The sequence below is a fragment of the Rhodococcus sp. RS1C4 genome (genome assembly GCF_002258225.1).
Taxonomy (GTDB): Bacteria; Actinomycetota; Actinomycetes; order Mycobacteriales; family Mycobacteriaceae; genus Rhodococcoides; species Rhodococcoides fascians_E.
The window spans coordinates 1-57,671 of the sequence record NZ_NOXZ01000054.1 but is presented as its reverse complement, the minus strand read 5'-3'; the positions used below and the strand labels follow the sequence as shown (position 1 = coordinate 57,671).

The following is a 57,671-nucleotide window of genomic DNA, read 5'->3' as shown; positions in this document are numbered from 1 at the left end:
TCATGGGGGTGTCCTTGGGCAGTGGTACACCTTCGGGGATGGAGGTGAGAATCATGACTTCGAAGAGCGCCGACTCGTGGTCATCACCGTTCGGTCGCACCCGATAACACAGTGGGAAGGCGTTTCCGGCCCAGGGGACCAGGTTGGGGAAGACGAAGTATTGAACGGCGTCGAGCATTTCCGAGTCGCTGTAGTTGGTGTAGTCGACTCCGGACATCGCTGTCATGGACCCTCGTACGAAGTCGGCGCACATCTGGCGCGCGTCTTCGAGCGTGGCGTTCTCCGGTAGTTGAGGCATGTTCGCTAGATCGCCTTCGTTCATGATGTTGCTGATCGAGTCGCCGATCATCGCATCCACGATGATCTGCGGGTCGTCGACGTCTCCGAGATGCGGGCTCGGTACTCCTACGCAGGAGATCATGCGGGCGTGTTTGCCCCAGAAGTCGTATTGAGCGTTGCAGTCTCCGGAGTACATCAGGAACGAGGTGTGTGTTCCTACGGCGTGGTAGATCTCGAGAAACGCTTCCGCTGCAAGTTTCCAGTTGCACGGAACGACCTTTGCTACGTGTGCTGCTTTGAACGAGCGACCGCGCGGCCAGTTCTCGAAGTGATCAGGCAGTGTGTCGCCGAGAAACTGCTCGAATGGCTCGCACTCGGGATCGAGGTTGACGAACACGAACCCGTTCCACGTCGCGACTTTGACCTCGGACAGGTGTACGTCCTGGTCGCGGACCGCCGGGAAGTCCCATCGGCACGGAATTTCTTTGATGCTTCCGTCGAGGTTATAGCTCCATTTGTGGAAGCTGCAGGTGAATTCGGTGCTGTTCATCGAGTCCCCGACATCCGGGTCGACGAGTCGGTTGCCGCGGTGCATGCACACATTGTGGAACGCGTGAAAGGTATCGGGCGCCGAACGAACGACGACAATGGACTGATCGACGATGTCGTAGGTGATCCGGTCTCCGACTTCGGGAATATCGTTCTCGCGGCACGCCGTCTGCCAGACTCTCTTCCAGAGGCGATCTCGTTCGATCTCGTGGAATTCGCGGGTCGTGTACACCCGTTTGTCGATCGGATCGTTGCCGAGGTCGTGGGTGGACTGTTCGAACAATGCGTCCGGAATGTGGCCGCGATCGAGTTTGAGGTAGCCCTGGACAGTAGGCATGGACTGCTGGTTCTCGGCGCTGATCGGACGGTGGGTCTCGGTGCTCATCGCTGGATCCTTTCTCAGCTGGCTATGGACTTGCGGATAGCCGCAATGTGGTCGTCGATGTTGGGAAAATGCTTGCTTTCGAGCTCGGAGGCGAAAGGAACTGGTGTATTCGCTGCCGCTATTCGAGCTACGGGTGCGTTCAGGACACCCCATAGGCTCTCTTGGATCACGGCGGCGATTTCGGCCCCGAAGCCTCCGCGCCGGACTGCCTGATGAGCAACGACCGCGCGGGTGGTTTTGCGGACGGATTCGAGCACCGTTTGCTCGTCCCAGGGCTGCAACCACCGGAGGTCGACGACCTCCACCGAAATGCCCTCCACGGCCAATCGATCCGCGGCGTCCAAGGCCAGCGGCACCTGAGTGCCGTACGCGATGACGGTGACATCGCTGCCCTCGCGGGCCACCGCGGCTTTGCCCAACGGCACGCGGTAATCCCCGGAAGGGACGTCGCCGGAGACGCCGTACAGTGCCACCGGTTCCAAGATTATGACGGGGTCCGGATCTTCGATGGCGGTAGTGAGTATCCCTTTCGCGTCTGCGGGTGTCGACGGGATAGCAACCTTGAGTCCTGGCACGTGGATAAGCCAGGACTCGACAGATTGTGAATGCTGCGCGGCGAAGTTCAAGTTGCCGGAGAGCATGCCCCTGATGACCATCGGGACGGTCGTTCGCCCGCCCGACATGTAGCGCAGCTTGGCAGCGTGGTTGGCCACCTGATCGAGACAGACCGCATAGAAGTCGGCGATCATCACTTCGCAGATGGGTTTGGCACCGGCCATGGCCGCACCGATACCCGCTCCGACGATGGCCTGTTCGGAGATGGGGGTTTCGCGGACGCGGTCGCGACCGTATTTCGCCGACAAACCCTTGGTGATGCCGAATGCCCCGCCGACGGGGTCGATGATGTCCTCGCCCATGAGGAAGACGTCCGGATCGGTTTCGAGGGCGCGATCGAGAGTCTCAGCCAATGCTTGGATCATGTTCATCTTGGTCGCGCTCATGCTGGTACCACCTCGGCGTAGACATCGGTATAGAGATCGTCGGTATCAGGGGTCGGGGACGCGAGTGCGAATTCGATTGCGTCGGCGACTTCCGAATCGACCGATACTTCGATTCCCTTGAGGTCGTCCTCGGAGGCACCGTCTCCGAGGAGTGTGACTCTGTAGGCCGGCACCGGGTCGGCGGCAACCGCGGCTTTGCGCTCGTCCTTGGGCATGTACGCCATCGTGTCCGAGCCGAACACGTGACCCATGAAGCGGTAAGTCTTGGCCTCGATCAGTGTCGGTCCGTCCCCGGCGCGTGCTCGTGCAACAGCTTCCGCGCCGACCTGGTAGACCGCATCGGGATCATTTCCGTCGACGGTTACTCCGGGCATGCCGTAGGCGTCCGCACGGGTGGAGATTCGGTCGACGTTCATCGACTCCATGCGAGGGGTGTATTCGCCGTACTCGTTGTTCTGACAGACGAACAGCACCGGTAGCTTCCATACGGCCGCCATGTTCATAGCTTCGTGAAAGGCTCCGATATTGGTTGCGCCGTCACCGAAGTACGTCAGCGTGACCGCGTCGCTACCGGTCATTTGCGCGCGCAGAGCAAGGCCGTTGGCGATGGGGATCGCCCCTCCCACGATGCCGGAGGTCGCCATGACGCCGCAGCGAGGGTCGTTCAGGTGCATGATCCCACCCTTGCCGCGGCTGGTTCCTCCTGCGCGTCCGATGATTTCGGCGACGACCTCGCGGAGCGGTGCGCCTTTGGCAATGGTGTCGTGCATGCCTCGGTAGGTCGTGGTTATCGTGTCCTCGTTGGTGAGCAAGGCAGACAGGGCCGAGGGAATCGCCTCCTGGCCGCGTGGCGAATAGTAGATCACCGAGGCCTTACCGCCCATGATGAGTCCTCGAACCTCGGTGTCGGTTCGGAAGATTCGGTACATCCGTTCGTAGATTCCCAAACGGGTCAGCAGATCGATACTCAATGTGGCCTCTTTCTTCTGATCGCTCAGAGAAGTCCGCGACGATCGCGCGGTCGATACAACGAGAGCGGGGCTGTCCGGCTCGGCGCTCGCGTGTCCGAATACCGAGCGAGACGTACCTTCGAGATGTATGAGTAATTACTCACTCAGGCCAAGTGTGACTCGAGCCACGCCGAAGCGCAAGTGAATCCGGGACGAATCTCGCGATCTCACCCTTGGGGAGAAATGACGGGAGGACGCTGCGAGTGAGTGATTGCTCATCAACTGATAGCCTGCTCATATGCCAGACGAACAAATACAGCTGCAACGTTTCGCTCCCGAAGAGCGGCAAGAGGCGATTCTTCGTGCTGCGCGTGAGGTCTTCAGTGAGACTGGTCTGGGAGGAGCTCGGACGAAAGCGATCGCCGAACAAGCGGGGGTGGCCGAGGGGACGATCTTCAAATACTTCAAGAGCAAGGACGTACTGTTCGAACGTGCCGTGGTCGATGTCCTCGAGCAGTTGGTGAAGCGGGTCGAAACGGCCGCAGTGACGTACGCCGGCGCCGTAGGGGAGAAGAACCGCGTAGATCAGGCCCGTCAGTTCCACAAAGAAACAGCACATTTGATGACCGAAATCGCGCCGTTGCTTGGTGCTGTCATGTCTGCAGAGGGCAACAGCGGATCCCAGAACTATTACGACCGTCTCGTCGGGCCGAGTATCGGTCGAGTTGCCGATGCCCTCGACATATCACTGAAGTCGGTCAATCAGCAGATCGATCCACGCTTGCTGTCCTTGGTCATCTTCGGATCGCACTTCTTCATCGCCATGGACACACGTTCCAACGACGACCCCGAATACGCTGCTCACATGTCCGAAAGTCTGGTGGAGCTACTCTCCAGTGGATTCGGTCGCCGCCACTAGCCCTTGGCCGTACAGGACTCGCGCGAGCCCCTGGCCGTACAGGACTTGCGCGCCCGCCCTGGAAATTGCGCATCTGATCAACGCGGGTTGTAGCCACATCTGCAGCGACGACACCGCTGAAACGTACGAGAGTCAGAAGACAGAGGCCTCCGGACCCCCACCGTCCACACCGATCTTCTGACCCGAGACGTAGCTGGCGTCCGAGGAAACCAACCAGTTCACCGCCCCCGCGACGTCGTCTGGAGTACACACGCGTCCGAACGGGGCCGAACTGTTCAGGTCTTGTATGTCGTGTCCTGCCGCAGCGTTCACGAGCCGACGGCCCATATCGGTCGATACCAGACCCGGCGCAACGATGTTGGCACGTATTCCATTGCGGCGTTCCTCCCGCGCCAGCGTCGCGACACACGTTTCCATCGCGGCCTTGGCCATCGTGTACGCCGCAGCTCCGGCTGGCGCAGTGGCTACGGCCGCACTCGAGATCATCACGATATCGCCCCTCTCGGCCTGCCTGAGGTCGGGCAGTAGCGCCTGGATCAACTGGATCGGCCCCCAGGTGTGCACCTTCATCAAGGACTCGAACTCGGTGTGAGGAGTGTCCGCGACGTCGTGCCCGCGGCTCGAGATTCCCGCATTGCTGATCACGATGTCGATGGGCCCGAGGTCGTGACGGATCTCTTCCACCATCGCTTGGATTTTCGCCGCGTCGCCGATCTCTGCTTGGTAAGCACGTGCGGTTCCACCGGCAGCAATGATCTGCGCGACGACGTCTGCAGCAGAGTCTTGGTCACGACGGTAGTTGACGGCAACAGCTGCTCCTTTGTGTGCCAACGCGAGCGCGACCGCACGGCCAACCCCCCGCGATCCTCCGGTCACTACGGCAGTCCGTCCACTGAGTTCACCCTGGGTCATCGTCTTACCAGTCCTCGTCCGACAATATCTTTCATCACTTCGTTGGCGCCGCCGTAAATACGCTGAATGCGGGCGTCCCGCCATATCCGCGCAATCGGATACTCCTCCATGTAGCCGTATCCACCGAACATTTGCAGCGTGCGATCGACGACATCCCACTGGAGATCGGTAGCTTTGAATTTTGCTACCGCCGCCTCCACCGCTGTCAGTTCGCCGGCGTTGAGCGCACCGATGCAGCGATCGAGATAAGCTTGCGTTACTGCGATATCGGCGTGCATCTCTCCCAACGAGATGCGAATGGATTGCAAGTCCGACAACGGGCCTCCGAACGCGCTGCGTGTCGTTGTGTGAGCAACCGCTAGTTCTAGCGCATGCCGGGCCGATGCAGCAGCCGACACGGCAATCGACAAACGTTCGCGGGCCAGATTGGCCTTGGCGTGCCGCCAGCCTGCACCCGCTTCGCCGATGATGTTCGCGATCGGCACCCGACAATCTGTAAAGAACAACTCGGCCGTGTCCTGCGCCTTGCGCCCGATCTTGTGCATCGGGCGGCCCCGTTCGAATCCGGGAGTCCCGAATTCGACCGCTACCAGACTTGTTTCCTTACTGCCCTTTTCGCCGGTTCGCGCTAACACGATCGCGAGGTCGCAGGTTGCTCCGCTGGTGATGAACGTCTTCGAACCGTTGAGGATCAAATCCTCACCGTCGCGTCGCGCGGCGGTCGTGATGGCAGCGAGATCGGACCCCGCCCCTGGCTCGGTCATCGCCAGCGCTGTGACACCTCGTCCACTTGTGAACAGGGGCAGCCACCGGGCCTTCTGCTCGTCGGTGGTCAGTCGAAGCAGGTACGGCACAATGATGTCGTTCTGCATGCTGAAGGTGTCGCCCGCCATACCCGAAGCGACGACTTCCTCGGCAACGACCGCGTTGTATCGAAAGTCGTCGATGTCCAGGCCACCGTACTGAACCGGTAGTTCGAACCCTAGGAACCCCGCCTCGGCCGCTTTGACGATGAAACCACGGTCGGGCGTGCCAGCGTCTTCCCAAGAGTCGATGTGCGGCACTGCTTCTCGGTCCAAGAAGGCGCGGAACCCGCGGCGGAACTGTTCGTGGTCGTCCTCGTAGAGAGTTCTACGCATCCGTTCTCGCCTCCAGGCGCGTGCTCAACGAGGACGGTGGAGTGAATCGGGAGCCGTAACGGTCTGCCAATTGCCGTGACCGTTCGGAGAAGGCACCGACTCCTCCTGGGTATCCGGCGATGAACTGCGCGGCGCCACCGGTCCAGGCAGGAAACCCTATTCCCAACCTCGAGCCCACATTGGCGTCGGCGGTCGAGCGCAGGATCCTCTCCTCCAGGCATCGCGCAGTTTCGAGTGCTTCGGCGAAGAGCAGACGGTCGACCAGTTCCTGAACGTCGTCCACCACCGCTGCCGGACCGAAATGTGTCTCCAGTCCGGGCCATAATCCGGTCCTCCGGCCGTCGGTGTAGTCATAGAAGCCAGCTCCGGCCGCGCGGCCGGAGCGGCCGGCACCGATAAGTGTTGCCAACACAGCGTCACCTGGGTGTTCCGCGAACTCAGTTCCGTGTGCACGGGCATCGTCCCGGAACAGTCCGTAGATCGTATGGGGCAGTGTCAACGTCGTCTCGTCCAGCAGGGTCAACGTACCGACGGGGTAGCCCGCACGGAGCGCAGCCCTTTCGATCGAGGTCGGTGAGATGCCTTCGCCGACCATCGCCGCTGCTTCCAGCAACCTTCTCAAGATCACCCGGCTGGTGAAGAATCCGCGGCCATCGCTCACCACTATGGGCGTCTTGCCCAGTTGGCGTACGAAATCGAAAGCGCGGGCGACGGACTTCTCGCTGGTCTCGGCCCCGACGACGATTTCAACCAGATCCATACGATCGACTGGGGAGAAGAAATGGAGGCCGATGAAATCCTCGGGTCGATCGACGGCGGTCGCGAGACCGGCGATCGGCAGAGTCGAGGTGTTCGAAGCTATCAAAGCGTCCGAGGAGACAGCAGTGTGCACCTCACTGAGCACCCCGGCTTTCAAAGCCGGGTCCTCGAACACTGCTTCGATTACCAGGTCGACGTTGGACAGGCCAGCGAGACCGGCGGTCGGCTGGATGCGGGCAAGGATTTCCGTTGCGCCTGCCGAGGTGAGTCGACCAGACTTGACGGCTTTGTTCAGAGCCTTTTCTGCGTACAGCTTTCCATGCTCTGCCCTGGCGAGGTCGACATCTTTCAGATGCACAGTCAAACCGGCGGACGCAACCGTCAAAGCGATACCTGCGCCCATCATTCCAGCGCCGACGACGGCGACCTCGTGCGCGAGGTGCGCTGGAACCTGATCTGGTCGGTTGGCGCCCGATCGGACTGTGTGGGCATCGAAGAACGACCCCTGGATGATGTTCTTGGCAATGAACCCGGTAGCCAGGGAGACGAAGTATCGCGTTTCGATGGTGAATGCCGTATCGACGTCGACTTGGGTGCCCTCTACGGCGGCGCACAATATTGCCGCAGGAGCAGGCATGGGAGCACCGTGATTGCGGGCGCGTAGTCCCGCCGTCCGAGCGGCGAGGGTGCCTTCGACCGCAGGCTCGTACGCGGTGCCGCCGGGAACACCAGCGCCGCAGTCCCAAGGTTGGCGAGCATCAGGGTTAGCCGCGATCCAGGCATGTGAACGGTCGATCAGGTCATCTCGACTCGATGCGATCTCGTCGACAAGTCCGAGGGCATACGCAGCTGAGGGCCGAAATGTCTTACCGGGAAGCAACACTTCGTCCAGTGCCGTGTCCAATCCGAGGAGTCGTACGGTTCGGACTACGCCGCCGCCTCCGGGCAGTAGTCCCAGTGTCACCTCGGGTAGACCGATTCGGACGTGTGGCGCGTCCAGCACGATGCGGTGGTGGGCTGCAAGAGCCAGTTCCAGCCCGCCGCCGAGAGCGCTGCCGTTGATCGCCGCTACGACGGGCACTCCGAGGGTTTCCAGCGAGCGAAGCTGGTTCTTCGTTTCGGTGGTGAATTCGGTCAAGGAGTGCGCGTCGTCGGGGCTGACTTTGACCAGGTCGTGTAGGTCGCCACCGGCGAAGAACGTCTTCTTTCCCGACGTCAGGATCACTCCCGACAGTGTTGGTCCCATCGCGTTCAGGCGTGCCAGACAGTGCGCCATCGATGTTGTGTAGCGGGCGTTCATGGTATTGACCGACTGTGTCGGATCATCGAGAGTGAGGGTGACGATTCCGTCGTTCTCGCTCCACTGAATAGTACTGTCGCTCATCAGATCTCCTCAGTAGCGTTCGACGATTGTGGCGATCCCCATGCCGCCGCCTACACACAGCGTCACCAGTCCGCGACGCAGGTCACGTCGCTCGAGTTCGTCGATCACAGTGCCTACCAACATCGCACCCGTGGCACCGAGTGGATGGCCCAATGCGATAGCACCGCCGTTGACGTTTACTCGCTCGTCACTGATGTCGAGATCTTTCATGAACCGCATGACCACCGACGCAAACGCTTCGTTGACCTCGAAGAGATCGATGTCGTCGGGCGTCAGGCCGGCTACCGTCAGGGCCTTGCGAGCTGCAGGTCCCGGTCCTGTCAACATGATGGTCGGCTCGGTTCCCACTATTGCGGTCGCCACGATTCGGGCCCTCGGTATCATCTGAAGTTGCTTGCCGATGCTTTCGTTTCCGAGTATCACCAACGACGCGCCGTCCACGATGCCCGACGAGTTTCCGCCTGTGTGCACGTGCTCGATATGATCGACCCAGTGGTATTTTTCGAGTGCTACTGCATCGAAACCAACCTTGCCGAGTTCGGCGAACGCCGGTTTGAGGCGACCCAATGAATCCACGGTCGTCGCGGGGCGTCGATGCTCGTCGTGGTCGAGGATCGTAGTGCCGTTCAGGTCCAGTACCGGAACGATCGATCTATCGAAGTATCCTTCGGACCAGGCCTTTTCGGCACGCCCTTGGGACCGTGCTGCGTACGTATCTACATCGATGCGTGAGTATCCGCCGAGGGTGGCGATCAAGTCCGCGCCGATGCCTTGCGGAACGAAACCGGACGCCAGATTCGTCTCTGGATCAGCGGCCCACGCACCGCCGTCCGAGCCCATCGCAACCCGCGACATGCTCTCCACGCCGCCGGCGACGACCAAGGATTCCCACCCGGACGCGATCTTCTGGGCGGCGATGTTCACCGCCTCGAGACCAGAGGCGCAGAACCGGTTGAGCTGCATTCCTGCGACAGTCTGGGGCCAGTGCGCCGCGAGAATCGCGGTGCGGGCAATGTTGGCTCCTTGATCTCGGTGGGGGCTGACGCACCCCAGCACGAGGTCGTCGACCTGGGTCGGGTCGAACCCTTCCACTCGACTCTCGGAGGCGCGTAGTAGGCCGGTGACCAAAGAGATCGGTTTGACACCGTGTAGCGCACCTCCGCGGCCTTTACCGCGGGGTGTTCGCATAGCGTCGTAGACGTAAACTGGGTGAGGCATAGCGATAGAGCCCTCCTCGAAGCATCACAGGCTGCGCGCATTGTTCAGGCGCTGCAGCGTAATGGGATAGTGAAGTCAGTACGCCGTCGTCGCGTTCGGCGACGGCAGTCCGGATCAGGGCATCAAGGTGTGCGTTCCGTCCAGAAATTGTTGGCGCAGAACATATTTCTGGATTTTCCCGGACGGGGTCAGGGGTAGTTCGTCGATTTCAACCCAAATCCGAGGCACCTTGGTGGCGGTGAAGTCATATTTGAGAAATTCGCTGAGCTGTTCAGCCGTTGTGTCCGCGCGTTCGACCAGTCGGACAAAAGCCGCGACCTGTTCGCCCCACCGCTCGTCAGGAATGCCGAGTACCGCGACGTCCGCCACGTCCGGATGCTCGTACAACCTGTCTTCGATTTCACGCGGATATATGTTCTCGCCGCCCCGGATGATCATGTCCTTGAGTCGGCCGGTCACACGAATGTACCCGCGCTCGTCCATCGAACCGAGATCACCGGTTCGCAGCCAGCCATCGGGAAGTAGTGCTGCCGTCGTCTGATCCGGCGCATCGTAGTAACCGATCATCACCCCGAATCCTCGGATCTGGATCTCGCCCGAGATCCCGCACTCGGCGACGTCTCCGTCGTCGTCCACGACTCGAATCTCCGTGTGATCCAGAGGCTTTCCGACAAACTCTGCCTTGTCTTCGATGGAGTCATCGGGGAACGACTGGCAGATCACACCACTGACCTCGGTTTGTCCGAAAACGACCGCAAACTTCGCTCCGAAATCGTCTTCGACGCGGCGAACCACCTCCGGCGGAACCGTGGTGGCTCCGGACATCACCACTTTCAACGAGCTCACGTCCGTCGAAGCGAAGTCCGCATGGTTCAGCATGTCATGAAGCATCGTGGGTACCGCGGGCATGAACCCGGCGCGTTCGGATTCGATCAGTCTCAGCGCGCGCCGGGCTTCGAAAGGAAACACGACATGCGTCGAACGGGTCCACATCGAACCCATAGCTCCGAATCCGCATCCACTGAGATGAAACATCGGCAGTGGATTCAGCCAGGTTTGGCCGTTGCCGATTCCCAACCGGCACGCAAAGAGCAGCGCGTTGTTCACCATGCCCCGATGAGAGAGCAGAACACCCTTGGGTGCACCCGTAGTGCCCGAGGTGTACTGAATCATCGCGGCGGAGTGCGGATCTACGTCGCGGAATTGGACGTCGGGGGAGGGATCGGGGTTCCAATTGTCGAGGTCGTGGACGTACCGCAGTCCGGGAAGAGCCGGGCGAACGCTGTCGAGTATCTCCCGAAGGTCGGTCCCTCGGTAGGTGCTCACCATCGCTAATCCTGATGATCCCGACTGGCGAAGAACATATTCGAGTTCCGATGCCTTGTACGCAGGATTGATGGTCACGACGACAAGCCCGGCCAGGGCCGCGGCGAACTGTACAACCTCCCAGTTGAGCGAGCTCGGAGACCAGATCGCGATTCGTTCACCGGGTTCGTAGCGCCTTTGCAGCTCGTGCGCGGTCCGGGTCGCTGCATCGAGCAACTCTGCGTACGTGTACGAGTGACGGCCGTCGGCTGCGTCGATCTCGACGACCGCCGTAGCGAACGGAGTCTCCGCCGACGCGGCGAGGAGAAGATCCCCGACTGTGGTGTCGATCAGATCAGTCGACACCACAGCAGGACGGTAGGACTTACTGGCATTCATCGTTTTCATTCTCTCGGAAGGCCCGCTGGGGCGACGTCAGTTCCCCGCGTCCAGTAGCACGCGCTCGGTCAACGGTGTCGGCGGCACGTGATCGAGTGCCTTCAGCGCCGGCAGCACTTCGGCAGCGAACAGGCGCATGTTTGCCTCCGCTATGTCGAGCGGCATTCCTGCGTAACGGAACTGCGTGATCAGACCCTGCGCGCCGAGCATGCCGGTGAAATCGTTGATCTTGTCGAAGACCTGCTCAGGTGTACCATAAGGAACCAGCGACAGGTAGAAATCGGTCATTTCTTCCATCCCGCCCGGCTTGGTCAAACGCTTGTACATCTGCGCGTGGAACTCGTAACCCGGGGTCTGGGTCAAATGAGGCTCGTTGAACTGGTAGTGCGCCACCACCGAGTGCCAATAGCCACCGAGGTACTTGCGCCCGATTTCGCGAGCACGTTTCTCGTCCTTGTCGACGAAGACCAGTGTTTGCGTGAACGGTGGGGGAGGGGGCGCCTGGAATGCCTCGTCGAAGCTCTTACGGAAATTCTCGACGTCTTCCAGTACGCGATGCCACGGCTTCTGCGGGACTACGAACAGTCCGGTGCCGAGATCGGCCATGATCTTGGCTGATTCCGGTGATACCGATGCCGAGAACACACGGTTCTTGAAGGACTTGTACGGGCGTGGTCTGAGCTCGACCCGTGGCTGCTTGATGATCTCGCCGTCGTATTCCATGATCCCGGTTTCCAGCGCCGAGAGGATGGCTTCAGCGGACTCGATGAAAGTCTGACGTGACTCCGACATCTCCAGCCGGAACCCGTCGAACTCCACTTTCCCTGTGCCTCTGCCGATTCCCAGGATCAGGCGACCCTTGGAGAGGTGATCGAGCATGATTATCTGCTCGGCGAGTCTGACCGGGTCATGCCACGGCAGGATCGTCACCATCGAGCCCACTTTGACGTTCTTTGTGCGGGCCGCCATGAAGGTCAAGAACTGGATGATGTCCGGACACATCGTGTAGTCGGTGAAGTGATGCTCTACGCCCCAGATCGATTCGAAACCGAGCGGCTCCGCCAGATCGGCCAGATACACATCGGCGTCGTACACCTCTGCATCGGTTAACGTGCCACCCCAACCCTGGAAGACGGTTCCCATTCCAACATGCATTGTTGACTCTCTTTCTCGTATCGACATCGCGCGTTATCTCCTCCCATGGAGGCGACGCACCGCAATCGGAACAACGCAGGTGATCGTTGACTGAACCGATCGCCACTCCTAGTATGAGTGAGTACTCACCCATACTGACACGTGTACGGGCGGGCGTCTACCCCCAACTCAGGAGCTTCGATGACAACCTTCGACGCACTACCGGCTAGCCCTGTCGACATTGCTGAGCGGTGGCCCCAGGGCGCGGTGACCAGTCATGGCGCGACGATGAACGAAATTGTCGGGGCACTGAGATCCGGCCGAGCGATCATAGTGATCGATGACGCACACACAGGGGAGGCTGCGTTGATGTTCCTGGCCGCACACGCCACCACATCGCTGATGGCCTTCATGATTCGGTACACCTCTGGTTTGGTGTTCGTCGCCCTCGATGCCGACCGGTGCGATCGGCTGCAAATTCCCCCGATGCCCTACGTCGTCCAAGACAGTGGAGCGCGCCAGCACACCGTCACGGTCGACGCGGTCGATGGGACGACCACCGGAATTTCGGCTCACGATCGGGCGCTCACCGCGCGGACCCTCGCAGACCCGTCTGCGCACAGCGGGAGCTTCTCACGCCCGGGCCACGTGCAACCACTCAGGGTTCCCGCCGATGTCGACCGAACCGGACTGGCATCGACCGGAATCCGACTGGCTCTCTTGGCCGACGCTCCGCCTGCGGTGGTCATGTGCGAGCTCGTTTCCGAGCGCGATCCTCGGTTGATGACCGATGAAATCGAAGCGCGCGAATTCGGAGCACACCACAACATCGAAACGACATCATTGACGTGCCTGCTCACCAACGCCGCCGTTCGATAACTGGCGGAGCGGCGACTTCTTTCATTACGCTGCGGCGACTCTGTATGGCGACGCTGCGCTCTGTCGTGGTACCGAAATCTGCTCGATCGACTCGGTAGTTCGATCACGACACAGCGGTCTATGCTGCCGTCAGAGTTCACGTGCATCGGTGTGCCAGATGCGCTAGGTGTGATGGGCTCACGGCCAGAGAACAGCGCATTCCCACTCAACGAGGCACAGTCCGACGAACGCGACCGCCGGGCCCGCGATGCGGGTCGGCGATCGAGCCTTACCTAGAGATGGCCGGTGGATCTCCAGCCGGCGCGAATTGCGCGCTTGTCGAGCTTCCCCGTTGCATTGACCGGCAGGGGATCTGTGACAAGCTGCCAATGCTCAGGTGCTTCGAAATAAGCGAGAGAGGGTGCCACGAACGCGCGAAGCTCTTCGATACTGGTGTGCGACCCCGTCTTCAAACGAACAGCGGCAGCGACTACCTCACCGAGATCGTGGTCCGGCAACCCGACAACAGCGACCTCGCGGACATCGGGGTGCAGCTCGATCGCAGACTCCACGTGAACCGCGGCGATGTTCTCACCGCCGCGAATGATCACGTCTTTGCTTCGACCGGTGACGAACAGATATCCATCCTCGTCGAGACGGCCGAGATCGCCCGTTCGAAGCCATCCGTCACTGAGTTCGATCGCGGGGTCAGCACCCTCGCTCCAGTAGCCGCTCATGGCGGTCGGTGATCGGACCACCACCTCACCGATTCCGTCTGCGCCTGCTGTGTCGATGCGCAACTCCACTAGCGGAAGCGGGCGACCGGTCACTCCGGGACGCTCGACAGAGGCCCGGCCAGAAGCAGCACACAGTGTTCCACCTGCTTCACTCATTCCATATATCTGCGACACTCCCTGGGAGGCCGAGGGAAATGCAGCGCCGATCTCCGCCGAGAGAGCTGCGCTCGACGGTGCTCCTCCCAAGCTGATGTGAGTCAAGGAGGTGAGGTCACGTCGTGAAATCTCTGGATGCGCGAGAACTCGGCTGATCATTGTCGGAGGACCACCCCATCTGGTCACCCTCTCGGATTCGATCAGCTGCAATACCTCAGCAGCGTCGAACCTTCGTTTCAGAAAGATCATCGTGCCACCGGTGAGCATCGACCGAATCAGAGCTTGCACCCCTCCGACGTGGAAAAGTGGCCCCGTTTGCAATGAGACCTCGAATTCTGCATCGATGTCGAGATGCTGAGGCAATTTTCGGGCAACGTGCAACAGCATGTGCTGGTTTGCGATCAATGCTCGGTGCGAGAGGACTGCACCTTTCGGTGCCCCTGTCGATCCAGAGGTGAATTGGATGACAGCGGGGTCGTCTTCCTGCCCGATCGGTATCGACGGTGTTGGATCTACGTCGCCGATTCCGAGCGTTTCGCAAGCAAGGACGGGCACTGCCGTGTCGACTTTGACGCGGCATCGTTCGTCTGCCAGAACAAGCGTCGGCGCCGTCAAGTCGATCGCATGGCGAACTTCGGGTTCGGACCACCACCCGTTGCCCAGCACAACTACACCCCCGGCTCGTAACACAGCCCAGAACGAGACGACCCATCCGATGGTGTTGGCGCCGATGAGCAGAACGCGCTGGCCGGGCATCAGGCCTGCTGCCTGGAGTTGCCCTGCCCCGGCGTCGGCGAGTCGCCCCAGATCGCGGTACGTCAGTCGCTGGCCGGCATGTACGAAGGCGGCGCGGTCCGTCCAGCGCGTCGACATCTCGAGCAATTGGAGCAGCGACGTCGCCCGGGGATCGTAGACGAGATACGGAACACCTTCGGTCCTGCGAGTGATGTCCTTACCCCAATGCGATGCATGGTGGTCAGCTGCGGTGCTCACCGAAGAACCTCCTGTGATTGGCTCGATGACCTTGTATCGAACATTCCATCGACGACGTGAACCTTTCGGCCGACCCACTCGGTTTCCCGAACCGATCGCACGACCTGTGGGTCGGCGGAGCGCACGACTGTGCCTGTGCCATCCGATGTGCGAACTATGGCTACCGCGTGGTCGCTGCCGCCGTCGGAAGAGCTGACCACGGTGACCGCCTGGATCGTCGCAGGGCCGCTGTGGCACTCGACCACAGGTCGGCGGTGAACGACCTGCGCAGCCAGATCCGTGAGATCGATACGAGCGTACGAACGTTGAGGCGTGTCACGTTGGAACAACACCGCACCCTGTTTGGTCAGTAGGCCGCTGACCGCAGTGACCAAGGCTGTGCGGTGTCGGTCACTACCGCGCAGAAGCTCGACGGCGCGTGCCATCGCTTGAAGGGCGGAGTTGTTCAAAGGTCCTCCCCCGAATGTCATTCCGCCGGTCAGGGTCAGCTCGGGTCGACCACTGAGATGAAATGCATCGACCTGGTGGGCCACGGCGATCGGGAAGCAGCTGTAGAGATCGACAAGATCTATAGAGGAGAGGTCGGTACCCATTTCTGCTTCGAGCTCGTTCGCGATCAACGACCATTGCCGACAGCAGTCCGGGTCGGCGCGTTCGACCACCGGAATAGCCAACTCGCAATCTACTGTCAGGCGTGGAAATACCCACTGGCTCCGCGGAATCCCGGACTTCTCGGCGATGTCGACACTGCAAATGATCAGCGCTGCAGCTTGATCGACGTGCATTCGGGTTACCAACTGACCTGTATATGGAGCGGCGAGGGGGCGGTTTCCGCGCGTCGACACGTCGAGAAGTTCCTCGGCTGTTCGCACGTGTCGATCCCACGCCATCGGATTCTCGGCCGCGGTTCGACTGAATTGTGCCCACCGGTCGGCGATTTGGTGCACGTTCCCGTCGATCGACAGATCGAGGCGGGCCCTCCGTGCACTGTCGAGCAGCGCGTACTGTATGTAGGGCTCTTCGATGTCCCAGACGTCCTCGTACAAGCCGCGAAAACCGGAGGTCGGCGCAATGACTTCGTCGGAACGTGCGCTCGAATCCTGCACCGTTTCGGTTGCTCGACGACCGTTTCTGGTTGCCACCCGTCGCCGATCGAGTGCTTCACCGCCCACCACGACCGCGACGTCCGCGCGGCCCTCTTCGACCGCCTCGATCGCGGTCGAAAGGATCGTCGTCTGTAGCACTCCGATCTCTACCCGTACTGTTCGCGCGTCATCGGCCGCGAGTCCGTTGGCAATCAACCGACCCGGGTCTCCGTACCGCCAGGTCCCCTGAGGAACCACAATGAGATCGGTTCTTTCGAGAAGCGCGGCAGGAGCTGCGGCTTTGCATGCTGCGAGCATCAAACCTGCTGCATCCACGCCATGGTTCTGCTGATCGGTACGTTGCGTGATCGCTGATGCGCCGATGATGACAGCGGTGCTCATACATGGTCCTCGGCCAGTGCCACATGACCAAGATCGAGCAGAACGACGCCGTCCTGATTACGCGTGCGGAAGGCAACTCCGTCCTCGGTGCGCCACAGCGCCGTCGTGAGCGTGTCACCGGGATAGGCGGGTGCAGCAAAACGACACTCGATGCTTCGCAGCGACTGTGTGTCACCGGCGCAGAATGTTTTCAAGATTGCCCGCGTTGCAAAACCGAGAGTGCACAGTCCGTGCATGATCGGCCCTTTGAAGCCGACCGCGCGCGCAACCTCTGGATCGGTGTGTATCAGGTTGGGATCGCCGGAACACCGATACAGTAACGCCTGCGTCGTTAACGTCTGCTCACTCACCTCGGCGCTAGGTGCGCAATCAGGTACGCGGCGCCCAAGGGCAAAGCGACTCTCGACGGACGCGCTGTTCGCGTCCGGCTCCCGGACGAAATACGCAATCGTATTGCTGGCGACAAGGACGTTGGACTCGGCATCACGCGATTCCCATACAACCGTCACGAGCCGACCGCTGCTCTTGGGGATGGTTTCGACCACATGACCACTGGTCTTCACCGCGCCGATCGCCGAGATGGGGCTGTGGATGACCAGACGGTGACCTGCATGAACCGTCCGTTTCGGGTCGCCGATCCACTCTTGCCGGAATCCGCGACCTCCAATTCCCTGATTGATCAGGAACGAAGGGATGACTTGCTGGGGGGCCCATCGGGTGGTGTCGGTGGTGTACGCGAGTTCATCGATGCCCGCCCCGACACCGAGCGCGTAGATGATGCAGTCGCGCTTGTTCCATGATCTGTCGTACGGCCCGAACTCCGTCTTCACATCGGAGTCATCGGACACTGAGGCTAAAGGCATGGCGCGTCCCTTCAGGTGCGTGAGTACTCACTCATACCGTACGATGGTGCGAAGGTCAAGAGCATCGCTGCGGTGCTCACCGGATCCGACCCTCCTACCGCACCCCTGCTACAGAGCACTTCGAGCGCCGCCTCTGGTGACCTCCTCGAAAATTCACGGCGAGAATTGCGGTCGATCCGCAACGCACAAGCTGACATTCCCGAGGCGCGCAAGAAGATGCCGACACATCTCGCGCAGCCCCGATGCGCGACAGGTCTAGAACGTACCGGCGCAGAGGGGAGCCGTCGAGGCGGACGGTGCCGCCACTCTTCGGGAATGCATTGTTACAGAGCGTGATTCGTTGACAAGCGATCGCACGAAGAACCGCGCCCGCAGGGTGTCGAACGGGAGTGCGGGGACATCCGGGTCGAACAGCGCGCCCGCCCGCCTCTTGCGAAAACGTACAGGAAACGGTAAGACTGAGTGCGCACTCACTCAGTGAGTCTTTGGTGCATTCGAGCAGGAGGTACTTTCAATGCCCGATCTAGTAGTTCCGCGTCTGGGTGTCACGGTGACCGAAGTCGAAATTCTGGAATGGCTTGTCGAAGACGGTTCCACAGTCGAGATAGGCGATGCGGTGTTGTCCGTCGCCACCGATAAGACCGAGGTAGAAGTCGAAGCGGCCGCCGGTGGGGTGCTACGCCAGAGCGGCACACCGGGCTCGACTTACGAGGTCGGTGCCGTCATCGGAACCATTGACTGAGCTTCACCTGCCGCTGCGTATTCGAGAGGACTCGATGACTTCCAAATCTTCCGGCACGACGCCTCAGGTCGCAATCGCCGACACCCCGACCCGGGCATCGAGCGCAGCTGAGCCTGGCTCTGTCGTCCGGCTTTCGCGTCGCCGGCGTGTCATCGCTCAGCGAATGACCCACTCGTTGCACATATCAGCGCAATTGACCGCCGTCCAAGAGGCCGACCTCTCGTCGGTCTCGGACGCACGCGACCGTGTGAAGCAAGTCTTCCGCGATCGAGAGAGCGCCGGCCTCACCTTCCTCGCGTTCATCGCAAAGTCGGTTCTGGATGTGCTCCCACTGTTTCCCCAAGTCAACGCCAGTATCGACGATGACACGCAGCAAGTGATCTACCACTCAGGGGTACATCTCGGCATTGCCGTCGATACTCCTGGGGGTCTGGTTGTTCCAGTCGTACGAGACGCACATTCGCTGTCCCTACCCGAACTCGCTCGTCGCATCGGTAACGTGGCGGAGCGGGTGCGCAACGGCAGTATCGACGCCGACGAACTGACCGGAAGCACCTTCACGATCAGCAACATAGGCGGAGCGGGATCTCTTCTCGATACACCAATCATCAATCAACCAGAAGTTGCGATCCTCGGCACTGGTGCGGTCCGACGACTCCCACGAGTGGTGTCGACAGCTGCAGGAACCGAGACAATCGAGGCGCGCCCGGTGTGCTACCTCCCTCTGACCTACGATCATCGGCTCATCGACGGCGCACTGTCGGGTCGGTTCCTTACCGCTGTTGTCAATTCGCTGCAGGACTCCAATTGGCGTGAGCAACTCGCAAGCTACGAGTTGTGAACGCCCCATCCAGAAAGGAAACAGACATGATCGTTTTGACGTCGGTCACCGATAACAACGCTGTCCTACGAGAAGCCTTCGGCTGCTTCCCGAGTGGAGTCGCCGCAGTCTGCGCACTGGACGGATCCGAACCGGTAGGAATCGCAGCGAGCTCGTTCACCTCGGTATCCATGACACCGGCCCTGGTCTCGGTCTGCGTGCAAAATTCGTCGACAACATGGCCGCGCCTTCGCGCACTGCCCAGGCTCGGGATCAGTGTCCTGGCACAAGGCCAGGATGAGGCTTGTCTGTCTTTGTCATCGAAAGTTGGCGACCGGTTCGGCGCGCTGAGCTGGAGCGCGAACGATACCGGAGCGGTGCTGATTCAAGAGGCAGTGGCGTGGCTCGATTCATCTATATATGCCGAGTTCGCGGCGGGCGATCACCGAATAGTCGTTCTCGAGATACACGCACTCGCCACCGAACCCGACCGACCTCCCTTGGTATTTCACGGAAGCAAATTTCGGCAACTCGAAGCAGTTGCGACGCCGAGTCTGCCATTGATCCAGTCAGTCTGAGATTCGTACACTCCGACAGCCCCGCACCACTGCCGAGGTTCTGGATCGCCCCGGCACACGAAACCCGCCCGAGTCCAATCGATTCGGCCCCTGGATCAGAGCACCGACACACCTCGTCGTCGAGTCCGTTCGACACCGTGGGAGAAGGTGATCCTAGACCTGCGGAACCCCTGCGATCTCGGACTAAGCTTTCGCCAGTCCTTCTGAGCTGATCGACCAAAGTCCGATTCGCTGCACATACATTTTCTGACCCGACATCATTCGCGAGAGTCCGCACTCTGGGCATTCACTAACCAGAACTCGGCACTACGTGTCCTGGAGCAACACCAATTCGATAGCCGGACAGAAAAAGCTGTCTGATCATAGGTCAAGCCTTGCGCACTGCCGCTGACTGCCGCCGACTGCCGCTGACTGCCGCTGACTGCTGACGGTAACTTCCTGGTGTGCCAGGATTCGGGACGCCGACGCCGTTCACATTCGGCTGTTGGGTACATTGACAAGAGCCCATCACTCACCGGGCTTTGCGTCGCAAGTCTCTTTCTTCGATACGACAGCGACGGCACGCCGGCGGGACGTTCTTCGCCGCCCTCCGGACGAAAAGCACACGAAGCCCCCCTTCCAGATTCGAGGGGCTTCGCGACGTCAGGTCAGTACCATCACGCTGCACGGACGAAGCTCGAGTGAGTCATCACAATCAATCGAGAATCTTGCCCTTCGTTTCTGGCAGGAATATTGTGACGATGAATGAAAATGCGGCTACAGCCGACAGGTACCAGAAGAAATAATCACTCCGGCCCGAATTGCCCAAAGCATTGATAATCAGCGGAGCTGTACCACCAAATACTGCTGTGCCAAGGTTGTACCACGCGCCTATTCCGGTAGCTCGAAGCGCGGTGGGGAACAGTTCACTCAGAACCGCGGACACAACAGCAGTATGAAGTGAAAGCAGGGTGAGTCCGATCAGGACTGCAATCAACAAACTCGACAGGCTCGGTCGAATCAACATGGATAGCGGAACTGCAACTATGGTGTATCCACCTGAGAACACCAGGAGCAGCGGTTTCCGGCCAATCTTGTCAGATAGCATTCCAATCGGATATTGCAGAAGCAGAAAAACACCGGTTCCTATTGTGATTGCAAGAAACATGTCACCGGCGTCGACGTTCCTGAAAGTCACGGCGAACGGAATTATTGCAGAGAAAAGCGTGTAGTAAGCAAGAGTTCCCAAGCTGACCAAACCGATTACCTGAACAACTGAACCTGGGTAGTCCCGGAGAGTAGTTCGAAGGGGTTGAGTTATCTGCATTGCGCGCACTTTGTTGCGTATGAACTGATCTGTTTCATCCATTTCTCGACGCAACCATAATACGACCAGGCCCAATAGCCCACCAAGAGCGAACGGTACGCGCCAGCCCCAGCTCGAAAGTTGCTCCGTTGTGAGTATGGAAGTTAAAAGCAGGGCAAGCGAGGAGGCAGAGAGCAGAGCAAAGGCGACAGAGATGTAGATTATGGAGACATATTTTCCGCGCTTCTCGGCGGGGGCCAGCTCGGACAGATAGGCCGAGGCGTTGGGAAGTTCGCCGCTCATCGATATAGCCTGGCCAACTCGTGCGGACAAGAGCAAAATTGGTGCGAACCAACCGATCACATCGAAGGTCGGCATGATGGCAATGAATGTCGATCCACCTGCCATGAGACTGACCGACAGCATCATTGCACTGCGCCGACCGTGCCGGTCCGCAAACCGACCCATAAGGTAACCACCCACGGGTCGTACGAAGAATGCAATCGCATACGTTGACAGTGTGGCAGTCAATGCCAACCCTGGGCTCGCCATCGGAAACATGCGCGACGAAAAATAGATCGCAAAAGTGGCATAGATAGTCCAGTCGAACAGCTCGACTGCGTTACCGGCCGCGGCGGCCACGATTGCGCGTTTGTTGATAGTTTTTGGTTGAACATCAGAATCGCCGACGATCACGTGGCTGCGATCATTACTGGACAAGCCGGACATCACTGCTCCTTGAATCGCTTGTTCTTGCAGGTTGGTCAGATACAAGAGTTGCTTCAATGACAGGACCGAGTATTGAGTTGTCAATCCGATCTGGTGGCGGGTTAGGTTTGTGGTGGTATCACCATGAGCGAGTTGGCGACCGGATTGGTCAAGTCACGGCGCCATTTGCGCCTGTCGGCTGACGTCTCGTACCCACACTTCCGCTGTCATTCAGTTCGGCCCGTTCGGGAAATCAGATGTCTGACGTCATGAACGTGTCATCGTCGCTCAAGAGACCCCTCCGTCGATTGACCTCGACATTTCGCGTCGCGAGCGCGCTACGAGATGCAGACAATCGGTCCCTCGTTTTTGCGTGACTCTTGCACTGCGGTGGTTGATTGAGTGAGGAACTACTCACTCATTGAGTTAGTGTTCCTGATCACTTCGCGAAATGCAAGGGGTGATCTTTGAACTGCAAAGCAGACCAGACTGTTCACATCCCAGACTGCCAGATGCGTGGTAGACCAGGGAAAATAGTTTTCAGCGGTGGGGGATCTGAGTCTTGGGATCCAGTGCTAGGCGCTCAGATCGATTCATCAGATGCAACACGTTGCCTTCTACCTGACATAATCTAGCTTATCGGGAATGAATGTCATTCTCATTATCGGTGTAAACTGTTGCATCCGAATATGATTGATTGACATTGGCATAGTTCGTCATGCAAGCAAACTCGCAACGGCGTGTGCAGCCGGTTGGGCGCACGAGTTTGTGAGACCCGGAAAGCCGTTGCATCACTATGGATTCAACTCTCCTTCACCCAGCGCTTCAACCATCGAGATAGCGCAGACCAATCGTCGACTTCATTGGGCGCACAGCTCATTTTGTCACTGTGACAAAATGAGGACGCATTCCCCGCCAGGCGTGAGCCCGTCAGGTTGTCTCGATGTTGCGTACGTCAAGAAGGCTTGACGCTCTAACGTCTGGCGATGGGAGGTCAGGACGGTGACTTCCCGCTCTGTGTTCACATCTCCAGACGTGAACCGACCGCGAGCAGCCGGTGGCGTACACGCGCTCGCCACCTATCGACGACTACTTGGGTATCGGACGCCGAAACGTTCTCCCGTGCACAGCCGATAGGAAGAAGTTGAATACTCAACGGAGGCGCCCGACGATGGCTGTGCACCATGCCCAACCCCCTGACCCACGTTCCACATCGAGCCCACGGTGGGACACCCGCACAGCTATGGTCATCGCCAGTGCCTCCGGTGCGCTCCCGATGCTCGCCATCGCCCTGATCGAGCCCTCCTTCCTACGGCCCGGCGCGCTCCCGGTCCTGACGGCCATCGTCGCTTTCACCGCCCTCACGGTCGCGATCGCTGTCCACGCCGGACGCCTCACCGAGGTTCAGTTCACGATCCTCGGATCCGGAGGCATGCTGGGAGTGGCGATCTCGGCGTACCTGATCGCCGACCCCGCCGGAACACGCGCAGTGACGTCCATGCTTGCAGTGGTACCGGCCATTGCCGCCTCTGGCTCCCCGCCCCGCGTCACCGCAGCACTGACCACAGCATCGATGGCCATGGCCACCACGCTGTCCACCGTCGCCATGAAATCCTCCGGCATCGCCGTCACGATCATCGCGGTCGGCGCGGCCGTCACCGCTGTGCTGGTCCCCGTAGCGCTGATCCTCGCACTTCGACGCTCCATCACTGCCGTCAGCCAGCGATTGGAGACACTTGCCAACACCGATTCACTGACCGGCCTACTGAACCGACGTGGACTCCTCGCCGCCGCTGAAGCGATGCTTCGTAAGGCAGCTGACCAGGGCGTATCCCTGACTGCCGTAGTAGTCGATGTCGATCACTTCAAGACAGTCAACGACACCTACGGACATACTGCCGGTGACCACCTGCTCGTCGCTGTCGCTCGGATACTGGAACAGACCGCAGCCAATCCCGGCCAGCCCGCATCCATCGTCGCCCGCATCGGAGGCGAAGAGTTCCTTCTCCTCGTACCTGGAGCGCATCCGACGCTCGCAACCACCGTCGTCGACACAGTGCGGGCGACAAGCTACGTCACTGTCAGTGCCGGGTCTGTGACAGTCGAGATCGAGCCGGCACCTCACGGCACCGCCCGTGTCGCTCGAACCTATGACGACCGCGGCTCCACCAACTCTGGGGTTACCGGCGAAAGCCCGCTCTCCCAGGCACGTCCCGGGGTGGAGCGAGCGGTGGACTCCATGGTCCGCGCCGCCGATCTCGGGCTGTACGCAGCCAAGACAGAGGGACGCGACCGCGCCCATCACTGCGGCGCGATCACACTCACGGACAGCACCGTCCGCGATGAGTCCGACCCGGAATCTGCCTATCTTGCTGCGCCCGTGATCCGGCGCTGACGGTTCGATCGATTCCGAAATCCTCGCTCACGGTTGCGCTTCGGGCTGCCGGCGGACGGGGTGAACCACTGCGGCGGGGCGAGATCGTCTGTGCCGAGATCGACTTCGGCGTGGTGGTCCAACAACATCGGTAACGTCCGTCGCTCGGAGCGTGTACGGCTACGCTCGTGTTCAACCAGTTGTACACGCCGAGCGAAAAGGGTATCCACGCATCGTGGCAAAGAAAATGTCCGTCGAGTTGGTCGACGATCTCGATGGTTCTGTCATCGACGACGGTGGCGGCGAAACCATCGAATTCTCAGTGCTCGGCGTCGACTACGTCATCGATTTGAAAGCAAAGAACGCCGCCGAGTTCCACCGCAAACTCGGCTACTACATCGACCACGCCGCCCGCACCGGTGGACGCCGGCACCGGCCCAAACCCGCAGGCAGCGCATCGACCCCCACCCCGAAGTCGAAGGCTGCGCCTACGCGCGATCCCTCCGACACCCGCGCGATCCGGCAGTGGGCCGCCGACGAGGGATACGAGATCGCCGACCGCGGCCGGATCCCCGCCTCGATCGTCGACGCGTACGATGCGGCGCACTGACCCCTCCGCCTGTGCGTCGACGCGTCGGCAACGGCAGAGGACTCGTCGGGCCTCGCTCCCGCGGTTATATCGATCTTCGATCGGACGTTCTCGATCCTGTAGTCACAGCCTTCGAATCTCCGACTGCTATCTGCTTCCAGTTGCAGACGAACGCTCTCACGCGCCGTCGTTGACGTCGACGCGATAGAGGAGCCGCGGTGTGCCGCAGACAGTAACCGCTGCGGCACACCGCGACTGCGCCCTGCGCTCCATGGGTGCGCGCGTCGCCCCGCCTGTGCGGTCTGTTTCAATACCGTCATGAGCACATCGGGACATCTCACACATGCACAGGCCGGTGTTGGTGACACAGTCCAAGTGCGGCGGGCAGGCGGGGACATCGTGGCCGGCACTCTCGTCGAAGATTTCGCCGACTTTCTGCTGACCGCGGAGTCGGTGGGACGCAACTGGGGTAAACCGCGCCGCTGGGCGGTCGCCCTCTCCGACGGCACCTTGATGTTCGCCGATGACACCGACATCGTCGCGGCTCGCCGCTCGCATCCAGAGGCGTGATCGAGCACCGATCACCGCAGCCGACAACGACAGCTACACCTGCCGTATCGGCGCCATCCACGTCGATGCCGAGAGGTTCTGCTGCGTCGCCGACGGTGGTGCTGCTCGATGCCCCCGCACTGCGAGCGGTTCTCGATGTCCTCGGCGCCGTGTCGATGTTCGCGGTCGTCTCCGCCGCAGCCGGTACCCGAGACGCCGCACTGACCACCGCGGCAACCGCGATACTCGTACTTGTCTCACGGGCCCTCCGACACCGAAACAGTGTCGCCACGCGACACTCCGAGACGTGAGCACACTCGATACCCCACGCCCTCAGGCCGGGACACCTCCGCGGGAGGCCCTGATGCACGATGCTGCGATCGAAGCGGCGGCCCTGCTGGTGCTCGGGCGCGGTCTGGGTGCAGTGTCTATCGCCGCGGTCCATGCGGCGTCCGGGATCGGCCGGGATCGTCTGCGGCGGAGGTACCGGTCCAGCGCCGGGCTGGTGGCCGCGGTGTACATCGAAGGGCGCCACCGGGTCAACGCCCTGTGCGAAGCTCGCCGCGACCAGCGCATGACCGCGGTCGACACTGTGTCGGCGTGCGCGACAGCGTTGCTCGAGCAGGCGGACGCCGACCCGGTGGTGCGTGCACTGCATGCTCTCGAAATGAGCAACGCAGCAGCCGATACCGGTCTGCCGAGCATCTACAGCGTGTTGACCGCCTGGATGACCGACACGCTCACACCGGGCTCGGACTGTTCTGCCGCAGAGCGAGCGCGGATCGGTGAGATCGTCTCGGTTGTGGTGGCGGCAGTTGCGGGTATGTGCGCACCCCGAACAGGGCACGGCATGCCTGCGAACGCGGCAACCCGGGCACGGCCTCAGGCTCTGACCGCTCTGCTTTCGGAGTTCGACAATCCTCACCGGCGAGTTGGTACTGGCTGAACAGCCGCTGTGCGCACCCACCGAAAACCGAGATTTGATCGACGCCGCGTGCCCGAACCACAATGCATCGTCGCAGCATCGCATCTGCAGGTCCGATCATACCCAAAGTTCTTGGGCACCGCTTCCTGAACTCGTTGAAGTGCAGTTATTTTCGCGTCGCATCCACGTGTGCGGATGACCCGTCCGGCTACATGGGAGTCCCCGGAATCGAGGTGTGTGTGAACGCGCCAGCCTCTACATGAGCTCGCTGATGCAACGAGGATTCAACCGGTTTCCGCCTGACTCGGCTGCGTTCGGTTCGAAAAATCCCTTTCGGTCTTTTTTGCTGCAGACTGACAACTCGGACATAGTTCACTCGACGACAAAGGATTGCGATGAAATCGATCAATCGCGTAGTACTCGGCGCTTGTCTCTGCGCCCCAGCACTGTTGGCCTTCCCCGCAGCAGCCTCAGCGGCAGGACCGTCGGATGTGACCTACGCGTTCGCAGTCGACGGATCGACGGTGACCAACACGATCACCAACAATTCCGGAAACACCTTGACCTGCGCCACATCACTGGCTCCCGCACCGGGTGGAGTCCTTCCTCCGGTCTGGGAAGTCATCGGACCCGGACAGACGTTGTACTCCACCGACCCCGCCGGCCAGCCCGGAGTCAGCACCCAATCGGTCACCGACATTCCCGCCGGCACCTATGTCGCGTTGGCAACGTGCGGCACCGAGAACGTCGACCCCGCAACCCTCTGGATCTCCGACTATCCAGGCCTGAGCGAGGTGCTGGCTACCGTGCCGTGGACCGCGTACACCGTGCAGCAGGCATCGCCCATCGTCACGATCGAAGAGTCCGCTCCGGTCCTGCCGGACCTCGGTTCACTTCCGGGCACAGGTAGCGCTGGCCGATAACCACTGTGCTCTTCTGAGCCTCACCGCGGACAGCGGTCCGCCGAGGCATGAGAGGGGTGGCCGGCCTCCCCCTCAGACGGCCGACCACCCCTCCACACAGTTGGATGCATCCGAGCCCCGAATGGTTCCCACACCCGGCGAACGAGAATCCCTAGAAGATCGCGAGTTGGTTGTCGTCGACACGCCCACGCGCACGGGCGGTCCGTGCACGCGGAGTGGGCTTGACTGCAGGCTCGGGGGCGGGCACCGACGGTATCGACCCCTCCTGCACGCTGATTCCTGCCCGGCTGGCGAGCACCGCGCGGATGTAGAGCCGCCGGGCGTGGTGCTGTCGTCCGGTATCGCTGTCGCGGCCAAGCCACTGTTCCCGCCACGCCGAGGTCCCGGCGTCGGGGACGGTGAGAGCGCGATCGGTCAACCGGTCGAGCAGCACGTCGAGCTTTCCGGCAAGGGTGTGGGCGAGCTCGTCGAGGACGCGCTCGGACACACCGGCCACTCCCGCAGTCTCGCTCTCGCGCATGCCCCGCACAGTAGACCGCGGCACCGACACGAAACCCCGAACTTATCTACCCTGTGCGTCCTGCCCGCACTCCGGCCGAGACCAGAGTAGGACTGGCCTCGATGTCCGGGCGATGCGCGGATCGGGCTGCGCGCTCGCCGGCTCCTCCTCGTGGGTCATCGACAGCACGATCGCGGTAGCGGTGTCACGGACGATCTCGTGCGGCAGGGGCGGGCCGAGCACTGTTCGGATCCTCATACCCTCGAGTATCAGGTGCCCCACCGACACAATCCGATGACCAGTCGACCTTTCGCCCCTCCCGACACGGCCAGATCGTGTGATCGGCATTACTCGGTGGAACCGATCCGGCTTCGGCTGCGTCCAACTCTGTGTGGAACAAGACCCGGAGTACCGCCAGGCTGTGATCGACGAGGGATACGACCCCGACGACCCTCATGCCCGCCGCGCCATCGCCGGCGTTGTGACGCTGCTACGCGGGGTTGCCGACGCCGAACGCACGGCGCACCACGAGGCCGGCGCGGCGAGTGCCTCGATGTCGATCGATGGGTGCGCACGCCGCGAGATCGAACGGACGACAGCCGCGATGCGGCGTGAGAGTGTCAGCGCCGAATTCTGATCCGGGTGCAGTGCACCAGGAACTGCTGGGCCGAGATGTGTGGGAGGGACGGGATCGACATGAACGAGCTGTTGGTGCTGACGCTGGATGTGTTCGACACACATGCCTCGGCGTCGGTGACGCTGACGACCGGCGGTGTGGTCGAGCAACTCCCGATCACCGGAGGTGCAGCGGCGACGACGCTGTCGGTGGACGAGATCGTCGACGATGCCCTCTCCCAGTGTGCGGCCGCGGCCGCACGCCGCATCGGCGTCCTGACACCCCCGGAACAGGTCGTGATCACCCATCCGGCGCACTGGACATCCGAGCAGACCGGCGCTCTCCATGCGGCCCTGGGCGCAGCAGGGTTTGCGCCGAACCGGGCACTGGTGCACCCCCGCCCGGCGGCAGCGACCGGATGACACCCTCTCGATAGGCCCCGGGTGCCACCGGTGGCCGGTGCACCGGGTCGTCGATATCCCGGGTGCGTCGGTGCGCGCGGGAACCTTTCGGTGGTCTCGGTGCATCCAACTGCCAGATGACGGTAGTTTTCTTCCCGGTCCCGGCACGCCCCTCTGATGGTGCCGGGCCGATGCGAGAAGGGCGGACACGAAAGATGAACAGGTGCGATCGGGCGCTACGGCGCCTATCCGAGCAGGCTGCACCGGGGGTGGATCGGTGATGGCGGCCCGTGAGTGGACCCTCGCTATCGACTTCGGTACCTCGAACACCGCCGCCGCGCACACGAGCCCGATCAGCGGGGCCGTGGAGACGCTGATGCTCTCGCACAATCGCACGACGATGTCCTCGTCGGTATTCGTCGAATCCCCCGACCGTATCGCCGTCGGCGATGTCGCGGTCGATCGCGCCGAATCGAACCCGGCGGCGTTCGTTCCGGCCCCGAAACGCGCCGTCGGGCAAGGGGTGGTGACCGTCAACGGGTACACCGTCCCCGTCGCGGTGCCGGTGGCTGCGGTCCTGAGTTCGGTGATCACCCGCGCCGCCGCCGCGCACGGCGGCACCCGGCCCGCCGTCCTGGTCCTGACCCATCCTGAGGCGTGGTCGCGCCGCGAAATCCAGGTGCTGCTCGATGCCGCCGCGCAGGTGGGCATGCATCCCTCGCAGGTGGCGACGGTGTCCGAGCCCCGCGCCGCCGCGCACTACTACACCCGCGCCCACACCCTCGCCCCCGGCGCACGGATCGCGGTGTTCGACTTCGGCGGCGGCACCCTCGACGTCGCGGTGCTCGAAGCGAACGCGCAGGGCAGTTTCGACATCGTCGCCGCCCGCGGCGACAACGGCCTGGGCGGGAAGAACCTCGATGCGCACCTGCGACGCTGGCTCGATCAGCAGCTCGAGGTCCGCGATCCGGACCTGCTGGACTTCCTGCGCACCAGAGCACCGCTGGACGTGCGGTACGGCCTCGACGATTCGATCCGGCGCGCGAAAGAGCTACTCTCCGAGGCGCCGTCGGCGACGATCACCGTGACCGGCGACGGCCGCTCAGAGCGGTTCCAGATCACCCGCGACGAGCTCGACGAACTGATCGCACCGGTGTTGAACACGGCAGTGACGTTGACGCGATCGACGTTGCTCGACGCCCACGTCACCGAACCCGGCCAGCTCGATGCGCTCTACCTCACCGGTGGATCCTCACGGATCCCCGCGGTGCACGAACATCTTCGCCACCTCGGGCCGATCGCCACCCTCGACGATCCGAAAACCGTGGTGGCACAGGGCGCGATCGCCGCTGCCGCACCCACCGGACGAAGCGGCCACCACGCTCCGACCCGTACGCAGGAAAAGCTGACTGGGCACCCGGCGCCCACCTCGGCGCAGGCCGGTCCGTCGACGCAGCCGGCACCAGCGCCCGCGGTGTCGAAACCGTCCACGGCCGCATTCGCAGCGCCCTGGCCCACCTCACCGGCCAGCTCGTCGGCTGGCGCGCCGTCCGGCCGGTCCTCGTTGGGGGATGAACCCTTTGCCACGGCCACCGGTCATCGTGGTGGTGGGCGCAGGAAGATGGTGCTCGCCGGAGCCGGTATCGCTGTCGTCGTCGCACTCGCTGCTGCGGCCAGCATTGTTCTACTCGGCCGCGGGGGCGACGACAACCCCGATGTCACTGCTGCGGGGCAGAGCTCGGCGTCGGAGCCGACTGCGGATCCCGCGGCCGCGTCCGGCGGGGACAGCGGTGCGACGGCGCCGCCTGCGACGAAAGATGCTGTCATCGCCGCTCTTCCGCCCGCACTACGGACGGAGGTCTCCGAATGCGAGCAGACCGGGGAGACCGACAACGGTGGCCCGCAGCTGCAGTGCCAGATGTCGGCGACCGGTTCGTTGCTGAGCGGCATCGTCGAGGATGACGGGTTGTCCTCCTACATCATCGTCTCGGTGGATATGCGTGAGGCGAAAAAAGACGTACTGGGCCTGCGGCAGGGTTTCCAGAACAACACTGCGGTCGCCGACAACGAGATAGTGGAGAACGTGGCACGCACCGCCGCAGCGGCGGTGTCGGGGCCGGAATACGGCGATACGTACTCCATCGTCTACGCCAACGGCTCCACCGGGGTGATGCTCAACTACAGCGATGCCGTCGGAATGGACGGCGCGAAAACCTTTCTCAGCCGCGCCGGCCTGATCAACTAAGCACTCCGCCGGCGCCGCACAGTGGGCGTATCGGAGAGGGGGGTGTCGAACCGTGCACGGTTCGACACCCCCCTCTTTTCATGGTCGTACTCGTGGCGCCAGGCCCGCCTCGGGTTCCCCGATTGGTGTGGGATCCCGGGTGGTGCGGTGCCCCGGCCGGGTGCCGCGCACACCGGTGTGTCGGTGGCGGGAACCTTTTCCGGTTCCGGGTGCATCCAACTATCGACCGCAAAAACAAGCCGAGAGACACCCTCGGATCCGCCCCTGGGAGAGGACACATCATGCAGAACGACGACAAGAGCGTGTACGACGATTCCGACGTCGCCGAGTACGACGCCAAGCTCGAGGCGATCGTCAACGATCCGAACGGGAGCATCGATGCGAAGGTCGACGCCGTCAACGAAGCCATCTCCGACGAAATCGACGAGATCAACCAAGCCAGCACCGTCACTGCCTCTTCCGGATCCGAGCCCTTGTCGGTAGATGCGACTGGCGCCGAGGACGTCGAGGTCGAGCCCGATACAGCGACCACCACCGCCACGGGTACCGACTCGTCGGTGCCGGACCCGGCACCGGCGACGACCACCACCACTGCGTCGGAGCCGGCCACCGCTGCGCCGTCGGCGCCCGCATCCGCTCCGGCTGCCTCGTCGACGGAGGTCACTGCCGATCCGTCTACCGCCACCTACGGCGACACCGCCGCATCGACCTCGGCTACGACGTCGGCGACGACCCCCGCGCCGGCGGACGCAACCCCGACGGCTACAAGCGCAGACACCACCACAGAATCGGGCGCGGACCCCACGGCGGCATCAGCGGCCGCCGAGGCACCGGCAGGGGTGAACGAGGCCATCGGCGTCGACGGAGAGGTCACCTATGTCTCTGCGCGGGATGTCGACGGCGACGGCCTTGTCGATCTGACTCATTCCCGGGTCGACGGCATCGACACGATCACCCACTACGACGAGGACGGCTCGATCACCCTGATCGAGCAGGACACCGACCTCAACGGCACCTACGAGACCGCCGCCGATCAGCAGAGCGACGGCACCATCCGCGTCGCCGAAGACCTCGACGACGACGGCACCGTCGATGTCGCCACCTTCCACGACCCGGTCACCGGTGCCCCGGTCCGCCAAGACACCATCGAGGGCCCTGTGATCACCGAGACGCTCCTCGACACCGACGGTGACGGCAATGCCGATACCCGGCTCATCGATTCGAACGGTGACGGCCGCTTCGACACCGCGATCCTCGACACCGATGCCGACGGCTACACCAACGTCTCCCTCGTCGACACCGATGCCGATGGCCGCTTCGATCTGGCCAGCGTCGACACCGACGGTGACGGCTCGCTCGACACCGTGGTGACGGGGGCGGACGCCGACCTCGGCAGCATCGACGCCTACGAGGCCTCGATTCCCGCAGAAGATCACTACCACGCCCAGGCCGACACCTACCCCGTCGATCCGCACAGCGGCATCGACACCGACGTCTGAGACGACACCCCCGACAGACGAGACCCCACCCCGCAGTGTCCTCCCACCGTGTTCTCTCGCGGAGGACACTGCGGCGCCCACTGTTGTTGCCACTGTTCCGTATTCATCTTCTGGGAGCCGACCGATGTACGAGTTCGACGACGAAGGACTGTTCTCGTTCGCTACCGCAGACGATCTCGCCGGCCACCTCGCCTCGGATCCCCACGGGGACAACAGTGCCGAAGACGGCGATACTGCCCATGCCGTCGATACTGTTCCGTACGGCGACGACGTGGCACTGATCGATCACGGAGCGCAGTCGGCCGGCGACCACCCCACGGGCCATCTCGGCGGCAGCTCGGTCGAGGACAGTGTTGCAGCGCAACATGATTCGCTCCAATCACGTGTGCAGAGTCCGGTCCTCACCGGCAACCCGGCACTCGACATCGACCTCTCGACCATCGACCTCTCGACCATCGACCTCTCCGGCGTAGACCCGGATACCGGACCGATTCCGCGTGCCCACGACAGCGACACCGGTGCCGATGCCGATGCCGGGCCGGAGTCCGGTGCCGCCGTGGACACCGGCGACGAGGTTGGGGTGCCCGGAGATCGGGTGCACGGTAATCCGGTGCAGTGGACGATCGACTGGTTCTACCAACAAGTCGACGGATACTGCGGTCCGGCGGTCGTGGGGCAGCTCGTCGCGGAGTACACCGACGCGAACATCACCGACCCGCAGCATCTGGTCGACCGCGCCGTTGAACTCGGGTTGCTCTCGGCCGAGGACCCGGCCGCCGGAATGATGTTGTCCGACATCGAACGGCTACTCGAGGACCAGGGCGTGCCGGCCACCATCAGCTCCGGATCGCTCGATGATCTCCGCGCCCGACTGGGCGACGGGCACGCCGTCATCGCGATGGTCGACTCCGGGGAAATCTGGCAACCCAGCAGCGAAGGCGTCGAGGACGAGCGCCCCGACCATGTCCTGGTCGTCGCGGGCATCGACGACGAACGCGGCGTCGTGATCCTCTCCGACCCCGGGGTCCCGAACGGCAGCCAACTCGAAGTGCCGATCGAGCAGTTCGAGCAGGCCTGGGCCGACTCCGGCAATCAGATGCTCGTCGCCGACCATCCCGATCCCGACCTGATACCCGCCGCTCCCGCAGCGACGCCGGACAGCTCCTCCTCCGCAGCCAGCTCGACCTCGACCGCCTCGGCGCCGCAGTCGACGCGAACGACGGTCATCTCGCTACGGCCGTGACCCCGGCACCACGAACACACCACACCCGCCCACACCGAACACGTCCACATCACCGGTACCGACGACACACGAGTCTGCGAGGGGAACGATGACCGACGATCAGCTGTCCTTGACCCTTCGTGGCCTCGCCGGTGATCTGGCGCCGCTGCCCGACGAGGTGTGGGAGCGCACCCTCGGTGCCGCCTTCGACCCGGCCGCCGTAGTCGACGCCGATCTCGTCCCCGAACACGACGACCTCCCGGTCACTGCGAGGAACGACGACCTCGATCTCGATCTCGACAACGGCATCGTGCTCGACGACGCCGATCACACTGACGACTACCGCGGCGCCGATGCGGGCACTGTGGACAGCGATTCAGGTCAAGGCGCCCGCCACCGCGACGACAGCGATTGCACCGATTCCGGCCACATCGATTCCGGCGCCGAGCTCGGCATCGATCCGGGTACCGGAATCGGCGACACTGGCCCGGGCGAGTCCGATCTGTCGGGTTACCTCGCCCTGGGCGGTCACGACGGCCACCCCGGCGACGACCTACTCTGACCTCCCCCTTCCACGGGCGTATGTCCGTGTGGCTGCGAGGCGCTCGGCCCTGCCCGGTATCTACCGATGGGTGCCATGTTGTCGGCGCCACACCCATTGTGGCCGCGCGGATTCTCAGACGGACACCTGCGCAGCGGGCACTGAAATGCGGATCGGGGGCAGATGGGCCAGTCCGAACTGATCGCTGCCTGCCGTCTGAGCGATCACCCCGCGTTCGCCGACCTGGTCGGCCGCTACCGTCCCCCACGCCTGGCATGGGTGCCTATAGATCACCGGCACCACCCGCGATGCGGACGACGCCCTGCAGGACGGCCGTCGCCGCGGCTTGGCAGAATCTGCACACGTTCCACCGGTGGCGCCCGGTTCGACACGTGGCTGCACCGCATCGCCGCCAACGCTGCCTTCGCGGTCGTGCGCCGCCGCACACCGGTGGAGCGTCTCGACGTAGTCACCGGCGAGCCGGGCATCGCGCTCACCGCGCTCTCGCGTCGACGATCGCATCGTCACCTCGACGGTCGTGCAGCACGCCGTGAATCGGCTACCCGGAGGATGTTCGGGTAGCGATCGTGCTCGCCGAATTAGCCGACCTGCCGTATGCGGACCATTGCCGAACATCAGGGTGTGTCGGTGGCGACGGTCGAGGCCCGCGTTCACCAGGCCTGGACACGACTCGCGAACTTGCTCGCACCGGGCACCGTCAGCCTCGATCCCACTGTCTGACGGACTCGTCCGACCGAGTCGCCGGGTGATCCTCTCTCTGATCATCACTGCCCGCAGGTGAGCACCGTGCTTGTGCCCACTGCGCAGCGTTTCTTCCTGGTCGGTTCTCACGTCTCCTGCACCACACAGTGAAAGCCGTCCGGTACACCCTCATCAGGGGTGTACCGGACGGCTTCGATGTGCCTGGGTGATTCAGCTGCGGGGTTAGGCGTTCTGGTCGGCCTGTTGCAGGATCAGGTACTGGGCGCTGATCTGTTGATCGACGTCGATCTTGTTGTCGCGGCCGAATGCTTCGCCGACGTAGCGACCGACGGTGACCATGCAGTAGTCCTGGGTGCCGTTGACGGTGTCCTTGGTGACACAGACCGCGTCGGGGAGGCCCTGCGGGGTCGGTGCGTCGGTGTAGCCCTGCGAGGTGAGGTCGGTGTGGAACTCCTCGACGATGGTGCTCGCGCCGGCGTCGTCGGAGGCGCGGTAGACGTTGGTCTTGTAGACCGCGTTGTGCTCGGATCCGGTTTCTTTCAGGACGCGGTAGGTCAGCGGCGGGTTCGTCGACTGGTGCGCCATCCCGCGCGGGCCGTAGGAGGCCATGTCGTTGCCGGACTGAGCCTGCGGGTCTTCTTCGGGGAGGGCGTAGATAAGGATCTTGTCCTGATCGATCAGCGGGAATTCGGCGGACTGGCCACCGTTCTGATCTTTGGTCGGCTGCGCCGGGAACTGATCGATCAGAGGTCCTTGCTGTTCGAGCGCGGTCGCGATGGCTTTCGCGGTCCAGTCCTTCTGATCGGCGGGGGCGCTGGCGTAGGTGTAGAGCAGGTAGTCGTCGTGTGCGGTGAGCGCGTTGACCGAGACTGTCGGGCCGGCGTCGAAGCTGTGCTCGGACGTCGAGACGAGTGTGTTCGGCAGGATGTCGATGTTTTCGGGGGTGTCGAGGCCGGTGTCGTCGGAGTCGACGGTGGTCAGGTCGGTGTGGATCTGCTGGGCTACTGCAGCCGCGCCGTCGGGGGTGTTGAATCTCAGCACCATCTGCACCACCGATTTCGACGGGTCGGTGATCGCGGCGGTCGGGGTCGCGGCCGTGGAGACATACCCGTAGAGCAGGCCGTTGTTCTTGGCGATGTCCGATGCTCCGCCGTTGATGACCACGCCGATGTTCTGGGAGCTACGGATGACCATGGTGGGCATTTTCACCGACACCAGGGTGGGGTCGACTTCGAACGGTGCGACGACGAACTCGGCGAGGCGCTGGGTTTCGACATCGAGGATGTTCTCTTCGGTGGCGCGCCCGAATTCCGGTGCCGGACTGGTCGGGTAGCTGCCGGTGTCGAGCGTTGCTGGGTCCACTGAGCTGCTCGTCGAGGCGGTGTCGCCGCCGGATTTGGCGACGGGCTCCCCGCTCGTGGTGTCGGAGTCGGTGCCGCATGCGGCCAGTACCGCGCCGGCGCACAGTATCGCCGATGCTCGTCTCAGCCATGTTCTCGATCGCACGCGAAGATCCTTTCATTTTGGGGAATCCGCCCCGCCACCACTCCAGGGGGTGCGGCAGCGGGCGGGTGTCGGTGTCACTGACAGTTGGATGCAACCGGGAGGCAGAAAGGTTCCCGCACCCCGGCGGAGACAGAACTGTGAGCCATAACGGATCTCCGATCGCGGTCCAGAGGCGCGGGTGCGAAGAGTGCGCACGGGGCCGGGACCGAAAAGCCCGGCCGCGGCGTGCGGGTCACAGTCCGACTCGGCCACACCCTGTTCGAGTGAGGCCAACAGGACCGGAGCCACAACGGCGAAGAAAGGGTGCGCAGACAACACGGAAGCCGACCGCTCCCCCGCCTCAGCGACCGAACACGCTGCTCGATCACGCTCGTCCACACGGGGCTGTCGAGCCGCTGATCTCGACGCGACCGACACCAATCGGGACGGCCTGCGGCCAGCGAGACGCCGGCGCGGGTCATGCCGCGGCTCCCTTGCCTAGAACGGATCGGGTGGGCCGGTGTTCAGCACCGCGGCGATGTACTCCGGTTCCGGTGTATCCGCGAGGTGGTCGTCGTCTGGGACGGTGAACAGTGCCAGATCCGGTTCGGGTGGTGTCCGGGCCTCCTCGCGGGCAGCGAGCCATTCCCGCCAGACGATGCGTTCGGCGCGGTGGCGCACGATTCGGGCGCGGACCGCTGTGGTGAGACCGTGTCGGTGGCCGATGTCATCGAGTTCGACCGGCCCGATGCTCACCTGGGTGTTCTCGACCGTCAGCAGACCCGCGACACGGAGGTCCAGGAGCGCTTCGTAGCCGCTGGTTCGGCCGATCCCGACAGCGGCGAACAGTGTTTCCGGTGTCATCGGTTCCGGTGTTGCTGTTACGGCGTCGTAGAGGACGCGGTGGCGCCATCCGATCACGCTCCACGCTGGGTGTACCGATTCGACCTCCGCCGCTCCCTCAACAGCCTCAGGATGTGGGGCCGTCGACGTCGCTCGTCTTGCCGGAGTGGGAACAAGGGCGTACCGATCAGGGTTCTGCCCGACACCGCGCTCGATCAACAACAGCGGAGACCCTTCCATCTCGCGCAGTCGTTCGAGTACGGACCACACGGTCGATTCGGGAAGCATCCCCGCAGCGATCGAGAGGGACCGTCCACCCACTCCGACTGTGGGTACCCCTTCGATGATCTGGCCCGATACCGCTGCAGCCCATGCCAACGCCTGAATGACTGCGTGAGTGGTCCAGCGATCGCGGCGGTGAGAGAACTCGGATGTAACCCAGGTTTGCGCGTGGGTAAGCCATAAACGAAGAACCGGGTCGTAGGTTCCCCCTGTGTGCTTTTGCTTGTGCCCGGTATCCCGAACTGGATCGGGGAGGGTCGATGCGGCCCAGTCAAGGGCGCGGGCGGCGTCGCGGCGGATGGCGCGCGCCGGTTCGGCGTACCGGTCGTAGGCGGCGCGGACGCCGGCCCAGTGGGGCGCCGCAGTGCGGGCGATGATGTCGGCAGCGCTGGCGCCGGCCAGGACAGCGTGGGTGATGACCGATTGCCGCGCTTCCGAGCGTGACGGCCAGCGGCCGGTGTCCAGGCGGCCGGTGGCCGCGAAATCGTCGACGCTGCGAGGCGGCGGCGTCGAGCGGCAGAATCGCGGGTGCAGTCGGGCGTCGTCGCCGGCGCCGAGGACGCGTTCGGTCACCGTCTCGGTGCGGATGTGTGTGTCGACCGGCGTGGTGGGTGCACGGCCTGTTCCGCCGAGGAGAGCTTCGAGCCGGGTCAGGGTGCCGGGATCGGAGCCGATGGTCAGGACGTCGAGTGCGGCGGCGGGGTCGAGGTCGACGAGCTCGCGGTGACCGCCTTCTTTGCAGGACGAGCCGGGCACGGTGATGCAGCCGGTCTTTTCGTTCGTCATCGGTGTGGTGTCGAGTGTGGGAAGCCGCACAGAGAGTTGGCGCAGTAGCGGTCGGACCTCGGCAGCGGAAACCGTATGGCCTGGGGCCAGCGGTATCAGGACGTGCTGTCCGCCACTGGTGGAGCGATCGACGACGACACGGCCGCCGCATTCGGTCAACCACGCCAGAACACGCTGCACATCGGCGACGACGGCTGCGTGACCGTGGGTTTTGGTGTCGAAGTCGAGCGCCACTACGCGAGCCCGCCCACGCAGGAACAGCGGTACAGCGGACGGGAGCGCTGGCCGCTTGACCGTCAGCGGGCCCGCTGAACCGTATTTTCGCAGGGCTGGGTCGTAGAGCCGCATCGAGTTGCGCGCTGCTAGAACCGGCGCGAAACGACGCCACAACCGGTCCGGTGTCGCGTCCGGGTGCACGACACGAGCATTAAATCTTGTACCTACTTCAGGGCACGATGTACCCTGAGACATGTCCTCCAAGACAGTCCCTTCGGGGAAATGCACCAAACACGAGTAGCGAGCTAGTCACTCGCTTCTCCGACTTCGAAAGCCCTCGGCCCGCACGCCGGGGGCTTTTGTCGTCTTCGTGGTGCTGCATAGATTCAGTTGGGCGTATGACCCGAATGTCGGTTCAGGTCAAAACTGCTACGCAGTCAGGGGCAGCACCCCCTGGTCGTGCGCACCGTTGAGCTCGCGCGCCAAATCTTCACGGTCGCTGGCGATCGCGATGAGATCGGCAACGTATTGACTTAGAGATGTCGCGCCAGCCGAACTTCGCTGTGCCTTGAGCGTGTCAATGAGCTCTGACGGGAGCCGGACAGTCAGCGACGTCCGGTCACCCTTACTGGGCATCGGCATGGCATGGCCTCCTTCGTCTACGTCTTCGGTCCCAACCGATGTCCATCCTGAACCAGAATCAATTTCGCGCTGCCGTGACACGCCGACAACAGCCCTGGAAATTACATCCATGTCACTAACTCACCGCGTCCTCGTCTGACCTCGCTTGTCCGGAACGAGCGGACAGAGGCGACTGGGGCCGCTGATGGTCTAATACGCCAGCCAAGACTTGAGCCCTCATCTCGGCCGTAGTAGCGCAAACAAGCGAGAAATACGCCTCGCGGGCGGTGCGTTCTGCCAGCTCTCCGCATTGCACGGCTCGACTACCAGTAATTGCCGTGTAGTAGATCGATGCATCGACGGCGAAGCGACAGGCATCCGCACGCGCGCCGTGGATGTCAGCAGTCGAGTCGCCAACAGCGTGGTCCAATGAGTTCTTAACTGCAGTGAACTTGTTGGCCATTGTCTGACTGCTCTGCCCAGACGCGTCCAGAGCCGTCAGGCTTCGACTGGCTAGTCCCAACGCAAGCGAACCATTGATACGGACAATCGCTCTGTCAAGCATTGACATGGTTCCATGCCTACTCCGACGTCGTCGCGCGACATGCATTACATCGGCTTCGTCGACGCGATAACCGTCGAAATCCAATGCGACAGTGCGAGAAGCGTTGGCGGCCGATAAATCTAGTTGTGTCGAGGACATGCCGGAGTTATCAGATGCGGACGCAAGGAACGTCACCATCTCATCGTTTGCCTCGTCGTAGGCAGAGACCCCCAGGACGTCGACGAAACCCCACCCGGTTACGAATGGCGCCGAACCTTCGATCGAGTAACCGCCAGAGGTCCGGTGCGCTTGGACCAATGGACGCTGAGGTGCAGCGTAACCCTCGCCTGACACTCCCGCGCGAACCAAGCCCGTTTGTAAACCGGCCAGGTACCGCTCTTTGAGCGGTTGATTACGCGACGTCGCGAGTCTGAGCAGGGTTCCATGGTGCTGGGCCCAAACGAACGCCGTTGACAGACAACCGCTTACCAGAATTTCTCCCACTGCAGACAGCGCCTGCAAGGGGTTGTCACTGGCGAGGGCGACTCCATAAAATCCTCTTCTAGCGAGTTCGTCGAAATGGGTAATCGGAACTTTGGCGGTTCGATCCACCTGTTCTGCAACCGGTTCCAAAACCTGGGCGCTAAACTCCCTTGCCTCATGGATCCAATCGATCGCGTTGGCTGCTTGTTTGCCCGGTGTCGGTTGGGGACTATCTGGTGTTTCACTCACCGACGTTCGCCTCCTCATATACATGGAGCGCGCTGCTGTCGACCTCGTCCGTCGAGTCGGTATGCCCTTCTGTGCCCTTGCGCCGAAGTAACACCACTCCCGTTGTCAGCGCCACGAGACCAGTTGCCCCGAGGCTAAGTGGGCCGTAGATCTCGACCCAGTCGACGAGACGCTTGGACTCGACAGCACGCTGCACCTGCTCATCGACGGTGGCAGCGTCGAGCTCCGGCGACATTTCCACGATGGTGACCGCCGCCGGGTCGTCGGCGGTACGTCCGTAGTACTGGTGAACCGCTTGTTTCCCGAAGACGATTGCACCTGTCGTGGGCTCGACCAGCAGTTCACGGCGTGCCTTGTAGTACCGGTGCATCAGAATTTCTTCGTCCCCGTCGATACCCCAGTAAGACGCGGGAAGGCTGAGCTTGCCGCCAGTGTCGAGGGGCGCAATGTCCTGAACGAAGCGGTAGACGTCCAAGCCGTTGAGTGTGGTCTCGCCGGCGAACTCGATCTCTTGACTACGGCGCGCTGTCGTATCGAAGTACGGATATGACTTCTGTTCGACGTGGAATGGAAACTTGAGCGAAAGTCCGTCGTGGGTAACCTGGTCCGCGGGCTGATCGACGTACTTCTGGATCGACCCGATCGGATCGTCCATCGGCATCGCCGTTCTGCGGTCTGCGGTGAATCTGTCGACGGTCGCGTTAACCGTTCCTCGTTCACCCGGCCTATCGTCCCGTTGCAGTAACACAGCAGATTGCATCGTGATCTTGTTGCTGTCGGACGGTTCTTCAACAGTGACCTGTTGCAAGACCCGAATAGGAACGTCGCGATCGATTTTCGATACTCCCTGAATGAGCGCTTCGGTGTCGAGCAAGGTGGCGGTCCCCGTTGCGACCGTTGCGGAGTCGACGTCGAGAGGCGTCTCCACCAGCTGTGGAGCCATGTAAAAAGCCATCGTTGCTGACGACGCGGCGAGAAACGCACCGACCCCAACCAGTGCCAGGCCTTTGATCGGTCGTGTCGCCGTAGTCATGCGTTAGTCCTTGAAGTAGGTAGGTGCCTTGTGCATCCCGGTGCGATCACTGAGTCTGAGAAGCTGTGTCGCATGATCGTCAAGAAGCTGCCCTTGTTCGTAACCAGCCGACCGGCCGCTGCGGTTCTGGCCGCAGCTTTCGCGGGATTCTTGTTGTCGGAGTACAAGATGGGCAAGCAAAAGCCGCGCGCGGGCTCTGTGAATCGGGACAACGGGTCCGGTAGAGCAGTTGGTCGCGGCCTTGCACTGGCGTACGGCGGAGGCCTCGTACTCAGTGTGGCCTCGCCGGCAACCATCGTTACGCGGCGTCCACGAATGATGTTCGTTACGGGACTGACCACTGCGGTGCTCGGGCAGGCGCTCCGGTTTGCTTCGGCGCGAGAGCTTGGGGAGTCCTTCACGTTCAAGGTCCACACACACCCCGAACAATTGGTGGTGCAGTCGGGCCCGTACCAGTTGATTCGGCACCCCGCGTATACCGGGGCACTGCTATGCGCACTGGGTTTCTGTATCGCGTACGGTAATTGGCTTGCTCCCGTGATGGTGTCGTTTCTTGCGGGCGGATATGTCCACCGGATCCCGTCGGAAGAAGCAGCAATGCTCAAGGGCCTAGGAGAGGGGTACGCCGAGTACATGGCGAACACCAAACGCTTGATCCCGTTCATCTTCTAGCCGCCCTCTCGGACGTTGCCTTACCGTCTTCTCCGTCGACCATCTCAACCATGAGTCGGGTGGACGCGACGGAATTTCTGCTGGCACGCCACGCAGCCCGTTTGGAGCTCGGAATCAGGGTGTCCGCAAGGATGGCGTTGCTTCGGGTCGCCAAGGCCTGCCACTCATCCATGTACGCGACGATGCGGCGGTACCGCTGGACACGAGGAAGCAGAGTCGTCCAGATATAAACCCACGCAACGTATCCTGCGACGAGAAGAGGTGACATGATGAGAAAAAGAGATATCTGAACGGTGTGGACGGTGTACCAGTTTTCTACACCGCGGGCAAACGCCATTAGGTAGACGATCTTGTGGACTGCGTAGAGCAGGATCATCCCGCACGCCACCGCCGCAGCGGTCAGGATCCGTGCTAGTTCTCCGGTCTTCACGACCAAAGCCATGCGGACCAACAGATAGAACGGTACTGCCACGCACATAGACAGGCTTCCGAGAAATATGACCCAATAGACGAGCATCCAGCCTTCGGCTGCAAAGGTCTGGCTGAGGTAATAGGTAGGCCTTGACGGCGCAGGAGAGAGCAGAAAGGAGACGACGAGACCGACGAGCAGCGCTGCGGTGGTGGCATAGCGAGAGATGCGCGGAAAACTACGTTGGGTCGAGTGAGCCACAATTCCGACCCATTGCATTGCCGCGCAAATGGCCAGGGCCTGAGCTATCAGGACGGATATGTTCCACAGGCCCGTTGCGTCATGGATGATGGGATCGAGCTTGTCGTCTGCCAGCGAGTGAATCCTGAACATCTGCGCACCACTGAGAGTGAGCAGTAGCAGAGTCATGGGGCGTGTCTGCGGCCTTCGCCTGTACAGAGGTAGGCGTTGAAGGCCGAACACCAGCAATACTATTGGCAGTATTGCCTCGACGAACGTGCTCACATTTGCCACCCGAAAATCGTGGCCACCCGGCGGAGGGTCTCCTTGTCTTTCGAGTTGAGGCCATCCGGGTAGAAGGGCTTACGTAGAGAGTCGGCGCGAGCGAGCATGAGTGTGCCGAGCCATTCGGCCTCTGCTTCGATGGGCTGAAGGAAGTCCGGAACTCGTGTGAAACACACTTTCGCACGCTGCTCCTCGGCAAGAGCACTGATCATTGTTCTGGGGATGGCGGGAGCCATCCTCATGAACGACTCGACCAGAATGTGCTCGGTGACAACAACATCAGCTTCGTGACCGAGGAGGATGTGTGCGACTTCGTGGAGGACGCATTGTTCACGGAACAGCGGATCTACATCAGCTCGGACGTAGATCACATCTACCGGAGCAGTTCGTACCCAGAAGCCAGATACTTCCCCGCTCTCGCTCAGATCGCCAGGTAGATCGAGGACCAGTATTACTCGACCGATTCTGAACCCGACTTCTGCGATGAATCGGTCGATCGACCACGGTCTCGTAAATGGAAGCTGCAGCGCGTCGAGAAAGGACCTTGCACGCAGCTCGGGGTCGTCGATCCTTCTTGCCTCAACGGCGGCGTCATGGACCGAGCCCATTATGTCGATTCGCCGGCCTCGGCCGGCGCGTGCCAAGGTTGTGTCTCGAAACGTTCATGGGTGTCCCTGACCAGCTCACTCAGACGCTCCGCAATTGCCGGTGTCAGTTGCGGTACGCGGGTTCGTAGTGCGAATACCGTCGCCTGCGACTGTCGTACGTTGTCGAAGTAGTCGAGCTGAGCGTTGTAGTCCATCTGCTGCGCGACAGTGCCGACCAGGTAAGTTACCGGTGCTTCGAAGAAAGTGGCCACCGCCTTGAGCACGTCTTGACCGGGGCTGTCGACTGCCTGACTGCGGAGCGCCTTCATTTGCTCAACACTGACTTTGCGTCCGACGTTCTTGCTTACATACGCCGCGACCTGTGGCTCCAGCTCATCGGGTGTACCCAGATGCCGAAAGCCCTCGAACAGCCTGCCGATTCGATTGTGTAGCGGTAGTTGGCTGTCCATCGTGATCTGTTCCTTCCGAACGTTCTCTCCCCGCGGAGCACTGCGGGACGCGTGGTCCCGAGCAAGCACCCTTTCCCATTTCCTTCGCAACTTCAACTGCCTCACTCGCGCTCTGCCCATCGGTCCCTGAACCTGGCGTCCATCTCTTCGTCGATTTCGTCGCGCCTTCCGGCCAACCAGCGGCGGTAGAGCTGTTCCTCGTGTTCGACCGGGTCGTAGTCGACAGTGGGTTTGTCGAGGAGAGGGCCAAAGGCCATCTCCGCCATCGGAGGAAGGGTCTTTCCAGGGCCTCCACTTCGCTCTAAAACTGCAGTGGCATAGCGACCGGCCACCCGGGATACGAAGGCGTTGAACCCTGCAATGACGTGGTCGAGCTCATCGAGCGGGGGGTCAGCGCCGCGACAACTTTCGTGCACGGCGTTGAGCTGCCTGTGCAGCCCCAACAGATTGTTGATTTCGTCGAGCGGAAGCACGATCGCGTCGGGCTCCGTGCTGGGAACGCTCGATCCTGAGTTGCGATTCGACAGGCTCTCCAGCGGGACGGGATCGCCACCGGCAAGGACGTCGGCCGCGCTCCCTTTGCTCCACCGCAGGCCTTGGTCGAGTTTCCTGAGCACGGCCGGACTGGGTGCCCGCCCAAGAGTGTCGTTTTCGATATTGCCGAGTGTGGTGTCCGATGGTCCACCGGCATCACGTACCTCGAACCTGGTCAATGCGAGCCTTGCCCGGCGCGCAGCCACTACCTTCCCGAAACGGGCCAGGTCGTCTGTCTCCTGCATTGCTGCATCCTAGGTCTGATAAGCAAAATTATTGCAATTTTAGGACCAGCATAGCGGATCAGTCCAAAATCGGCTCATACGAAACTCGATATCGCGAAAAGAATGTCGATATTGCAAATATTTTGCTTACGACTTGCTCTGGATTCGATTACGGGTACATACTGCACCCATGTCGTCGCTAGCCGCGTCACCCTCACCGTCGCGGCGGCCCAGGACGTTGACTCAGGCAAGCCCCCCGTTCAGAAGCGGGCAAGTCTCGTCATGCCTGCACGCCGGCCGGACGGTCTCGCGCTCGCTCATAACTGCGAATGAGCTCGTAGATCTCGATCCCGAGCGCCGAAGCGAGGCGGCGAGCGTTCTCGTCGGTCAGCTTTACTTCACCACGTTCGATCCGGGCGATCATCGACGTGCTTATGCCCACCTGCTGGCCGAGCTGCGGCTGAGTGAGCCCAAGAAGGACTCGCCAATCGCCGGGGAACCGCTGGTCCCGAGGCACGTCCACAAGCTCACCAATAGGCACGCTCAGGGTCTTCGCAACGAGGGCCAGTGTGTCGACTTGAGGACTTCGAGTGCCGGCCTCCCATTGCTGGACGGTGGCACCTCCGAGCCCGGCCTTTCGAGCGAGGTCCGCTCGGCTCATGCCCTTCTGTTCCCGCAAGGACGTCAGCCGTGCCGGGTCGAATCCCCGCAAGACACGTCGACTCACTGTCGCATTCCGTTCATTGCTAGACACCATGCCGCACCTCCTCTAAGGTCTAATCTGTGCATGACCTTAAACGATGCAAATGTCGTGATAGGAGGGATCGGCACGATGCCTTCGAGGAAGAGCGGTTTGCCTCCTAAGTCGCAAACATGGAGGTGGCGACACCTCTGATCGACGAGGGGTAGCAACAAATTAAGAGAACCCCGGGCGCGCATCTGATTGGCGTCCGAACGCCCCCGGGGTCCCGCATCTGCGAATGACAACTGCGCTTTACGCACAACGCCCGCAGGCTTCCCAGCCTAGGGCGCGCACGCGCAGTCCAAACGACTGGAGCACACATGACATTGATTCTGAAACCAGAGCCGTTACGAACTTGGCCTCTCCCTTCCCTGCCGCCATACTGCGAGCCGAGCACCGGTCTGTGCACCGCCCTGACGGCGGTCGACGTAATCGGTCCTGTTGCATGTTCGCTTGCAAGCAGCCACCCCGCCCAAAGCCACAGGGGAAGTTGATTAGTCGACCGGCGAGGTCATGACCGAATGGGCGAGCACTTGAAGTTCGCCATGTCAGGCGCATCACCATCTCGCACAGGTCGCCTGAGACCGGCACCAGCTTGAATCCGGCACTTGCCCAACACTTGTCAGGTTCAGTGCGTGGTCGATCACCCCAACGACCGGGGTGATTGGCAACGCTTCCTCATCATGTGCCGAAACCGCGACCCCGCCGGGGCATCCACCGAATTCTTGACCCTTGGCTGACAGAAAGGGATTCCGTTGCTCCGGCTCTTCTCGCAGCACTGGTTCTGATCGTCCTCTTCGGGCGGGGTGACGCTCCAGTAGGGCACACCCCGCCTTCTACCCCTTGAACACCGTCACCTGACGCCCGCCTTCTCGATAGGAGCCGAAATATTGTCCGCCAGAGATCGTTTCAGATCCATCGGCGTTGCAGCCGCCGTCGTGGGGTGCGCGCTGTCAGTGACCGCCACGCAATCCCTTGCACTTCCACTGACCGCGTCAGCCAGCCCGGAGCAGCCATGGCTCGATGACTTGGCCACTGACTGCCCAGCACTGTTCACCCTCGCCGTACAGGGCACGGGTGAATCGTCGCCGGATGCACCGATCAAAGCTGACACCGGCATGCTCGGAACTGTTCTGGGGCCTGCTCTCGATGCTGCCCGCGTCCTCGGATCGTCGCTGGACCGGGCGTACGTTCCGTATCCGGCTGCGTTCGGTGGTGCGGTTCCCGGCGGAAAGCAGCCCTACACACTATCGGTAGAGGAAGCTGCCTCCAATCTCGAAGCCGCCGCCGAGAAGGTGATATCCGACTGCCCTGCAACGAAACTGGCGATCGTTGGTTACAGCCAGGGCGCGCACGCAGCCTCGAAATTTCTCGAAGCGGTCGGCGCTGGTACTGGGGCGGTACCGGCCGACCGAATCGCGGCCGCTGCCTTGTTCGGATCCCCGACTCGTGCGGCCGGGTCCCCGGTCTTTCCCGGCAGCAGCAACGACACCCCGGCGTCGGCCCCAGGATCCTCCGGTGACCACGTCGCCGCCCTTCCGCCTGTGTCGGTACCGGCGCCGGCCGGGGCCGGAATCGGCCCGACCAGTGACGTCGCCACCAGTTTCGGATCACTCTCGGGCCGGGTAGCGTCCTTCTGCCAAACAGGCGACCTGGCCTGCGACGCACCGGCCAACGCTCCCATCGCACGCGCAGTGACCAACGTCGCCGGTCAAGTCGAGGTCGGCGGCGATCCCTTCCGCGCAGTGCAGTCCATCGGCCTCGCGTTGGCCTCGACGTCGTTCGGTGTCGCCGTCGATGTCGTCAACGAGGACATCTCCGTGCCGAAGAACTCGCTCGAGAACCTGTCCGTCACGCCGAAGAAGACACTCTCGCAACGCTTCGCCGAAGCGTCCGACCCGGCAGCGAAGCCGCCGACCGGACAAGAAGCCATCGCCGCCTTGACCAAAATCGGTCTGGTCGCGGTCAACGCTGTCGTCTCCGTCGCGAAGAAGGTCATCACTCCACAGACGATCGCGGAGGTCTCGGCCGCTGGATTGTCAAACCCGGTGGCCGCGTTCGCCGTGATCGCAGCCAAAACCGCCAAAGCCGTCATCGAGCTCGTACCACCGGCGACATCGAAGAGAGTGGTGCAGCAGGCCTTCAACGTCGTCAAGAGCGAGGTCAGTGCCAACAAGGACTTGTTCGACCTCGCCGCTCTGACGTCCTACGCCAACACCATCGCCGCTCACACCGGTTATGCCTCGGCCGTGGCCACACCCCAGGGCGAGTCCGCGACACGCTTCGTCGCGGACTGGCTCGCGGCCGCCGCCGCTGATGTCGGTGACACCGCCGCCGCCGGCCCCTCGTCGACGTCACCGACAAAGCCGACAGCAACAACGTCGGCAGTGACCACGACCCGCACCACCACACCGACCGCACCATCCATCACCACCTCTCAATCACCCTCCACCCCAACCACGTCCGCCAGCACCACATCGCAGCCGGACTCGGCCCCCATCCAATAGCTCCACCGACTCGAAAGGTCCCTTTCATGGGTAAGCACCAGATCCCCACCCACGCCTTGACCCGCATCGCAGCAGGAGCGACCGCAGCATCGGCAATGGCCGTCTTCTGCTACGGAACCGCAGCGGCAGCGCCGGGCGATGCACCGTCGACGCAGGGCGACGTCACCACCGGCGCACCGTCCACCCAAGGCCCGCTGACCTCCGATGCACCGTCGACTCAGGGCGAGCTGACCGCACCCGCACCCGCACCGCAGGCCGAGCGTGTGTACTGGGTGGCTCCGCCTGTCCAGTACGACCAGAGCGAATGGCAGACCTGGGACGCCTACTACGACGACGAGACCACCGGGGCCTACACCGACACCGAGACGGCCGACCCCGCCCCGGCTGCTCCGGCCGTGGACGTCGAACCGGCTGCACCGTTGGATGTGAACACCTTGCACGGCCCCGTCGCCGTCGAGGACCCCACCGTCCCGACCGCAGCTCCGGACAACATCGTCAAGGTCGGCGACTTCTACGCCGACCAGCCGAGCTGGCTCTCCGACGAGGACCGCGACCGCACCAACAACTCCACCGCCGTCATCCAAGCGCAGGTCACCGACTTCTGGCGCTCGATCGGAGTCCCCACCGACCGCGCCCAACGCCTCGGTGCTTCCCAGATCGCCGCGGGCGGCGCTGGTTTGGTCACCGGCGCAGTCGCACTCGGCGGACCCGCCACCGTTGCCGGTGCACTCGGCGGCGGCACCCTCGGCGGTATCGGCGGCGCTGCCCTCGGGCTGTTGGTCCCGGTCGCTCCGGGTGTCGCACCGCTGACCTCAGGCGTCGTGGGCACCGCAGGCGGAGCGGCCCTCGGAGCCGCGGTGATCGGAGCGCCCGCCACTGCACTCGGAGCAGCGACCGGCCTGGCAACTGGCCTCGCACTGGGAACCACCTACGGCGCAGGCGATCTCGGGGAACCACAGAAGATCGACCTGCCCGACTTCCCCCAGACAGAGCCCGCCCCCGCTCCGGAGGCGGCACCGGCCGCCCCTGCAGCTCCGGCCCCGCTCGCACCAACCCCTGCTCCCGCTCCGCTGGTCCAGGCGGCATCGGTGTGGACGGAGCCGACCAACCCGGTCGACACCGCCCGCGGATTCGTCACCACCCAGATCGTCGGCGGCCCGCAGGCCCTCGACGCTGTCGATACCGCAGTGGCCGACGCCGCGCCCGCATTCGCAGCTATCGACGCCGCGATCACCGCCGCCTTCAACCTGCCTGTGCCGGCCTGACCGATCCACACGACCCACTTCGGGGTGGGTTGCGTTCCGACCGTCCCGCACGCGGCCGGAACGCAACCCTCCCCGAAGCACCACCGACCCACAGTCCACACCAACACCGAGCTGCCGAACCATCCCAGCTTCGCCCAGCACCGAAGGGGCACAGGAGAAAACAATGGCGACCGACAATCACCGGCAGACCGCGGTGCTGTTCCCGGACCCGCAGGAACACTTCGACCCCCGGTGGCAGACGGTCGCCGACCTCGACACACCGCCTGTCATCGCACCCACAGGCGACACACCCACCGATCAGGCATCTACTAATGATCCCTTCGTCGACGACAACAACAACGACGACGACAGCGACGGGTTCGCCCCCGACACCGGCGGTGAGGTCGACCCTGATCTTTCGGACTTCTACCCAGAAGACGAGGTGGACGAACCTGCGCGGGTGCCGTATTGGGTGAGCGCGCATGTGCCAGCCGACCGGCTCGTGATGGACGAGCCGAACCGCCGCTTCCGTCGCCGCCGCCCCACCCCGCCTCTGCCGCCTGCCCCCGACACCGACACCGACACCGACACCGACACAGCAGCACCGCAGATGTCGCCCGCAGCCCCACACCGGCCACGATCGGTTCCCGTCGGCTGGATCGCAGCCGGAGTACTCGCCGCAGCGTCACTGATCGGCGCAGCCGTCGTCGTGACCGGACACGACGAAACACCAGCTACCCCGGCAGCCGCCGCACCGGAGCCCACGCAAACCCCACGCACGTTCACCACCACCGCCGCCGCGACGACGCCCGCGGCCGCACCGTGGTGCACCACCGCCGCCACGGCCGACGCGACGACCACCGACGACGCCGGCAACCGCGAGAGCGCCATCGGGGTCATCGCCGCATTCGAGCACGCCTACTACGTACAACGCTCCGGAGCAGCGGTCGCAGCGCTGATGACCTCACCGGCCCCGGCCGACCGCATCCAAGCGGTCATCGACCGCACCCCATCAGGAACCGAGCATTGCGTGACCATCGCCGCCACCGACATCCCAGATGTCCACGCCGTCGCCCTCTCACTGCGCACCCCATCCGGATCGGAGTCGGCCATCGCCTCACGCATCACCACCGCCCGCACAGGCGAGAGCTATGCCATCGCGAACGTCGAGGAGGTCCGATGAAGCAACGCCGACGACCACCGGTGAGCGCCGTGACACCACTACGACCCACAGAGCTGCGGACCCCAGCAGCGGCGCACGTGGCACCTGAACAGGTCAGCATCGTGATCGGCGCCGGATCCGGTGGTGCGGGAGCCACGACCATCGCTCTCGGTGTGGCCCACACCCTCGCCGAACGCCTTCCTGTCGCAGCGGTCGACGCCACCAGCGACGGCGGCGATCTGTTCGACCGCGCTGCCGCCCGGCCGCTGCCCGATACCTCGATCACCGCCGCGATCCCGGCCTCCTCGGCCGCGAGCACCGGAGGCATCGTCCTGTGTGGATCGGCATCGCTGTCCACCACCAGATTCGACGACCACCACTTCGGTGCTGGTGGTCATGGCCACGAGCCGCACGCTCGCCGCGCCGATCCTGCGCAGAGCAGCGACCTGATGTTGCTCGATTCGATCCTCTCCTCCCGCGGTGTTGCCCGGGTCTTCGACCTCGGCACAGCCGTCGACGCACCTCGCGCCGCGGCTCTGCGCCGACACGCACTACTGGTGCTGGCCGCGCCCGTGCGTGCGCAACCGCTGACCCGCCTGCGCACGGTCCTCGATCGACTCCGCTGGACCCACGGCCCCGAAGCCCTGGCCGGGGCTGTTGTCGTGCTCACCCACACCGTTCCCGGTTCGGTCCTGGACCTGGCACCGATCCGCGCTGCCCTCACACCCCTGGTGGCCGGATTGATCGAAGTTCCATTCGATCCGGTCCTGGCCGCACCGGGGCTGCTCGATCACCGGCAGATCGCCCCGGCCACCGCCCGCGCGTTGCAGTCCCTCTCCGACCTCGCTCTGCACCGAATCGCGGCAGGCCACCAGCCGACACCCCTGCGCCCCACTCACACAGGGATCGAGTCCGACGACCAGAGAAGGGAACAGGCATGACCGCCCACTACACATCCGATCATGTGCCACACCCAGGCGATACCGGCATCGGCCAGCGCGACACCGATTGGATCTCGCCGGCTGTGTGGCTCCTCGGCGCCACCCGTGAAGTCGGGGTCAGCACCTTGGAACGGTTCTGGGCGTTCACCGCCGACAGCGAAGGCTCGTGGCCACCGGGCGACGACCGTGATCGCGTCTCCCCGTATGTGGTGCTCGTGGCGCGCGAGTCGTTCAAATCGCTCTCCGCCGCCCAGAATCTCGCCCTCGCACACGATCGCGGAGAGGTCGGGGCGGGGTCGGAGCTGCTCGGTCTGATCACCGTCGCGGCAGCACCGAACCTGGAGAAGCCGATCCGCCAGCACCGCGACGTCGTGGCCGCTGCGTTCGAGAAGGTCTGGCACATCGGCTGGCACAGGCACCTGCTCTCTGCCGCCCTCGGCAAGCTTCCTCGCTGGCATCACCTCGACTCGGGCGCGCTCGCACCAGTGGAAGGCCTACCGGCTGATGTCCACACCGCCGCGATCGACCTCACCAACACCGTCCACTCCCGTATCCCCACCCTGTTCGCCCCAGGAGGGTCCGCATGAGCGCTGTCGCAGCGGTCTTCGATCTCCTGACTGCGACCGACGTCGGTTCCGGTTCGGTCGCCTCCGTTGCCGGCGGCGCAGGAGCTGCCGCCGGCCGGACACTCGTCGAGCACCCGTCGATCGTCTCCGGAGCGAGGCCGACGACGTTGCTCGACATCGTGCGGGCGGTGATCTTCATGGCGACAGCGGGAGCGGGGGTTCTGGTCGTTGTCTTCGCCGCCCGAACGGTCGCATTCGCGGGAGTGTGGGAGGAGAGCATCACCGCCGGACCCGCTCGAAAACTGTTCGCTGCCATCGCCGTTCTCATCGTGGCTGCCTGCTTCCTCGCTCTCGTCGATTCGGCGTTGTCATGACCGCTGAGATCCCCAGCGCATCTACTCACCACGGCGCGCCGGTGCCGACCAACGCGGTCAATCCCGTTTCACCCCGAACCCCGAAAGGTAGATCGATCACTCATGGTTCTCGCCACCGCACAGGCTGTGCAGGACTTCTCGGTCCAGGCCATCGAATTCAACGTCACCGCCGAACTCCCACCCGGGGCGAACGGGCTTCTGAAACTGCTCAACTGGTTGCTCTGGGGTGTCCTGCTCGCATGCATGGCCGCCATCGTCTTCTCCGGCGGAAAAATGGCGTGGGAAAAGTGGAACCAGGGCTCCATCCAGGCCCCGAAGATCCTCCTCGGCGCTCTGGTCGGTGCGATCGTCTCCGGCAGCGCGAACGCCATCCTCAACGCCGTCGCCGGCACATAAACGCACCGGGACGAGAAACCGATGAGCACTGCACTTCCCAGCGCAGGCGGGGACATGGTGTCCGCGCTACCGGAGCAAGTGGTCAGCGATATCAACACCGTTCTGGGGTGGATGCTCGCCCTCGTCGCGGTCGCGTGCGTCGGCAAGATCGTTTTCGTCGGGGCCCGCATGGCGTGGGATCACCAGCACACACCTGGAGTCGAATCGCCCGTGGCCGCCGAGTTCTTTGCCGCTGTCATTGGCTGGATCCTCGCCGCGGCCGCCGCCGGCGGTATCGCCGCAGTAATGCTCGACACCGCCGGAGCTACACCCGCTGACCCCGAACGCGGCAATCTCGTCGAACAGATCGAACAAATCAACCCGCCCCTCGGCGGTGAGCAGCCATCCGGCGAACAAGGCCTGCCCTGACAACCGTTGCCGCAGAAGCGTTTCGGCCCGAATCGAAGGACCTACGATCATGACAACCACCAGCATCCGCACCCGCACAGCAATCGCCGCGGCCACCTCTACAGCGGTAGCGTTCCTCGCCGCAGCCTGCGGCTCCGGTGATCCCGCCCCCGATGCGCCAGCGGAGGCTCCCGCCGCGGTCGATCCCACACAGCCGCCGCAGATTGCGTCGTGGACGACGTTCGGGGGTATCGCAGTCCCGTTGGGCAGCCAGGACGGTCCGACGTCGACGCCGGGTGCACCGTTGACCGGCTTCACCCGTACTCCGCAGGGTGCGGCGTTGGCGGCGATCGGTCAGTCCGTGCAGCTCTCCACCGCCACCGACTCCGAGTGGTCGACGATCCTGCCCGCCGTCACCACCCCGGGCGCAGGCCGCGACGCCTACGCCGGGAACCGCGCGCTGATCCAGGTCAGCGGAACCGACCCGGCCGTGGTCCCCTCGATCATCGGCTACACCTTGCCCGCTTACAGCCCCGACGCTGCGACGGTCTCGATCATTCAGGAGTTCTCGGACGATTCCCTCGCTGCGGTCGCTGCCGAGGTGGTGTGGTCGGGTGAGGATTGGAAGCTAGCCCTTCCCGCACCCGAACACGAGCCGGTCCCACAGGACTTCGTCACCGCCGAAGTCGCCGGTAACCCCGTCACCCCACTCGACGGGTTGCCGACCGACATGGTTGCGCTCGACGGAGCGTCCCGATGAGCGAACCCACCACATCGGGCGTCGAGCCGCAGGCCCCAGCTACCGAGCCCGAAGGCAAGAAGATCGGAACCGTCGGCCTGATGGGTGTCGGCCTTGTCGTGGCCATCATCCTCGCCGGGATCGTCATCAGTCTCGTTGTCCTGCAGAAAGATCAAGACACTCCCCTGGTCTCGGTGGATACCGGTGGATCGTCCACTCCGGCGACACCGGACCCGGAGGCGGCACTGTTCGAACCCGACCCGGAGTTCGATGCCCTCGGCCGGGTCACCTACGTCCCGAAAGACCCCAACGGGGTCATCCTCGAGCAGACCGCTCCGCCCCCCGGCCGATCCGCCGACGCAGCCCCGTCCGGGGTGATGCTCCAACGCATCCACGGCAACATGGTGCTCCCGTTCTCCACCTCCGACGGCCCGACAGGTATCGACTCCTCCGGTGTGGCAACAGGATTCGCTCACACTCCACAGGGTGCAGCGCTCGCCGCAGCTCACTACATGGCCTACCTTGCCTCAGGAAACGACCGTATCGACATGGCAGTCGCGTCCGGTCGAATCGACGATCCGGAGCGCACCATGGAGCAGTCGAAGCGATACAACGACAGTGGCGTCCGCGGGTCCGTGCCAGACGGCTACCTCGCCCTCGCCTTGCCGTCGCTGCGCCTGAACTACAACGACTCACTGACCCGAGTGTGGTTCGGCTACAGCGTGAACCTCCAGAACGGCTCCACCCAATACCGCCGCATCAACGCCGACTTCGTCTGGCGCGAGGATCGCGGGTGGGTTCTGCAGGTCCGCCCGTTCGATTCGGCACAAGGATCGACATTCGGTGGCAGCGTCGACTCACGCCCGTTCGAACCGGGGTGGCTCACATGGTGGTGAGAACACCCAATACCCCGCGGCTGTGGCGCGCGGCGGTGCGTGCGTTCCTCGCGTGCTGGCTCGCTCTGGTCATCGTGTTCGGTGGCAGCGCGATTGCGGCAGCAGAGGACCCCGAACCCGCCCCTCCTGAGGACGACACATCCTTTTTCGAGGACGTACTCGGAGCTACCCCGTGCGCTACACCCTCAGGTCTGACCACCTCGCTGCTCAGTGAGATTGCCGGTGCTGCAGGTGTGGACACCGGTCTGACCAGTTGCCTGGACTCGGCCGCGAACGTGGCCAGCGCCCCGATCGAGGCGGTGAAGAACGTTGCGGAAGGTGCCTGGGAGCAAGCGGGCCTCTCGTTCGGTGAGGCCGGTGCTGCGGGGCTGAAGTTCGCGCTCGGTTGGTGGATTTCGATTCCAGGCCAGGACGAAACTGCGTATCAGACGGTCTTGTCGAAGGTCGGTTCCTACACCTACGACGTACAGCTGGCGTTTTTGATGGTCTCGATCATTCTGCTCGGCGGCAAACTCGCCCTCGCTCGATCGGGGGCAATCCGGCAGGTCTCGGAAGAAGGGTTCCGCCAGCTCGCTCGTGCCACGGTCATCGCCGGTTCGATCGGTTTCTTCGTCGTCGTCGGCACCCGGATCTCCGACGGGATCTCGACGTGGTTCCTCGATTCGACCGTGGGCGATGACCCGGCCAAGCTGGTGGAGGCGATGGTGCGGATCACCACCTTCGCCTCACCGGGCGGTATCGCAATGCTCTTCGCGATCGGGTTGATCGGCATCATCGGCGGCCTGTTCCTGGTGTTCCTGCTGCTGATGCGCATGGGCATGTTGGTGGTGGTCTCGGCGTTCCTGCCGATCGCCGCAGCCGCGGGCGGTACCCGTATCGGAGCCAGCGCCTACGAACGGCTCATCGCCTGGACGTTGGCGTTCCTTCTGTTCAAACCGGTCGGCGCGTTCGTAATCGGGATCTCGGCGATGTTGTTCGCGCAATCGGCACCCTCGCAAGACAACGACGGCGGCATGATGACCGCCGTCGTCGGCGCATTACTGCTCGCCTGCACCGCTCTGGTGTTGCCGTCGTTGATGAAACTACTGATGCCCGAAGCCGCAGGCGGTGTCGGCGGTCTCGCGGCCGCGGGCGCGATGATCGGCGCCGCTGTCCAGGTCGGATCGATGGTCGCGACCGGCGGTGGGAGCGCAGCAGCCGAAGGTGCAGGCGCTGCCGGAGGCGCGGCTGCCGGAGGCGGTGTCGACGGATGGGCACCGTCGTCCTCATCCGGTTCGGTACCGGCCTCGTTCGGCGTCGGTCCCGCTTCCGGCGGCGACAGCGGAGGCAGTGGAGGGGGTGACGGCGGTCCGAGCGGCGGTTCGATGCCGTCGGGTAGCGGCGGTGCGGACACCGGTGCGCAGAGCGCGGGCCGCTCCGCCGACGCCGCAGCACCTCCGGCCGCCTCGGGTGGATCGGCTCCGGATTCGTTCGGATCCGGTGCGGGAGGTCCCAGCAGCGGACCAGCTCCCGGCAGCAGCGAGAGCAACGACAACAACAGGGGATTTCAGATATGAGACAACAGCTTTCGCAGCGGACGCAAACATGAGCAGCGAGCACAGGGCGCCGACCACCTACGGCGCATGGCGACTGCCACGCTCGGGCGGTGCGTTCGGGGTGAGCTTCGCGGTCACCATCCTCGGGATGGCGTTCGCGGTCGCCATCATCGGCACCTACGCAGTCACCCGGTCTCTGTCGGCATCGGGGCTGGTACTCGCGGTCGGCGCGGTGCTGATCGTGCCGATGGTGATGAACAAGGACGGCCAGAGCGGTCACCGACGTTTCTCCGGGTGGCGGACCTCGCTGCTGTCGAATCGGCGCGGCGAAGACACCTACGCCTCGGGCGCGTTCTCCAAGGTGCCCGGCGGAGTCTTGCGCCTACCGGGTGTCCTGGCGGGAACCGATCTCTACGAGGGCATCGACTCCGCCGGCCGCACGTTCTCGATGATCCATTTGCCCGACACCCACTACTACACCGTGCAGCTCGCCGCCGAACCGCAAGGCGGGGAGAACTTCGACCAAGAACACTTGGACCGGGCAGTGGCGAACTGGGGCCAGCAACTCGGAGGGTTCGGCGACGTCGCCGACATCCCTCTTGTCACCGCGATCTTGGAGACAGTGCCCGACACCGGAACGGTGCTGATGGAAACCGTCCGCGCCCGTGTCCGCCGCGACGCACCCGAGCTGGCCCGCCAGTCGATGTACGAAACCGCCACCGGCACCGCCAAAGGCGGCGTCCGCATGGCAGCACGTCTGGCGATCACCTTCCAAGCCCAAACCGACGAACGCCGCAAGGACCCCGCCGAGCAAGGCGTGGAAATCGCGCGCCGCCTCCCCGAAATCACCGCAGCCGCAGCAGCCGCCGGAGTCATCTGCACACCCATGACCGCCGACGAAGTCGCCGGCACCGTACGCCGCTCCTACGACCCCGCAGCTCTCGAAGCGGTCGAAGCTGCCCTGTACTCCGGACAGGGAACCGGCTTGTCGTGGTCGGACTGCGGACCACGCACCACCTTCCGCAAACGCGACCGCTACGTCCACGACGGCGCAGTATCGGTGACCTGGGAGATGCGCGTGGCGCCGAAACGGGCAGTGACCGAGCGAGTCCTCGAACGTCTGATCCGCCCACACGCCGAGCTGCCGCACAAGCGGGTCACGCTCCTCTACCGCGTCCACCCCGCCGGGGAAGCCGCCGACGTCGCCGCCAGCGACTACCGCAACGCCCGCGCCCGCCGCTCCGGCCGCACGGGCCTGGACAACATGGGCGATGTCAACGACGAACGCGCAGCGAGCCTGGCCCAGCAGGAACAGTCTCTCGGCCACGGGATGACCCGGTTCGCGATCCTGGTCACCGTCACCGGCCCGGCCGACACGACCGACGTCCCGCGTATCGATGCGATCCTGCGTGATGTCTCGGTGCAAGCACTGCTCTCGGTGCGCCGCAGCCACTACTGGCAGGACGCGGCATTCGCCGTCGGACTCGGTATCGGGATCTCCGCTCCCCAACACACCTCCCTGCCGCGACTGGCCGACGGATAACACCCCTCAC

General features: G+C 63.1%; 55 protein-coding genes (1 of these 55 running past the window's edge). 31 read left to right on the top strand and 24 right to left on the bottom strand.

Going from position 1 to position 57,671, the window contains the following annotated elements; genetic code table 11:
* The 3 genes in view from CH289_RS27285 to CH289_RS27275 are tightly spaced (at most 14 nt apart) and all read right to left on the bottom strand, a layout consistent with a single transcriptional unit that may run on beyond the window.
* Positions 1-1,213 carry the 5' portion of an aromatic ring-hydroxylating oxygenase subunit alpha gene (locus CH289_RS27285; RefSeq protein ID WP_094728986.1) on the bottom strand. 206 nt of this gene lie to the left of the window's left edge, so 1,213 of the gene's 1,419 nt are visible here — the first part of the coding sequence; the start codon lies at positions 1,211-1,213; the stop codon falls past the left edge of the window.
* 14 nt (positions 1,214-1,227) lie between these two features.
* Complete coding sequence (locus CH289_RS27280) at positions 1,228-2,214, bottom strand: alpha-ketoacid dehydrogenase subunit beta (RefSeq protein ID WP_094728984.1); 987 nt, start codon at positions 2,212-2,214, stop codon at positions 1,228-1,230.
* Entirely contained in the window at positions 2,211-3,185 is a 975-nt protein-coding gene (locus CH289_RS27275; RefSeq protein ID WP_218828475.1) for a thiamine pyrophosphate-dependent dehydrogenase E1 component subunit alpha, read from the bottom strand. The genes CH289_RS27280 and CH289_RS27275 overlap by 4 nt, the downstream gene beginning before the upstream one ends.
* Positions 3,186-3,462: 277 nt before the next feature.
* Here CH289_RS27275 and CH289_RS27270 point away from each other — a divergent pair, with 277 nt between their 5' ends.
* Complete coding sequence (locus CH289_RS27270) at positions 3,463-4,083, top strand: TetR/AcrR family transcriptional regulator (RefSeq protein WP_094728982.1); 621 nt, start codon at positions 3,463-3,465, stop codon at positions 4,081-4,083.
* Between the two features lie 132 nt (positions 4,084-4,215).
* Here the strand turns inward: CH289_RS27270 and CH289_RS27265 are convergent, their stop codons facing one another.
* From CH289_RS27265 to CH289_RS27240, 6 genes are all read right to left on the bottom strand, one after another.
* Positions 4,216-4,995 (bottom strand): SDR family NAD(P)-dependent oxidoreductase, encoded by a 780-nt coding sequence (locus tag CH289_RS27265; RefSeq protein WP_094728980.1) that lies wholly within the window; start codon positions 4,993-4,995, stop codon positions 4,216-4,218.
* Positions 4,992-6,134, bottom strand: a complete 1,143-nt coding sequence (locus CH289_RS27260; RefSeq protein WP_094728978.1) for an acyl-CoA dehydrogenase family protein — start codon at positions 6,132-6,134, stop codon at positions 4,992-4,994. The genes CH289_RS27265 and CH289_RS27260 overlap by 4 nt, the downstream gene beginning before the upstream one ends.
* Positions 6,127-8,277, bottom strand: a complete 2,151-nt coding sequence (locus CH289_RS27255) for a 3-hydroxyacyl-CoA dehydrogenase NAD-binding domain-containing protein (RefSeq protein WP_094728976.1) — start codon at positions 8,275-8,277, stop codon at positions 6,127-6,129. Before CH289_RS27255 ends, CH289_RS27260 begins: the two co-directional genes overlap by 8 nt.
* 9 nt (positions 8,278-8,286) lie before the next feature.
* Complete coding sequence (locus tag CH289_RS27250; RefSeq protein ID WP_094728974.1) at positions 8,287-9,495, bottom strand: acetyl-CoA C-acetyltransferase; 1,209 nt, start codon at positions 9,493-9,495, stop codon at positions 8,287-8,289.
* Positions 9,496-9,609: 114 nt separating this feature from the next.
* On the bottom strand, positions 9,610-11,199 hold the full coding sequence (locus CH289_RS27245) for a class I adenylate-forming enzyme family protein (protein ID WP_179276884.1): 1,590 nt from the start codon (positions 11,197-11,199) through the stop codon (positions 9,610-9,612).
* 36 nt (positions 11,200-11,235) lie between these two features.
* Positions 11,236-12,342, bottom strand: a complete 1,107-nt coding sequence (locus CH289_RS27240; protein WP_179276883.1) for an LLM class flavin-dependent oxidoreductase — start codon at positions 12,340-12,342, stop codon at positions 11,236-11,238.
* 192 nt (positions 12,343-12,534) lie between these two features.
* Between CH289_RS27240 and CH289_RS27235 the strand changes: the two genes are divergently transcribed.
* On the top strand, positions 12,535-13,212 hold the full coding sequence (locus CH289_RS27235; protein ID WP_094728968.1) for a 3,4-dihydroxy-2-butanone-4-phosphate synthase: 678 nt from the start codon (positions 12,535-12,537) through the stop codon (positions 13,210-13,212).
* A 272-nt stretch (positions 13,213-13,484) separates the two neighbouring features.
* Here CH289_RS27235 and CH289_RS27230 read toward each other — a convergent pair whose 3' ends face one another.
* From CH289_RS27230 to CH289_RS27220, 3 genes are read right to left on the bottom strand one after another with little or no spacing between them, the layout of a single operon-like run.
* Positions 13,485-15,077 carry a class I adenylate-forming enzyme family protein gene (locus CH289_RS27230; protein WP_094728966.1) on the bottom strand — a complete coding sequence of 531 codons (1,593 nt, stop codon included), beginning with the start codon at positions 15,075-15,077 and terminating at the stop codon, positions 13,485-13,487.
* Entirely contained in the window at positions 15,074-16,564 is a 1,491-nt protein-coding gene (locus CH289_RS27225; protein WP_094728964.1) for a hypothetical protein, read from the bottom strand. The genes CH289_RS27230 and CH289_RS27225 overlap by 4 nt, the downstream gene beginning before the upstream one ends.
* Positions 16,561-17,394, bottom strand: coding sequence for a MaoC family dehydratase (locus CH289_RS27220; RefSeq protein ID WP_179276882.1), 834 nt, complete (start codon positions 17,392-17,394; stop codon positions 16,561-16,563). The genes CH289_RS27225 and CH289_RS27220 overlap by 4 nt, the downstream gene beginning before the upstream one ends.
* 547 nt (positions 17,395-17,941) lie before the next feature.
* On the opposite strand from CH289_RS27220, the gene CH289_RS27215 reads away from it, so the two are divergent.
* From CH289_RS27215 to CH289_RS27205, 3 genes are read left to right on the top strand one after another with little or no spacing between them, the layout of a single operon-like run.
* Entirely contained in the window at positions 17,942-18,169 is a 228-nt protein-coding gene (locus tag CH289_RS27215) for a biotin/lipoyl-containing protein (RefSeq protein WP_094728960.1), read from the top strand.
* Between the two features lie 34 nt (positions 18,170-18,203).
* On the top strand, positions 18,204-19,010 hold the full coding sequence (locus tag CH289_RS27210; protein ID WP_094728958.1) for a 2-oxo acid dehydrogenase subunit E2: 807 nt from the start codon (positions 18,204-18,206) through the stop codon (positions 19,008-19,010).
* Positions 19,011-19,036: 26 nt separating this feature from the next.
* Positions 19,037-19,567 (top strand): flavin reductase family protein, encoded by a 531-nt coding sequence (locus CH289_RS27205; RefSeq protein WP_094728956.1) that lies wholly within the window; start codon positions 19,037-19,039, stop codon positions 19,565-19,567.
* Positions 19,568-20,261: 694 nt separating this feature from the next.
* Here CH289_RS27205 and CH289_RS27200 read toward each other — a convergent pair.
* Positions 20,262-21,638, bottom strand: a complete 1,377-nt coding sequence (locus CH289_RS27200; protein WP_218828474.1) for an MFS transporter — start codon at positions 21,636-21,638, stop codon at positions 20,262-20,264.
* A 1,165-nt stretch (positions 21,639-22,803) separates the two neighbouring features.
* Between CH289_RS27200 and CH289_RS27195 the strand changes: the two genes are divergently transcribed.
* The 6 genes from CH289_RS27195 to CH289_RS27170 all read left to right on the top strand — a co-directional run bounded on the left by CH289_RS27195 (position 22,804) and on the right by CH289_RS27170 (position 26,920).
* The gene (locus CH289_RS27195) at positions 22,804-23,955 is read left to right on the top strand and encodes a GGDEF domain-containing protein (RefSeq protein WP_256977601.1); all 1,152 of its coding nucleotides are present in this window, start codon (positions 22,804-22,806) and stop codon (positions 23,953-23,955) included.
* 214 nt (positions 23,956-24,169) lie between these two features.
* Positions 24,170-24,544, top strand: coding sequence for a histone-like nucleoid-structuring protein Lsr2 (locus CH289_RS27190; RefSeq protein ID WP_094729017.1), 375 nt, complete (start codon positions 24,170-24,172; stop codon positions 24,542-24,544).
* A 297-nt stretch (positions 24,545-24,841) separates the two neighbouring features.
* Complete coding sequence (locus tag CH289_RS27185) at positions 24,842-25,093, top strand: hypothetical protein (protein WP_094728952.1); 252 nt, start codon at positions 24,842-24,844, stop codon at positions 25,091-25,093.
* A gap of 65 nt (positions 25,094-25,158) precedes the next feature.
* A complete protein-coding gene (locus tag CH289_RS27180) occupies positions 25,159-25,383 on the top strand; it encodes a hypothetical protein (RefSeq protein ID WP_143545135.1) in 225 nt (74 codons plus the stop codon).
* Positions 25,380-26,018 (top strand): hypothetical protein, encoded by a 639-nt coding sequence (locus CH289_RS27175; protein WP_094728948.1) that lies wholly within the window; start codon positions 25,380-25,382, stop codon positions 26,016-26,018. Before CH289_RS27180 ends, CH289_RS27175 begins: the two co-directional genes overlap by 4 nt.
* A 374-nt stretch (positions 26,019-26,392) precedes the next feature.
* Complete coding sequence (locus tag CH289_RS27170) at positions 26,393-26,920, top strand: hypothetical protein (RefSeq protein ID WP_094728946.1); 528 nt, start codon at positions 26,393-26,395, stop codon at positions 26,918-26,920.
* A gap of 151 nt (positions 26,921-27,071) precedes the next feature.
* Here the strand turns inward: CH289_RS27170 and CH289_RS27165 are convergent, their stop codons facing one another.
* Together CH289_RS27165 and CH289_RS27160 are read right to left on the bottom strand one after the other, a co-directional pair.
* Positions 27,072-27,440, bottom strand: coding sequence for a hypothetical protein (locus CH289_RS27165; protein ID WP_094728944.1), 369 nt, complete (start codon positions 27,438-27,440; stop codon positions 27,072-27,074).
* Between the two features lie 42 nt (positions 27,441-27,482).
* The gene (locus CH289_RS27160) at positions 27,483-27,677 is read right to left on the bottom strand and encodes a hypothetical protein (RefSeq protein ID WP_143545134.1); all 195 of its coding nucleotides are present in this window, start codon (positions 27,675-27,677) and stop codon (positions 27,483-27,485) included.
* A 163-nt stretch (positions 27,678-27,840) separates the two neighbouring features.
* On the opposite strand from CH289_RS27160, the gene CH289_RS27155 reads away from it, so the two are divergent.
* From CH289_RS27155 to CH289_RS27125, 7 genes are all read left to right on the top strand, one after another.
* Positions 27,841-28,056: a hypothetical protein gene (locus CH289_RS27155; RefSeq protein ID WP_143545133.1), complete on the top strand. Its 216-nt coding sequence runs from the start codon at positions 27,841-27,843 to the stop codon at positions 28,054-28,056.
* A gap of 59 nt (positions 28,057-28,115) precedes the next feature.
* Positions 28,116-28,457 carry a hypothetical protein gene (locus tag CH289_RS27150; RefSeq protein WP_094728937.1) on the top strand — a complete coding sequence of 114 codons (342 nt, stop codon included), beginning with the start codon at positions 28,116-28,118 and terminating at the stop codon, positions 28,455-28,457.
* 259 nt (positions 28,458-28,716) lie between these two features.
* The gene (locus tag CH289_RS27145; protein WP_094728935.1) at positions 28,717-30,681 is read left to right on the top strand and encodes an Hsp70 family protein; all 1,965 of its coding nucleotides are present in this window, start codon (positions 28,717-28,719) and stop codon (positions 30,679-30,681) included.
* A gap of 281 nt (positions 30,682-30,962) precedes the next feature.
* Complete coding sequence (locus tag CH289_RS27140) at positions 30,963-32,180, top strand: hypothetical protein (RefSeq protein ID WP_094728933.1); 1,218 nt, start codon at positions 30,963-30,965, stop codon at positions 32,178-32,180.
* A gap of 124 nt (positions 32,181-32,304) precedes the next feature.
* Positions 32,305-33,423 (top strand): C39 family peptidase, encoded by a 1,119-nt coding sequence (locus CH289_RS27135; protein ID WP_094728931.1) that lies wholly within the window; start codon positions 32,305-32,307, stop codon positions 33,421-33,423.
* Between the two features lie 88 nt (positions 33,424-33,511).
* Positions 33,512-33,964, top strand: coding sequence for a hypothetical protein (locus CH289_RS27130; RefSeq protein ID WP_094728929.1), 453 nt, complete (start codon positions 33,512-33,514; stop codon positions 33,962-33,964).
* 162 nt (positions 33,965-34,126) lie between these two features.
* Positions 34,127-34,525, top strand: coding sequence for a hypothetical protein (locus CH289_RS27125; protein ID WP_256977600.1), 399 nt, complete (start codon positions 34,127-34,129; stop codon positions 34,523-34,525).
* Positions 34,526-34,888: 363 nt separating this feature from the next.
* On the opposite strand, the gene CH289_RS27120 is transcribed toward CH289_RS27125, so the two are convergent.
* The 4 genes from CH289_RS27120 to CH289_RS27100 form a co-directional block, all read right to left on the bottom strand.
* Positions 34,889-36,172: a DUF7373 family lipoprotein gene (locus tag CH289_RS27120; protein WP_256977599.1), complete on the bottom strand. Its 1,284-nt coding sequence runs from the start codon at positions 36,170-36,172 to the stop codon at positions 34,889-34,891.
* A 477-nt stretch (positions 36,173-36,649) separates the two neighbouring features.
* Entirely contained in the window at positions 36,650-38,479 is a 1,830-nt protein-coding gene (locus tag CH289_RS27115) for a hypothetical protein (RefSeq protein ID WP_094728927.1), read from the bottom strand.
* 556 nt (positions 38,480-39,035) lie between these two features.
* Positions 39,036-40,175, bottom strand: coding sequence for an acyl-CoA dehydrogenase family protein (locus CH289_RS27105; RefSeq protein WP_179276881.1), 1,140 nt, complete (start codon positions 40,173-40,175; stop codon positions 39,036-39,038).
* Positions 40,168-41,208, bottom strand: coding sequence for a PorA family protein (locus CH289_RS27100; RefSeq protein ID WP_094728923.1), 1,041 nt, complete (start codon positions 41,206-41,208; stop codon positions 40,168-40,170). The genes CH289_RS27105 and CH289_RS27100 overlap by 8 nt, the downstream gene beginning before the upstream one ends.
* A gap of 72 nt (positions 41,209-41,280) precedes the next feature.
* Between CH289_RS27100 and CH289_RS27095 the strand changes: the two genes are divergently transcribed.
* Positions 41,281-41,880 carry a methyltransferase family protein gene (locus tag CH289_RS27095; RefSeq protein WP_094728921.1) on the top strand — a complete coding sequence of 200 codons (600 nt, stop codon included), beginning with the start codon at positions 41,281-41,283 and terminating at the stop codon, positions 41,878-41,880.
* Here CH289_RS27095 and CH289_RS27090 read toward each other — a convergent pair.
* From CH289_RS27090 to CH289_RS27070, 5 genes are all read right to left on the bottom strand, one after another.
* Positions 41,870-42,718 (bottom strand): hypothetical protein, encoded by an 849-nt coding sequence (locus CH289_RS27090; RefSeq protein WP_143545131.1) that lies wholly within the window; start codon positions 42,716-42,718, stop codon positions 41,870-41,872. The genes CH289_RS27095 and CH289_RS27090 overlap by 11 nt on opposite strands.
* 92 nt (positions 42,719-42,810) lie before the next feature.
* Positions 42,811-43,458 (bottom strand): hypothetical protein, encoded by a 648-nt coding sequence (locus tag CH289_RS27085; protein ID WP_143545130.1) that lies wholly within the window; start codon positions 43,456-43,458, stop codon positions 42,811-42,813.
* Positions 43,422-43,871, bottom strand: a complete 450-nt coding sequence (locus tag CH289_RS28100; protein ID WP_143545129.1) for a hypothetical protein — start codon at positions 43,869-43,871, stop codon at positions 43,422-43,424. Before CH289_RS28100 ends, CH289_RS27085 begins: the two co-directional genes overlap by 37 nt.
* A 101-nt stretch (positions 43,872-43,972) precedes the next feature.
* Positions 43,973-44,650 (bottom strand): helix-turn-helix domain-containing protein, encoded by a 678-nt coding sequence (locus CH289_RS27075; RefSeq protein ID WP_094728913.1) that lies wholly within the window; start codon positions 44,648-44,650, stop codon positions 43,973-43,975.
* 259 nt (positions 44,651-44,909) lie between these two features.
* Positions 44,910-45,356 carry a helix-turn-helix domain-containing protein gene (locus CH289_RS27070; protein WP_306427531.1) on the bottom strand — a complete coding sequence of 149 codons (447 nt, stop codon included), beginning with the start codon at positions 45,354-45,356 and terminating at the stop codon, positions 44,910-44,912.
* A gap of 971 nt (positions 45,357-46,327) precedes the next feature.
* Here CH289_RS27070 and CH289_RS27065 point away from each other — a divergent pair.
* The 12 genes from CH289_RS27065 (at position 46,328) to CH289_RS27010 (ending at position 57,661) form a co-directional block, all read left to right on the top strand.
* Positions 46,328-47,878 (top strand): cutinase family protein, encoded by a 1,551-nt coding sequence (locus tag CH289_RS27065; RefSeq protein ID WP_256977597.1) that lies wholly within the window; start codon positions 46,328-46,330, stop codon positions 47,876-47,878.
* A 26-nt stretch (positions 47,879-47,904) separates the two neighbouring features.
* On the top strand, positions 47,905-49,143 hold the full coding sequence (locus CH289_RS27060) for a hypothetical protein (protein WP_094728909.1): 1,239 nt from the start codon (positions 47,905-47,907) through the stop codon (positions 49,141-49,143).
* Between the two features lie 163 nt (positions 49,144-49,306).
* A complete protein-coding gene (locus tag CH289_RS27055) occupies positions 49,307-50,305 on the top strand; it encodes a hypothetical protein (RefSeq protein ID WP_094728907.1) in 999 nt (332 codons plus the stop codon).
* Complete coding sequence (locus CH289_RS27050) at positions 50,302-51,225, top strand: hypothetical protein (RefSeq protein WP_143545128.1); 924 nt, start codon at positions 50,302-50,304, stop codon at positions 51,223-51,225. The genes CH289_RS27055 and CH289_RS27050 overlap by 4 nt, the downstream gene beginning before the upstream one ends.
* On the top strand, positions 51,222-51,812 hold the full coding sequence (locus tag CH289_RS27045; protein WP_094728903.1) for a DUF6668 family protein: 591 nt from the start codon (positions 51,222-51,224) through the stop codon (positions 51,810-51,812). The genes CH289_RS27050 and CH289_RS27045 overlap by 4 nt, the downstream gene beginning before the upstream one ends.
* Complete coding sequence (locus CH289_RS27040) at positions 51,809-52,165, top strand: hypothetical protein (RefSeq protein ID WP_094728901.1); 357 nt, start codon at positions 51,809-51,811, stop codon at positions 52,163-52,165. Before CH289_RS27045 ends, CH289_RS27040 begins: the two co-directional genes overlap by 4 nt.
* A gap of 102 nt (positions 52,166-52,267) precedes the next feature.
* A complete protein-coding gene (locus CH289_RS27035; protein ID WP_094728899.1) occupies positions 52,268-52,561 on the top strand; it encodes a hypothetical protein in 294 nt (97 codons plus the stop codon).
* A 21-nt stretch (positions 52,562-52,582) separates the two neighbouring features.
* Positions 52,583-52,969, top strand: coding sequence for a hypothetical protein (locus CH289_RS27030; protein ID WP_094728897.1), 387 nt, complete (start codon positions 52,583-52,585; stop codon positions 52,967-52,969).
* A 49-nt stretch (positions 52,970-53,018) separates the two neighbouring features.
* Positions 53,019-53,708, top strand: a complete 690-nt coding sequence (locus tag CH289_RS27025; RefSeq protein WP_094728895.1) for a hypothetical protein — start codon at positions 53,019-53,021, stop codon at positions 53,706-53,708.
* Positions 53,705-54,583, top strand: coding sequence for a hypothetical protein (locus CH289_RS27020; protein ID WP_094728893.1), 879 nt, complete (start codon positions 53,705-53,707; stop codon positions 54,581-54,583). Before CH289_RS27025 ends, CH289_RS27020 begins: the two co-directional genes overlap by 4 nt.
* The gene (locus tag CH289_RS27015; protein ID WP_094728891.1) at positions 54,574-56,139 is read left to right on the top strand and encodes a hypothetical protein; all 1,566 of its coding nucleotides are present in this window, start codon (positions 54,574-54,576) and stop codon (positions 56,137-56,139) included. Before CH289_RS27020 ends, CH289_RS27015 begins: the two co-directional genes overlap by 10 nt.
* Before the next feature lie 28 nt (positions 56,140-56,167).
* Positions 56,168-57,661, top strand: coding sequence for an SCO6880 family protein (locus CH289_RS27010; RefSeq protein WP_094728889.1), 1,494 nt, complete (start codon positions 56,168-56,170; stop codon positions 57,659-57,661).
* The last annotated feature ends 10 nt before the right edge of the window (positions 57,662-57,671 follow it).

Coding starts and splice junctions, on each gene's coding strand:
- CH289_RS27280 (WP_094728984.1), bottom strand. CDS start 2,214: ATGAGCGCGACCAAGATGAACATGATCCAAGCATTGGCTGAGACTCTC.
- CH289_RS27270 (WP_094728982.1), top strand. CDS start 3,463: ATGCCAGACGAACAAATACAGCTGCAACGTTTCGCTCCCGAAGAGCGG.
- CH289_RS27265 (WP_094728980.1), bottom strand. CDS start 4,995: ATGACCCAGGGTGAACTCAGTGGACGGACTGCCGTAGTGACCGGAGGA.
- CH289_RS27260 (WP_094728978.1), bottom strand. CDS start 6,134: ATGCGTAGAACTCTCTACGAGGACGACCACGAACAGTTCCGCCGCGGG.
- CH289_RS27255 (WP_094728976.1), bottom strand. CDS start 8,277: ATGAGCGACAGTACTATTCAGTGGAGCGAGAACGACGGAATCGTCACC.
- CH289_RS27250 (WP_094728974.1), bottom strand. CDS start 9,495: ATGCCTCACCCAGTTTACGTCTACGACGCTATGCGAACACCCCGCGGT.
- CH289_RS27245 (WP_179276884.1), bottom strand. CDS start 11,199: ATGAATGCCAGTAAGTCCTACCGTCCTGCTGTGGTGTCGACTGATCTG.
- CH289_RS27240 (WP_179276883.1), bottom strand. CDS start 12,342: ATGGGAACCGTCTTCCAGGGTTGGGGTGGCACGTTAACCGATGCAGAG.
- CH289_RS27235 (WP_094728968.1), top strand. CDS start 12,535: ATGACAACCTTCGACGCACTACCGGCTAGCCCTGTCGACATTGCTGAG.
- CH289_RS27225 (WP_094728964.1), bottom strand. CDS start 16,564: ATGAGCACCGCTGTCATCATCGGCGCATCAGCGATCACGCAACGTACC.
- CH289_RS27215 (WP_094728960.1), top strand. CDS start 17,942: ATGCCCGATCTAGTAGTTCCGCGTCTGGGTGTCACGGTGACCGAAGTC.
- CH289_RS27210 (WP_094728958.1), top strand. CDS start 18,204: ATGACTTCCAAATCTTCCGGCACGACGCCTCAGGTCGCAATCGCCGAC.
- CH289_RS27205 (WP_094728956.1), top strand. CDS start 19,037: ATGATCGTTTTGACGTCGGTCACCGATAACAACGCTGTCCTACGAGAA.
- CH289_RS27195 (WP_256977601.1), top strand. CDS start 22,804: ATGGTCATCGCCAGTGCCTCCGGTGCGCTCCCGATGCTCGCCATCGCC.
- CH289_RS27185 (WP_094728952.1), top strand. CDS start 24,842: ATGAGCACATCGGGACATCTCACACATGCACAGGCCGGTGTTGGTGAC.
- CH289_RS27180 (WP_143545135.1), top strand. CDS start 25,159: ATGCCGAGAGGTTCTGCTGCGTCGCCGACGGTGGTGCTGCTCGATGCC.
- CH289_RS27170 (WP_094728946.1), top strand. CDS start 26,393: ATGAAATCGATCAATCGCGTAGTACTCGGCGCTTGTCTCTGCGCCCCA.
- CH289_RS27165 (WP_094728944.1), bottom strand. CDS start 27,440: ATGCGCGAGAGCGAGACTGCGGGAGTGGCCGGTGTGTCCGAGCGCGTC.
- CH289_RS27160 (WP_143545134.1), bottom strand. CDS start 27,677: ATGAGGATCCGAACAGTGCTCGGCCCGCCCCTGCCGCACGAGATCGTC.
- CH289_RS27150 (WP_094728937.1), top strand. CDS start 28,116: ATGAACGAGCTGTTGGTGCTGACGCTGGATGTGTTCGACACACATGCC.
- CH289_RS27145 (WP_094728935.1), top strand. CDS start 28,717: ATGGCGGCCCGTGAGTGGACCCTCGCTATCGACTTCGGTACCTCGAAC.
- CH289_RS27140 (WP_094728933.1), top strand. CDS start 30,963: ATGCAGAACGACGACAAGAGCGTGTACGACGATTCCGACGTCGCCGAG.
- CH289_RS27135 (WP_094728931.1), top strand. CDS start 32,305: ATGTACGAGTTCGACGACGAAGGACTGTTCTCGTTCGCTACCGCAGAC.
- CH289_RS27130 (WP_094728929.1), top strand. CDS start 33,512: ATGACCGACGATCAGCTGTCCTTGACCCTTCGTGGCCTCGCCGGTGAT.
- CH289_RS27125 (WP_256977600.1), top strand. CDS start 34,127: ATGGGCCAGTCCGAACTGATCGCTGCCTGCCGTCTGAGCGATCACCCC.
- CH289_RS27100 (WP_094728923.1), bottom strand. CDS start 41,208: ATGACTACGGCGACACGACCGATCAAAGGCCTGGCACTGGTTGGGGTC.
- CH289_RS27095 (WP_094728921.1), top strand. CDS start 41,281: ATGATCGTCAAGAAGCTGCCCTTGTTCGTAACCAGCCGACCGGCCGCT.
- CH289_RS27090 (WP_143545131.1), bottom strand. CDS start 42,718: ATGACTCTGCTACTGCTCACTCTCAGTGGTGCGCAGATGTTCAGGATT.
- CH289_RS28100 (WP_143545129.1), bottom strand. CDS start 43,871: ATGGACAGCCAACTACCGCTACACAATCGAATCGGCAGGCTGTTCGAG.
- CH289_RS27075 (WP_094728913.1), bottom strand. CDS start 44,650: ATGCAGGAGACAGACGACCTGGCCCGTTTCGGGAAGGTAGTGGCTGCG.
- CH289_RS27060 (WP_094728909.1), top strand. CDS start 47,905: ATGGGTAAGCACCAGATCCCCACCCACGCCTTGACCCGCATCGCAGCA.
- CH289_RS27055 (WP_094728907.1), top strand. CDS start 49,307: ATGGCGACCGACAATCACCGGCAGACCGCGGTGCTGTTCCCGGACCCG.
- CH289_RS27050 (WP_143545128.1), top strand. CDS start 50,302: ATGAAGCAACGCCGACGACCACCGGTGAGCGCCGTGACACCACTACGA.
- CH289_RS27045 (WP_094728903.1), top strand. CDS start 51,222: ATGACCGCCCACTACACATCCGATCATGTGCCACACCCAGGCGATACC.
- CH289_RS27040 (WP_094728901.1), top strand. CDS start 51,809: ATGAGCGCTGTCGCAGCGGTCTTCGATCTCCTGACTGCGACCGACGTC.
- CH289_RS27035 (WP_094728899.1), top strand. CDS start 52,268: ATGGTTCTCGCCACCGCACAGGCTGTGCAGGACTTCTCGGTCCAGGCC.
- CH289_RS27030 (WP_094728897.1), top strand. CDS start 52,583: ATGAGCACTGCACTTCCCAGCGCAGGCGGGGACATGGTGTCCGCGCTA.
- CH289_RS27025 (WP_094728895.1), top strand. CDS start 53,019: ATGACAACCACCAGCATCCGCACCCGCACAGCAATCGCCGCGGCCACC.
- CH289_RS27020 (WP_094728893.1), top strand. CDS start 53,705: ATGAGCGAACCCACCACATCGGGCGTCGAGCCGCAGGCCCCAGCTACC.
- CH289_RS27015 (WP_094728891.1), top strand. CDS start 54,574: ATGGTGGTGAGAACACCCAATACCCCGCGGCTGTGGCGCGCGGCGGTG.
- CH289_RS27010 (WP_094728889.1), top strand. CDS start 56,168: ATGAGCAGCGAGCACAGGGCGCCGACCACCTACGGCGCATGGCGACTG.